We start from the raw sequence: 57513 nt of genomic DNA, 5'->3' as shown, positions 1-57513 counted from the left end.
ACTGACTATCTTACGTTTTTTAATTAAGCAGTAAAACGATTATAAATGTTTAGTAAAATTTCTAAACAAAATATTTGTCAATATTGTTGGATATTGGATATGTTTTACTCCTTTTTATACCCTGTAATAATCCCCCTTCCAATTTACAATAGCTTGTTTGATGGCATCGCCGGATAGATTTTCTGCAAGGGCACGATCAATTAAAGATAAAAACTCAGTGTCTGAAGCAAATCGAAAAGCAAAAAGCTGGTCTTCAGTAAATTTATATTCAATAGTTTCAAATCTGGTTCCGGTAAGTACAAAGTAGCGATACCGAAGTTCAAGTTTAACGATTCTGTTTTGTAAAATCAAAGCATAATGCTGGCGCAGCATAAAGGCGAGACAAAAAAGGAATATAAAAATCACGGTTATAAATCCCCATAAAAGTTTCTCAGCAGTTGTAAATGCAAAGTAAATTGCAAAAAGCATGAACATTATCAAAATTGGATAATATACAAAATGATGCGGTGGGTAAAACCGTATATGATTTTTGTAAGATTGTGTTTTCATAATTATTTTCTTGTAAATCTAAAAAAAGCTATCCTAAAATAGAATAGCTTTTTAACCTAAATAAATCTAAAGTAACCAATTTTATTTTTTATCTAAATCCTGCTTAAGTTGTTTAGCATGTTGAAGATGTGCAGTCAAAGAGGCAACATTATTTGAAGCCCATGTTTTTATTTCTGGATCGTTTGCTTTTTCTGCGGCTTTAGTGAATTTATCGATTGCTTTTTCGTGACCGTCAATCATCATATCGGCAAATTTTTTGTCAAAATCGACACCAGATTTTTCATTTAGTTTATTATATTCTTCTTTTCCTTCTTCAGTAATTGAAGTTGGTAATGAAAAATTTTTGCTGTCTGCAATAGTTTTTACTTCTCCGGCTGACTTTGTATGTTCGTCTACCAGCATTTTACCAAATTTTTTGACTTCGGCATTTGTACTTTTAGTTTGAGCAAGTTTTCCAATTTCGATTTCAGCCAGATTTATTTCTGTTGCATCAACTAAAAATTCAGAATCATCTTCTTTTGAATCAATGCTGTCAAATTTAGCTTCATTTTGGTCTTCAGCAACTTCTTTTGGATCTTCTTGTTTTGATTCATTTTTACAAGAATTTAAACTCAATAACAAAATTCCTGTTCCTAAAACTACTTTGCTTATTAAAAGTATCTTTTTCATAATTTATATGTTTAAAATTTATAATGATAAAATTATTTAAACATCTGCCTGATATTTTACATTTTGAATTCATAATGTTATATCATTCAAACCTATATAAATTCTTTGATGGTTTTCCATTCATTCAACTTTGCGTCAAATGATTTGCCGGCGTTGGCAGGACTTGTTGAAGGCATGGTTATAAAATGATAATCAGTGGTTTTTAATGAAACATGTTTTTTAAAAAAAGATGCTGCCTTCTGTCCGTTAAAAACAATAGTTTTAATATTGGGATTTTGCTTAAAAAAAAGTTCAAAATCATTTGTGATTTCATTTTTAATAGCACTGTCCAGACTTCCAATTCTATCACAAAATTGCAAAACATCCCATAAGGCGATTTTATTTTTCAGTAAAAGGGTCTTTCTCATTTTATAATCAGTAGAGAAGTCTTCCTCCAAAATTTCAAACATAAATCGCCAGAAATTATTTCTTATATGACCATAATACTGTTGTATTTCAAGTGATTTTGTACCGGGCATTGTTCCTAAAATCAGAATTGTTGCATTGGGTTGAGCAATTGGAGCAAAAGAAAAACTTTTCATATTTAAACGAATAAGAGAATGTTATAGAAGTAATTATAAAACAAAACTCAAAAATTATATAACATAATTAATGGTGTTCTGAACGAATTTTGTAGTTCAGATTTTTTTCAATTAAAATAATGAATCTGTTTTGTTGACTAAAGATATATTTAAAATTTAAATCCGCCCAAATGAAAATAGTAACTATACATAACGATAAGATTAAAAATATATTTGAAGAACTAACATTAAGCTTAGGAGGAAAAATAATTTTTGATTCAGACGAATATGCCTTAGAAGTCAGCAATAATTTTGCCAAAGGCAGCATTGTAGGATCCTCTTTCAGTGATTCAGTTTCCTGTTTACAGTTTGATATGACTTTTTCTGAAGATGTAAAAATCAGTATTGGGAATCCGGATATTTCGCCAGTTTATTTTGCTTATTGTTCTAAGGGAAGTTTATCACATAGTTTTGGAATGTCCGGAGTTGAAAGAAAGTTAAAAAAATTTCAGACTGCTATAGTTTCATCAAAGCAAAAAGAAGATAATATTTTATTTTTCGACAAAAACACCAATACCAGAGTTACTTTAATTGTAGTAGGAACTGAAAATGCTGATACATCTGAAAATAATTTTTTCAATTTTAAAGTAAAAGAAACTTTCTTTGAAAAAAACAGGGATGGAAATTTTTTCTATCTCGGTTCATATAATTTGAAAATAGCAGAAAAAATAGAACAATTAAATGCTGTTACCCAAACCGGAATTGTTCGGAATTTGTTGAAAGAAGGTATTTTGAAAATTATTCTGGCAATGGAGATTCAGCAACATTCTGATGATATGAATAATTGTTTGAAAGAAACAAACTGCCTTACTCTAAAGGAAATGGAAGAAATAAAAAAACTTTCAGATCTTATAAAAGAAACTCCCGAAGAGCAATTTACCATTAAATCGCTTAGCAAGAAATCAGGTTTATCACCAAACAAACTACAAGAAGGTTTTAAAATGATTCATGACAGAACGGTCAATGATTTTATTACTCATATGCGAATATTAAAAGCCGAAATTTTAATTAAAAATTCAGATTTAAATATTTCCGAAATAGTGTATTGCATTGGTTTTACAAGCAGAAGTTATTTTTCTAAAATCTTCAAGCAAAAATTCAACTGTAGTCCAAAAGAATATAAATTCAATCAAAATCAGTTCGCTATTACCGCATAACTACTTTTTTCCCCAATTAGAATTATCTAAAAATTAACCCTGGTCTAATAATTCAATCAGGGTTAATTTTTAATGCATTGTAGTTTTAAAATGGTCAAAAAATTATGAGTAGTTTTTTATTTTGTTTCGATGTCAAATATTTTTTGTCCTTTATCTCCTAAATAATGTTTTAGTAAAGGTTCATATAAGTTACCACCTGTGTCCGAATTGGTAAAAATCAAGAGGCCTTGTTTTGTCTTTGGAAGAATAAATACAATTGTTTGAACACCATAGTCAGAACCTCCGTGAGATAATACATATTCCTGATTGCCCAAATCATAAATTTCAAATCCCAAACCAAAATGTTTTCCTTTTGTAGTTGCTGTCTGAGGTGAATTCATTTCATTAAAAACTTCTTTAGAGAGTCCCTCTGCGTTCATTACATTTACTAAAAAGTTTCCGTAATCTCCAATTGTAGTTAATAAGTCGTCTGCTGCATTTGGTGTTTTGTTTTTTACTGTTTCATAAGCATTACCCTCTTTATCATAGCCAACAGCAAGTCTTGATACATCTACATTTTTATCCCAGATATATTTTGTATCAGCCATATTTAGTGGTTTGAAAATGATTTGATAGGCTAATTCCTGAAGTGATTTTTTGAATTTTTTTTCTAAAGCTTTTCTCAAATATTCCATTCCTTCACCTGAATATTGATATTTTGTTCCAGGCTCAAACTCAAAACCAAGTTTTTTATCTTCGTTCATCCATCGCCAATTTGAAAAACCTGTCTGATGGCTCAAAATAAGCCTTGTTGTAAGTTTTTTATTTCTCGGGTCGTTTGCAATATCCGGGTCAGTCCAATATTTATAAATAGGTTCATCTAGTTTCCATTTCCCTAAACTCACCAATTTTAAGGCAACTATTGCAGTAACAGGCTTGGTTAAAGAAGCTACGTTAAAAATAGTATTGTAGGGTGCAGAGATACCTTTTGTAATTTCTCCAAAAACCTTTATTTGTTTCAGTTTTCCATTTTCAATAATTCCTAATCCTAATGTTGGTACTTTATTATTTTTCAGCCATTTTTCAATTTCGGTATCGTTATCAAAAATTGGTTTTTTTATTCGTTTATTTTCATATGGCTGATGATCAAAACTAAATGATACAGCTAATTTCCATATACCATCTTCTAATTTCCAAAGATTACTGAATTTTGCAATTCCGCTTTGAGTTTCCCGTTTTTCAGAAAACAGATGTTCTCCATTATGCACCGCTCCATAGAGTATTCCATTTTTATAAAGCGGAAAAATCTGCGTACTTTCCTTTACTAAAGTTCTTTTTACCTGACGAGTTTCAGGACTTTTGCAAAGCCCGTTTTTTAGATCAGAAAGAAATTTTGCTTTATCAGAAAAGCCGTCTTTGTCATGGTAAAATTTTAGATTTTCACTCAACAAAATTTCGAACTGTTTTATATCACAGGTATTAAAACCAATATTGAATAGTAAACTGTCTTTTGACAGGATTGTTTTATAGATAGCTGAATTTTTGTCAACCTGAGCTTTACTGTTTAGACTAAAAATAAAAGCAACGATAATGCTTAAGAGAATTTTTTTTGCCATAATAAATTTTGTATAATTATTTTTGACAAAGGTTAAAAACTCCTCTTTGCAGACCTAAAATTCTACCCGACAATAACCCGACAATAATCCGACAGGATTTATATCATGTTGAAATTCAGTTTGTAATGAAGCTTTTTGGTCTTGTCGATTTCTATTGCATTCCGAAGAACAATAAATACATTAGACAAAGCAATAAGTATCATTAGGATTAAAGTAAACTTGTGGCCAAGTTTCAAAAAAATGCCTGTCATAAACACAATAGGTGCTAAAATTGTCCAAACGATTTGAATTGAAATGAGTTGTTTTGATAAAACGTTTTTTTGTTTCATCGTAAACATCAAAACTAACGGAATAATAATATTTAACGGTGGAGTTATAATAAATGGAATTGAAGACAGGTTGATTAATTTTAGATACGAATAGTTCACCGGAATAGATTCTTCTGAGTTTTGCTTTTCTTCTGCAATTTGTGCAATGTTTTGTTTTGACTCTGTGCTAAGTAATTTGTTTTCTTCTACTTGCAATACTTTTGCCAGCATACGAAGGGTATAGCCTTTGGGATTTTTTCCTGTTTCAATACGTTGAATAGTTCTTACCGAAATTCCTGATTTTTCAGATAATTCTTCCTGAGTCAGATTGTGTGATTCTCTTATTACTTTAAGTTTTGACATACGATGGCTATTACTGTTAACAGCAGTTTGTTCTTTTTATTAATCAATCAGATAAATGTAACTGATTTGAATTACAAAAATAAAAATTTACGGTTTATAGTATCAGGACAATCCTCAGCAAATTTTACCTGCCAAACCTGTAATATTCCAAATCAGGATTTTCTTTGTCTTTGATAGAGTCCATAATCGAATTCATTGCCATTATGCTAAAAGTGATGCCGTTACCGCCAAATCCCAAAATATAGTGTTCGTTTTTATCAGGATCCGGTTTCCCAAAATAAGGCAGACCGTCTTTAGTTTCGCCAAATGTTCCAGCCCAGGAGTAATCTATCTTGAAATTGATTCTTGGAAATTTTTTTTGAAATTTATTTAAAAGAAACTTCTCCTTTTTTGGTAGAAATTTGTCTCGTTTTTTTGGGTCTTTAAAATCTTCATCGCCACCGCCCATTATTATTCGATTGTCAGTAGTCGACCTAAAGTATAAATAAGGTTTAGAAGTATCCCAAAAAACAGCATTTTTAAATATACTTGATAAATTAGGAATACTTTCAGATGCTATAACATACGTACTTTTTAGGTTTACGACTTTTTCTGTAAGTGTTTCGGTGCTTTCGTAACCGCTGCAATGTATGATATGATCAGCAACAATATTATATTTATTTTCGGTTTGTGCAATCATCTTACCGTTTAAATCCTTGGTTGATGTTATATTGGTACGATCAAAAATTTTCATTCCGTTTTCTCTGCAATAAACAAATAAATCGTGCGCAAACCTATACGGATCCAGAACAGCCGCAGTATTAGATTCGATAGCTGCGAGAGCATTTAATCCAAATTTTTCCAAATCCCATCTTTCTAGCCAATTTACATCAAAGCCATACTTTTTTCTTGCAATAAATTCATTTTTTAGAAAAGGAAGGTCTTTTTTAAAAGAACAAAAATAAATACTCTTTTTAAATTCAAATTGGCAGTCACTTTTTATATCATCAATAATGCTTCTTAAATCGAAAATTGCTTTTTTTCCGTTTTTATAGCTGTCAACGGCACATTCTACACCTCTTAAGTTTATTAGCTCATGCAGAGGAACATCAATTTCATATTGAAGCAAGGCCGTACTTGCTGCAGTACTGCCATTAGCTATATCACGTCGGTCGACAAGTACTACCTTTTTTCCTTCATTAATAAGTTTATAAGCGATTAATGCTCCAGTAATTCCACCTCCAATAATTAAAATTTGCGTATTTATATCTGAATCTATGGATGGATAACTCGTATCCATTGCATGTTTTAGTGGCCAGAAACTTTCTGTTGAACGTAATTTCATGTTTTAGTAGGTTTGACAACGATTTATATAAATATCTTTTCGTTGATGTTTTTATTTTGCCTTAACTTTTTCTTTCCTGACTACTTTATTGCTTTTTTCATTGTAGACAGCATCGAGTATTTCTTTTCCGGTTTTACTGAATATTTTTATTTTAGGATCCTCATGAGTACCCGTAATGGTAATTGGAAAACCAATAATTCCAAAAGGAGGGAGTCCTAAACGCATCCTAAGATCTAAAAGTCCATCGAAACTGGTCGTTCCTTTTATTGTGGGTTTAAAACTCGCCACGCTAAAAGTAAATGGAGTAATGTGGATGAGGTTATTATCAATTCTTGATTTGATTTCAATGCCTTGCATATCAGGGTTATTCAATCCCTCCTGTCCAGTTTTTGAGCTTATTCCGTCAAATAATTTGAGGCCTTTAATTTTTACATCGCGTAAATTTATAGTACCCATTCCTTCAAAAGACTCATAAATAGGGCTCATGTTTCCATTTAAATCACCTTTAATTTTATAATCCACAGAGATAATTCCTTCTGTTTTTTCTGCAGCGGTGACCATATCATGAAACATCGGAATTTCTTTGTAGGCTCTTTGAACGCTAAAATCTTTTGCTTTAAAATGAGCATCAAAACGTGCTGCTGTAGGCGATTCATCCTTATAGGAAGCATCAATCACCAAGGCACAGTCAATAATATTGAATATAGCATTTTCTAAATAAAAATTTCCTTTAGAAATACCGGTTTTTCCATTAAGTTTATTAAAAACAAGCCCATTGTATTCAATTTTATCAGCATTTGCAGTAAGGTTTACATTTAAGTTTTTTGGTACAATTACTACTCCACTTAATTTAGGATGGTCTTCTTTTGCGTAGGCAACTTCTAAATTCCGATCTTTGTTTTCGCCTTTTTCAAGTGCCATAAATTCGTCAACATTTATAAGTTTGGATTTCATATTGAAATTTCCGCTCAAAGTTCCATTAGATTCTAAAAAATAATTGATTGTATTTACCAGATAGCCGTTGATGTCAAAATCGGATTTTCCATAAGAGGCATAAAATTTTTCAAACCACATTTTTTCGTTTTGAAATCTGAAGTTTCCCTGTTTGATAAAAAATGCTTTTGGAAAAAGTTCTGATGTTGTTTTGATATTTTTTAATAAAATAGTGCCCCTGTTATTTAATTTGTCATACTGACCGGATGTAGCGTAACTTTGTTTTCCCTGAAGCGAAAGATCCGCTTTTGCATAACCTGTAACGTTCATTCCCTTTCGGGCAAATACTTTATAAATGTTGCCCACATTAAGTTCACCTTTTACTTTTGCATTATATGCCAGATCATTAAAGTCAGAAAGTGCTACATTTACATACACTGGATTTCCTTCAAAAACAAAAGAAGCTGGCGCAATTGCTACAATCAGATCCTTATAAGTACCGGCTTTGTTAAGTACATTGGCTATAAAAGTAATGTTAGTAACAGGGTTTGGATAGGAATCCGTTTTTAGCCAGCCGTTGTGTAATGCTATTCCGCCTCTTGTTTTAGGAAATAATTTTTTTGAAGCACTAAAAGTACCCTTTGCCTGAATATCAATTCTCAGGATTCCTTTTAAATCGAGGGAATATAACCCCAAAGCAGCATCAAGTGTAGCGAGATCTAATGCTCCTTTTATACTCGCATCTACATTCATTTCGTTAAAACCTTTGCTTCGTAAATAAGCTGTGAAATAATCTTTTTCGCCAACTTTAAATTTGAAAGTTTTTAAATTGATTAAAAGTTTTTCAATTTCAAGTGAAGGCATAATAGCATTCAGATTCATTTGAAAATCCGTTAATGGGGCAGGAGCATTCTGATAATTAATGGCTCCTTCATTAATTTTCAAATTAAAAGCAAGATCCGGTTTTTGCTTTTTGGCGACATTATAATTTCCTTTAAAAGTAAAAAGTAAATCACTTTTACCTGAAATTTCGGTCTCTTCAAGCCATGTTAAATATTCCGGAGGCATAACCGAGAACAAATCTTTTACAGTTGTATTTTTTGATGCTGCGTTGATATTGATTTTATATCCGTCTCTTAAAATGGTAAATAATCCTGTAAATTCTAAGGGTAATTTGTTGATCTTTAATTCATTTTTTTGAAGAATAAAAGAAAGTGCATGTGTGTTGATTCGGGTAATTAAATCAGCACGCAGTTCTTTTTTTCTAAGATACGCAGTTCTGTCATAATAAAAGTCAATGTTATCAATTTTGGCATCAGTATTCAAGTCGAAAATATCTTCACTTAAATTTCCTTTTCCAATGTAGTTAAAGCCTTTTGCATCTATCAGTATTTTAGCCGAACGATCATTGTATCTTACATGACAGTCTTTTAAATCAATCCGCTCCAATCGAATTGCGGTTCCTTCTTCGGTAGTACTGGTATCTTTTTTAATGTCCTTTCGGGCGATGTAAATATTATAATTGGCCTGCCCTTTTTGATTTACCATTAAATTTATATCTGCTTTTGAAACATATAGTTTGTTGATTTTTAATTCATTATCAAATAATAATCTTTTAATATTTATTCCAAAAGCAACCTGTTCTGCTTTTAATAAAGTATCCTTTTTAAAAGGTGTTGATCCGGTAAGTGTAACGTCATCGAGGGAGACTGTCAATGATGGAAAATGTGTAAAAAAAGAAAATCTGGATCTTGAAAATTCTATTTTGCTGTCAAGTCTTTCGTTAGCAATTTTTTTAACTTCAGAAGCTACTTTTCCGGGAAAAAGTAACGGAATCAAAAATAGTAACAGCAAAACTGATGCTATTACTATTCCTGAAATTTTGGCAATTTTAAGGCTTATATGTTTCAATTTACTTTGCATATAAAAATTTTTTATTCACTGCTGGGTGAAAAATTATTGAAGCTTGATCTTCATAAGAAGTAGAGTTTAAATCATTTATTTTTTATCTTTTTCTTTTTTGGCTTCTTCAGCCTTTTTTGCTTGCTCCTCTGCTTTTTTCTTTTCTTCTTTTAATTTTTCCTCTTTTTCTTTTTCTTTTTCAAGTTGTTCTTCCTTTTTTTCTTTCGCTTCTTCCAACTTCTCTTCTTTCTCTTTTTCTTTTTTCTTAAAATAACCTTTCAGAAGGAAATTACTTTTAGCTGCTTCCATGTTTTCGCTAAAACCTTTAGTTCCTTTTTCCAGGTTGCTAAGTGTTTTATCCATAGCATTGGCCATTCCCGGATCGCGCATTAGTTTTGCCAAAGCACCATTTCCATTGTTCATGCTATGACTGAAAATAGCCAATTCTTCAGAGATTACGCTTACATTATCCATGCTCTTTTTAACAGTTTTCATGATGTCGTTCATTTCTATTGCACTTAATGAGGCAATTTGTGCATTATTTTCAACTATTTTTTGCGATTTGACGCCAGGTGTGATGGTCAATACTTTATCACCCATTAAACCATCAGAACCAATACTGGCTTTGGCATCTGTTTTAATAAATTCGCGAACATCATCTTTAATTATCATTCCCACTACAACAGTAGAATCGTTTACCAGCTGAATTTCATCTATAGTACCAATGTTGATACCGGAGAATCTTACGTTATTACCAATTTCTAAACCACTCACTGTTTTAAAACTTGATGTAATGCGGAAGGTAGAACCAAAAAGATTTTTTTGTTTTCCAATAAAATAGACCGCCAGTATAAAAATCAGCACACCTATTGTTACAAATATTCCTAATTTCCAAGTATATCCAGATTGCTTCTCCATGATTTTGATTTTATATTTTATTCAAAGAATGATCGTACCCATTCATCTTCACTTTTTTCTAATTCTTCGTAAGTTCCTTCTGCCTGAATTTTACCTTCTTTTAATACAATTATACGATCTGCAGTCAATTTTGCACAGGCCATATCATGTGTAATAATGATAGAAGTTGTTTTACGTTTGTGTTTGATATCCAGTATCAATTCACTTATTTCTCTTGATGTTATCGTATCCAGACCCGTTGTGGGTTCATCATACAAAATGATTTCGGGCTTTAAAATCAAGGTACGGGCAAGTCCAATTCTTTTGCGCATTCCTCCGGATAATTCTGAAGGCATTTTATCGATTGCCTCACTTAAACCTACATTATCAAGTGCTTCAATAACTTCTTTCTCTACTTCCTCAGGTTTTAAGTCACGTTTGTGTTTTCTTAGTGTAAAAGCCAGATTTTCTCTTACGGTCATGGAATCGTACAAAGCACCACTTTGAAATAAAAAACCAATTTTGACTCTCATTTCGTTCAATTCTGCTTTTGGAAGCTCTAAAATGTTTTCGCCAAATACATTTATTTTACCTTTATCAGGTTGTATTAAACCTACGATACATTTTATCGTCACTGATTTTCCTGAACCGGAACGTCCTAAAACAACTAAATCCTCGCCTTTATAAACAACAAAATCTACCCCTTTTAGAACATAATTATTTTTTCCAAAAGTTTTGTGCAAATCTTTGATTTCTATAATGGCTTGTTTATTGTCTGTATTAGTCGCCTCAGTTGTTATATTTTCTTCTTTTATCATCTTAAAAAAATAAATCGGTTACTTGAACAGCTAACATGTCTATAATAAAAATGCTTAAAGAAGCGGTGACTACAGCAGAATTCGCTGCTTTGCCCACACTTTCTGTACCGTTTGTGGCATTAAAACCTTTGTAGCATCCAATCATTCCAATAAAAAATCCAAAGAAAAAAGTTTTGATTGTCGCCGGAATCAAATCCAGGAACTCAAGTGATTGGAATATTTTGGTGATGTATCTGTAAAAGCTAACATCTCCATGAATATTTATACCCACATATCCACCGAAAATTCCAACAGCATCGGCAAAAAATACCAGAATCGGAACCATTAAAGTGGTAGCTAGGATTCGGGTCACCACTAAATAATTGTAAGGATTAATAGCCGAAACTTCCATGGCATCTATTTGTTCTGTTACTTTCATCGAGCCTAATTCGGCACCTATTCCGGATGATATTTTTCCTGCACAGATCAAAGCAGTAATGACCGGAGCAATTTCACGAATTAAAGAAAGCGCCACCATTCCCGGAAGCCAGGATTCTGCACCAAATTTTACTAACGTTGGCCTTGATTGTAAGGTAAGTACCAAACCCATGATAAAACCTGTTATAGCTACCAGTGGTAAGGATTTATAGCCCATAACATAACATTGTTTCAGAAATTGTCTGGTTTCATAAGGAGGTACAAAAACCTCTCTAAAAAACCTCGTTGCAAATACAGTTGCATTTCCGATTTCTTCGAATGTATTTTTTAAGGTGAGTATCAAAATGTTTCGTGTTTAAAGTTGTGTATAAGCTGAAAATCAGTTTTTTAACAATTTGGGCTTCTCTTTTTATTATAGATGAAAGTTACCTCTATACTTGTTAAAATTCTTTACACAACTTTTAACTAACCTTATATAATTTTCATTCCGTATACTATTTACATTAAAATACCGTTGCACAATTTGCATAACAAAAAAATCCCTTTTCGTTAAAAAAGGGATTGGTTTACAATGTTTTAGTTTTTATGAATTGATAATCAGATCTGCCTTTGTTTTGATCAAATCAATTACCCGGGATTCAGATTCCTTAAAATTCTCCATCAATAAGCGCGCAGTTAAGAAACAAACTGTCGATTCAGCTCCCTGGTTTAGGTTTACATTTTCTTTTTCAAGACCATCATAACCGCCTCCGCTTATAGGATTGTACATAATTTGATTTAAATGATTTTTTCCTAAAAACCAATTAAAGGCTGTCTTCATATATTCTTTATGCAACGGATTTTTAAAAGCTGTGTAGAAAGAGTTTAAAGTCTGAATAATGTAAGAAACATCAATAGGCTGCTCGCCATACTCCTGTGGTTGAGAATCTTTATGATACCAGCCATTATTTGAAATTACTTTGAAACCTTTTTTAGTAAACATCTTTGAAAGTAAAAATTCAAGCGATTCTAATGCTATTTTTTTATAAATAGGTTTGTTTGTAACCAGATAGGCAAATAACATTGATTCCGGTAAAATACCGTTTCCGTATGTCAGATAATTTTCAAACCATTTCCAGTCTTTTGTTGCATGAATTTCGTAATTGGAAACCAATTTTGAATTCAGTTTATTTATAATTGCAGATACATATAAATTTGGAATTGTGCTGTTGTACAGGTAAAGTCCTTTAGTAGCAAAACCAATTGAACGGGGAGACTGAATGGTTTCAGCCCATTTTAGACTGTTTAAAAAGCTAGTTGAAGCTTTTTGAACGATTCCTTCGGGTAAAATATCTTTTATTGAAATCAAACTTCCCAGAGCCCATACACCTCTTGCATTAGAATCTTCCAGATTTACCTCTGCATTTTGCTCCATATGCTCCCTATTATATTGATCTATATAGTTTGTAAAATCTCCTTCCGGATTTTGACAGCGGATGATAAAATCAAGATAAATTAGTATATAAGGTAAATCGGCTTTGTCGTTTGTCAATTTATAATGCATGCAAAGTGCCACCAATGCTCTGGCGTTGTCATCTAAAGTATAACCTGTTGATAAATCAGGAACAGAAATTTTACTAAACTGAATAATTCCTAAATCGGTTGTCATTTTTTTAACATGAGACAATTCAATAGAAGGGTAGTTAAATTCAATTTCTGATGGGTTAACCATTAGGTTTTTATAGGTTTCCATATGTTTTATGGCAACATTTTCCCAAGATGAAGCTCTGGTTTTACGGAAAGCATTAATACCCATTTCTTCTCTCAGGCTATCATCAGAAAGCAATTTTATAGCAGCTTCTGCAAATTGATCACTATTTCCAATATCAACTAATATTCCGCAATCAGAAGTTAAAACTTCTACAGTATGAGGAATTTTTGATGCCACTAGAGGACATGCACAACTCATTGCATAAGCAAAAGTGCCGCTTACAGCCTGATTAGGATCTTTTGAAGTAAACATGTAAACATCAGTAGCTTTTAGATAGTTTAAAAGTTCGTTGGTATCTAAATATTGATTTATAAATCGAACATTTTTTTCCAGATTTAAATCCTTTACAATACCTTCCAGTTTATCACGATATGCATCTACACCTTCTTCAATCAAATTTGGATGTGTTCTTCCAATGACAAGATATAAAACATTTGGATGGTTTTTGATGATTTTCGGTAATGCGTGTAAACCGGTTTCAATACTTTTACCTTCACCTAAAAGCCCGAAAGTTGACAAAACCATTCTGTCCTGCAAATCAAATTTTGCTTTGGCTTCTTCCGGTTTTTCATAAATTACAATATGGGTTCCATGCGGTACACAAGTAATAATTTCCTTTTGAATGTCATAATCTTTTATCAGAATTTCCTGAGATTTTCTTGTCATTACAAAAACTGAATTACTGTAAGAAAGCAATAGCTTTACAAAAGTCTTTAATTCACTATTTGGATTTTGAATTACACTGTGAAAAGTAAATGTTACCGGCTTTTTTATCACATTTAGAAAATCTAATAAATGATCTCCATAATTACCATCAAATAATCCAAACTCATGTTGAATATGAATCAATTTTACAGCATCATCATTGTTGATTTCATTTGCAACACGTGTATAATCTTCTCTTTTTTTAGTATTTAATGTATAGGCCTGAGTTGGCTTTTCTAAAGGAGATTTTACCAGCTCACAAATTTCACAGGTAATTGAATTTCCGTAAACATCATTAATTCCTTTTATGGTATCCTGCGTGTAAGTAGCTATTCCACATTGTGTAGGTGGAAAAGTAGACATAAAAATTATCTTTGATTTAGCTTGTATCGTTTTCATAGGAATTATTTTTTAGTTCGTTTAATGAATCATTTTGGTTTATACAGAGAGAATTTTACTATTTTAAATACTTAATAAATTTGTCAAATGTTTTGCTAAACTTCCATTTGGATTTCTTTTTAAGTTCAATATTTCGTAGCTAATTTCTTCTTTTAAAAATATTTTCTATAAAATTATTCTACAAATAAGCCTATAATTAATCCAATCGGCTAAAAAATTAACTCAAAAGATTTAATGTGGGAATTATATAATAGAATCAGTGGGTTAAATGAACTTTTATAGTCAATAAAAAATTAAATTAGAATTAAAACAAATCATTTTAATCAATAAAATTTGAGAGACTTAAGAAGCTTTTTTGAGGATAAAATCTTTAATCTCTGTAAGGTACTTAAAATTAGAAGAAGAGTGATAGAAAATGCAAAGTTTCTTATTTAATATAAAAATGTTATGAAAGCAAATATAAAATCTCAGGAAAAATTGATGACCCTTTTAATTACTAAACCTGAATTGGCTATAGAGAAGTTAGATCTGGTTTATATAAGTGATAAATCGATGCCTATAGAAAGATGTAAAGAAGGAGATACTTTTGTTTATAAAAAAAATGGTAGATCTATTAAGCAAAAAAACGAATTAAAACGGATTAATAGTTTGGTGCTTCCACCTGCCTGGGAAAATGTAAGGATTTCAGAATTATCAAACGGACATCTTCAGGCTGTTGGTTTAGATCAAAAAAACAGAAAGCAATATCGGTATCATCCAAGATGGAATTTAATTAGAAACCAGACCAAGTTTTATAAAATAGCAGATTTTGGGACAAGATTACCTGCTATAAGAAAACAAGTCGATGCCGATTTAGAAAAAAAAGAGTGGTCTAAAAATAAGGTTGTAGCACTAGTAATTCGTTTAATGGAGGAAACCCATATCAGGATAGGAAATGAAAAATACGCCAAAGACAATAAATCGTACGGACTTTCTACTTTAAGAAAAAGGCATATTAATATCAATAAAGATGCAATACGTTTTGAATTTATAGGAAAAAAAGGAAAACAGCATTCAATTACGATCAGGAATAAAAAACTGATTAAACTAGTCAGTAAATGCGAGGAGATTCCAGGTTGGGAAGTTTTTAAATATTATGATGAGAATGGGGAGCGAAGAATCCTTGATAGCCATATGGTCAATGTATATCTGCATGAAATATCAGGCGAATATTTTAGTGCCAAAGATTTCAGAACCTGGTCTGCATCTGTGATTTTCTTTGAAACCTTAATGGAATTAGGTATTGCCGAAGATGAAAAAGAAATTAAAAAAAATATTCTTACGGCCTATGATGCTACAGCAGAGGCTTTAGGAAACACAAGAACTGTTTGTCGAAGTTATTATGTACATCCTTTGGTAGTGTCGACATATGAAGACGGATCGATTAAACAGTATTTTGAAAAGGTTAAAAGTTGCCGCAGTAATGAACAATACTTTTCACATACAGAAAGAGCATTTTTAGAATTAATTCAGGATTATCAGCCTGAATTATCTATTTGATGAATAATATTTTCGTGTTATAAATGCAATAGGAAGTCCGATGCAGAACATCAGAATTAAAATTGATATGATTAAAGGAAAATCCAAATGTTTCTCTGGCAATGCCGGAAATGCAATTGGCAAAACAATAAGATTCATCACAATCCAGACAAAAAATCCGTAAAGCAATCCCGAAATTAAAGTGTTCCTTTTTAAAAACGGCAAATAAGGATAAATTACAAAATAAAACCATGCAAAAGTCATGGCTATTAAGAAGTGCAAACCGAGTCCGTACCAAGCTATTTTTGAGCCGCCTTCGTATGCTTCTTTTTTAAAGATACCACTTGCGATAGACTGAAGGAGTTTTATTGCCGTTGTTTTTTGCAATATAAATGCATAAACCACAATTGCAGCAGTAACATCTAAAGTACCTGCAATTAAACCCGACAAAAAAATAGTTTCGGTTTTTGATTTCATATAAATTTTATTTTACAGATTTTAAAAATCCAATGAATTATACTGATGTAATCCACCACACATTCCCAAACGGATCTGTTACACCGCAAGTTCTGCCGTAATCCTGATCGCTCAGTTTCATTAAAGAAACAGCACCGTTTTCTAATGCTTTTTTATACGTTTCATCTGCATTTGGAACATATACAAATAAATTTGCGGTTTGTTTTGCCCAATCTGTAATTTCATCAGTTACCATTATTGTACTTCCGTTTAGCGTAATTTCGGCATGCATAATAGTTCCGTCTTCCCGAAGTGATTTAGTATTGGTTTCAGTTGCACCAAAAACAATTTTTGTAAAATCGATAAATTTGGAAGCCCCTTGTAAAATTAAATAAGGCATTATTGTCTGATGTTCTGCCGGTATATTCATTTTGTAATATTTTAAAAATTAGTATTCTTAAAATTACAATTTTTATTTTATATTTTGTAAATCAGCTTATTACGGATTTATAAGAGTACTTCACAATAAAAACCATGCGAATTTAAAAGTTCAATTATTTTATGATTGGAAATAGATGAAGCATGGATCCGCAAAATCTTATCACAATCCTCAAGATCAAAGTTGATAGGGCTGTTTGGAAAATATTCAAGAAGCTCCCCAATAATTATATTGCATTGCTCGGCTTCCTGAATATTTGTTTTGAAAACTTCTACCATGATTTATGGCTTATAAAGCGTTGCTTTTATACCGGCTTATTTTATGATAATAGACATAGGATATTGCTAAAATCAACAGGACAATCAGCGGAAAAAAGCCATCAAAAGTAACTCCGTCAACCGCAAAATGACTAATGGAAGCAAAGATAAAATCGAAGCCAAAACCTGCATATGCCCATTCTTTTACATTCCCGGGAACTTGCGGAATGATTAATGCCAGAACACCTAAAATTTTGAAAACAACTAATGCATTTCCAAAATATTCAGGATAACCCAAATGTCTGATTCCTTCTTTAGCCATTTCTGATTGTGATGTCAAGGCAGGCATAACGCCTTCAAATAGAAAAATAAGAATTGTTGTGGTCCAAAAAATAATTTTAGCTTTTTTCATGAAATAGTTTTTAATGGTTATCAGTTAATATAATACAAAGTTACACGTTTTGTATTCTGATAAAACGGACATTTCTGACTATTTTAGGGGCATTTGGGACAAGATTATGTGTTGCGTTAACCATAGTTTGTCATCTTCACGAAGGAAGAATCTCCACTAGTAGCTCCGTAAAGATTAATTACAAGCAGATATAAACTCTATTGGAAATTGGAATTTTTAAGTATTGGTATTTAAAACATAGTTTTTAATCAAAAATAAATCTTCAAAACCTAATCGCGTATAAATATCTTTTCCCATAGCTGATGCTTGTAAATGTGCAGTTTCAGCATTTAAATCGATACAAAGGTTCATTGCAAATTTCATGATTTCTTCGGCGAATCCTTTTCTGCGCATTTCAGGAATTACGCCAACCCCATGAATACCCATATCTTTTCCGGTTTGGTAAAGCATAAAAGTCCCTATTGGTTTTTTATCTGCAGCAACCAAATAAAAATGCACGTTTTGATAATCCTGAATTAGAATTTCCTTACTGATAACGTAACCAAAAGCATTCGGATAAACATCGGCCCAGATTTTGGCATCTTCTTCAGTAGTAACTTTTTTGAAAGTTAAATTATTTTGAAGCGTGAATTTTTGATTCAGTTTTAAAAACATACCCATTTGTTCGGTTTTGATTTCGAAGCTGTTTTGTTCAAGAAGCTGATTGGAATTACTCTTGAAAATATCCCAATATGGAACTACTAAACCAGGATTTTTATGTACAATTTGAATGATTTTTGAAAGATCTTCAGAAGTAATGTCTTCTTTAAACCATAATTTATTTGGCCAGCCAGAGTTTTCTATTTTACAATACGCAATAGAATCATTTTTACAATAGGCAAGGAAGGGAGTTCCAATGGTTTTCCAGAATCCGGTTAAATTGTCAATATTATCTTTGATGAGGTCTGTGTTTTTCATTTTTGGGAGACGAATTTAAATCATACTGCAAAGATAAATTCAGCCTTTCTGAAAAGCCTTTACATATGTTGATTTACAAATCTTTTTCGAGACTTTTTCTGATTCGGCTTAACTGCGTAGGCGTAATGCCTAAATGTGATGCAATATGCAAGAGCGGAACGCGGTCTGCAATTTCGGGATGTTTTTCAAGAAGTTTAACATATCTTTCAGTGGCGTTTTGCATAACGAGCGCTACTTCTCTTTGTTCTTTTTCAATAATCCAGGTTTTTTCTAAATGAGCAATATAGAAGTTTTTTAGATCGTCATTTTTGTTAATCAACTCCATATATTTTTTATAGCTGATGTTGATTAAAACACAGTCCTCCAGAGCTTCAATTGCAAAATTCGAAGGTGTCTGCAGCATTAATGAAACTTTAGACCCTGCAAATGAATTTTCAAGAAAGAGGTTTTTATTGTAAAAATTTCCCTGCTGGTCTGTAATGAATGCTCTCAGAATTCCTTTTGCTATAAAATGAAGGTTTTTAGCAATTTCTCCATTTTGTAATAGTGTTTCTCCTTTTTTAAGGGTTTGAAATTCTGTGATGTTTTGAATTAGTTTCCATGATTGCTCAGAAATTGGATAATAACTTTCAATAGTTAGTTTTAGATTGTTGAGGTATGTTTCTTTATTGAATGTCATTTTTGTTTTATTGAGTAAATATATGAAATTATAAAAAAGGACATACTGTGAGGAGTTTCTTGTGAAGATCCTTCTTACGTCAGGATGACAAAGCGGATTGCTTCGCTAATTCAGCGTTGCTTCATGTGCAGGACACAGCTCCTAAAAAAAAACGCCATGAAGAATGTCTCACAGCGTTTAAAAGTTTTTGTCAGAATGTATTATTCATAACAGGTATAATCTATTTTGATCGTTTTAGCAGTACCATCTTTGGTGAAATTGAAGGAATCTACCAAATTGAAGTCATCTAAATGAAATGTTCCCCATAGTTTGTAATTATCATTTTGATCGGCGCGTTCTGCTTCAGAGTAATATTTATCATAGGTTCTATCGTTTTTTTTCTCTATTTTGGATTTTCTGAACTGAAGGACTTCTTTGTTCTGATAGGATGTGTAGGTATGAATATACGGAAACTTGTTATTTGGACCACCACAATTATACGACCAGACAACATTATTAATAGAATAGGAGATACAGTTGTTTTCGAATTTTTCTTCTGTAAAAGTATTCATGTATGAAAACTTGTCATCTGTCATTAGGGTATATGATTTTTGTAATAATTTACTATTTTCAAGCCAAAAAACAGTTGTTTCATTGGCATCCCCGATGTTCTCAGTAAATATCATTTTGTTATCATCATAATTAATAGAGGAGGCTGTCTGATCCGCTTTTATGATTTTTGTAAGCATGCCATCTTTGTAGATTAATTCTTGTTTACTCTTTTTCTTTCCTTCATCCTCATAGTAAGTTATAATCAAAGGAAAGCCTTCATTGTTGAAAGAAACGCTTTTTAGAGGAACCCGGACTCCTTTCTTTTTAAGAAAATAGGATTCCAGCGTTTTTAATTTTGCAGTTCCCTGCTGAAAAACAGGTACGTTATCTCCTTCAATATCTGGAAAAGGCAACGAATAACCGCTTAACAGTTCTTTCATCACTTCTTTAGATTTTGAAGTGACCTTGTTTTTACCTAATAATGAAGCAACTTCTTTTTTGTATTTTCGAGTATTGATAACATATGAAGATTCTTTTTTTGTTTTCAACTGTTCCGCAACAAATTCAGTAGCCATTCTTTTACCTTCTTTAATCTGTACTTTATCATCTATTTTTCCGCTCCAGTAAGCAAAAGCCTGAAAAGAATTCCCGTTTCCGGTAATATCTAATGTTTGTTTGTTTTCGAAAAGGACGTAGGTATATTTATTAATGGTTATGATTTCGAGGTTCTCTTTTGGAAAATTGCGTTTCAATTCGGCTTTTTCAGAGTTATCATCATTGCCAGCTTCAACAGTATTTCCTTGTCCGGAAAACTCGCTCACATCGACTAAAAAGACATACTTTTTCCCTTTTTCTATTTGTAGGGTATCCGGCATTATCTTTTCATCTTTCATTTCTATTGTTGGAATCCCTTCCTGAACTGCAGTAATTTTAGTTTTAGGTATTGGTTTTTTTTTGCCTTTTTTTTGAGAATATCCCTGAAATGAGAATGTTAGAATAAGAAGGATGCTTAATAAGTGTTTCATTTTTAACAAGTTGATATTTTTTATTTATAATTTCTTACAAATATAATTGTTTTAAATGTTAAAAATAATCATTTTCTTATATTTTAAATTATCGGATTCATAGAGAGAAAGATTTTACTTATAATCACTAAAATGTTTTCTTCCGTTATTTATAGAAATCAGAAAACGCCATGATACCTAAGTTTCACAGCGCTTTCAGAAATAAATAATTAAAAACGGGTATTATCTCCAACCTCCGCCTAATGCACGATATAACTCAGTATTAGCAGATAATTGTTCTCTTTTTATGTTGGCCAGTTCCAGCTCGCTTTGCAATAAATTTGCCTGTGCAGTTATTACTTCCAGATATTCAGCCATTCCGTTTTTGAATAACAAATTCGAATTTTTAATGGCTTGCTGCAAAGTTTTGACTCTTTCTTTAAGGAAACCTTCCTGAAGTTGTAATTTTTCTACTTTTACCAAAGCATCTGAAACTTCGCTAACGGCTACCAAAACCGATTGTCTGAAACTTAAAACTGCTTTTTCCCTTTCGGCAATCGCAATATTATATTGCGTTCTTACTCTTTTATTGTTCAGTAAAGGTTGTGTTAAACCTCCTGCAACCGTTCCGAATAATGAAGCCGGAATGTTAAACCAGTTACTGGTTTCAAAAGAATTTACGCCACCTTGTGCTGTAATTTTAAGCGAAGGATATAAGTCTGCTTTTGTAATTCCAACATTAGCGTTCGCCACTTTCAAAGCCAATTCAGCACTTTTTACATCAGGTCTTCTGCTTACTAAAGAAGAAGGGATTCCGATTGCAGTATTGTTTTTTACCTCAATTGAACTTAACTGAATGCTTCTTTGTTTTGAATTTGGAAAAGAGCCTGTCAAAACACTCAAAGCATTTTCCTGAATGGCAATATTTTGTTCTAGTAATGGAATCAATTGCGCTGAACTTAGCCTTTGTGCTTCAGATTGTTGAATTCCCAAAGAAGTAACTTGTCCGGCATCAAACTTTAACTTGATGATATTGGTTGTACTGTCGTTTAATTGTACATTTTTCTTTGCGATATCCAATTGTGCATCTAACATTAAAAGATTGTAATATCCTTTCGAAACATTCGCAACAATAGTAGTCTGCAATGCTTTTTTTACTTCTTCAGACTGAAGGTAACCGGCATACGCCCCTTTTTTCTGATTACGGATTTTCCCCCAAATATCAGCTTCCCAGGAAAGTGATGCCCCGGCAGAATAATCATCTATATGTTTTTGACCCAGGGCCTGATTGAGGTTCATTCCGGTAAAACTGTTGTCAGACGGATTGCTTGTACTTGCATTCACAAACAAATTGACCTGAGGAACATTTCCCCATTTAGATTGTGTGAATCTGTATTGTGCAATTTCGATGTTTTTAGTAGCGATTTGTAAATCGTTATTTCTGGCCACCGCGCTGTCAATTAATTGAATAATATCTTTTTCTGTAAAGAAATTTTTCCACTCCAAATCTCCAATACTAGTCGCATCTGTTGAAACCGATGCACTCCTGAAATTTTCAGGAAATGCATCTTTTGGAGTTTCAATATCCTTAGAAACTTTACAGGATATTACTGTGGCGATCAAAATAGCGACCATCACGATTTTGGTTATATATTTTTTCATTTTATAAGATGTCATTAAATTTCTGTACAAGTATCTTTTTTAGCTTCAAGATCTTTTGAGATTCTGTACGATATATAGCCGATGCCCAATAGTATGGTCACCAGAATTGTCGTTATATAATTTTCCATATTATTTTTCTTCGTTATGAATTACAGCTACCGGTTTTCCGGAAACTTTTTCTTGTAAATGCTGGAATACGATAAATAAAACCGGGATGATCAATAACCCAAGAATTACTCCGGAAACCATTCCTCCAGCAGCACCAATACTAATTGAGTGGTTACCCTGAGCCGATGGACCTTTTGCACTCATCATTGGTATTAAACCAACAACGAAAGCCAGTGACGTCATGATAATTGGACGTAAACGTAATTTAGCGGCATCAATAGAAGCTTTGACTAAGGCCTGTCCGGATTTTCGTTTTTGGACGGCGAACTCTACAATCAGAATCGCATTTTTGGCAAGCAATCCGATAAGCATTACCAGTGCAACCTGTACATAAATATTGTTTTCGATTCCGGTTAAACCAATCGCAACAAATACTCCAAATATACCTGCAGGAATCGATAAGATTACAGCCAGAGGCAAAATGTAACTTTCGTACTGTGCAGCAAGTAAGAAATAGATAAAGATCAGACACAGTAAGAAAATAGTTGCCGATTGCCCTCCGGAAGAAATTTCTTCACGGGTTTGTCCTGAGAATTCGTAACTATAGCCTGCAGGTAATTGTTGGGCAGCCACTTCTTCGATTGCTTTAATGGCATCTCCGGAACTAAATCCAGGTTTCGGAATCGCATTAATCGAAATCGAGTTGAACAAATTATATCTTGAAGCAGTTTCAGAACCATAAATACGGCTTAGCTTTACCAAAGTATTTATCGGAACCATTTCGCCATTTTTGTTTTTTACAAACACACGGTCAATTGCTGTCGGATCTGCTCTGTCGGCAATATCAGCCTGAACAACCACTCTGTAATATTTCCCAAATCGATTAAAATCTGATGCCTGTGCACTACCAAAATAAGCCTGCATGGTTTGCAGAATGTCTTTTACTTTGACACCTAACTGATCTGCTTTTTCGTCGTTGATATCCAGTTGTAATTGAGGATAATCGGCTTTAAAACTGGTAAAAGCTACCGCAATTTCAGGGCGTTTCATTAATTCACCAATAAATTGCTGAGAAATTCCACTAAACTTATCCAGTTTGCCTCCGGTTTTATCCTGAAGAACCATATCTAAAGCCTCAACGTTACTAAATCCGGGAACAGTTGGGAAACTAAATACGAAGAAACTTCCACCTGAAATCGCACCTAATTTTCCGCGGACTTCATTCATAATTTCGTCAATATTTTTAACGTCTCCACGCTCTTCGTTTGGTTTAAGCAATACGAAAACTACCGCAGATGAGGGGCTAGTAGAGTTTGTCAGCAAGTTGAAACCTGAAATTGCAGTTACAAATCGGGAAGAACTTAAACCTCTTAACGTATTTTCAGCTTCGGTCATTACTTTTTGAGTTCCGTCAAGAGATGTTCCGGATGGCGTATTAACCGCAATTGCGATAAATCCCTGATCTTCTGTTGGAATAAATCCGGCAGGAGTAGTTTTTACCATTACAATCGTAGCGAAAGCAATTAAGGCCAAACCTCCTAAACTTACCCATTTATTACGGATTAAGAATTTTAATCCGCCAACATAACGGTTGGTCAAATTCTCAAAACTGTTATTAAATCCGTTAAAGAACTTTTGTTTAAAACCTTGTTTTACGTATGGAGTTTCACCATTGTGTGCGCCGTGATTATCTTTTAAGAATAAAGCGGCAAGGGCAGGGCTTAAAGTCAAAGCATTTACAGCCGAAATAACAATTGCAATTGCCATGGTGAAAGCAAACTGGCGATAGAAAACTCCAGTCGAACCTTCCATAAAACCAACCGGCAGGAATACAGCAGCCATTACCAGCGTAATCGAGATAATAGCACCCGTTATTTCGTGCATTGCTTCATGTGTGGCTATTTTTGGAGACAAATGTTTATGCTCCATTTTTGCGTGTACGGCCTCGACGACCACAATCGCATCATCGACCACAATACCAATCGCCAGAATTAATGCGAAAAGTGTTAGCAAGTTGATCGAGAATCCAAATAACTGCATGAAGAAGAACGTTCCTAAAATTGCTACAGGTACAGCAATAGCCGGGATTAATGTTGATCTGAAATCTTGCAGGAAGATAAATACCACGATGAAAACTAATATAAAAGCTTCCAGTAAGGTATGTTCAACCTGTTCGATAGATTGGTCTAAAGATACTTTTGTACTATAGAAAATATTGTGTTTTATACCAGATGGAAAATCTTTAGAAGCTTTTTCCATCATTTTATTGATCGCAATCTGAATATCATTTGAGTTAGAACCCGCTAACTGGATAACGCCAATTACAATTCCTTTTTTACCATTTAAACGAGTTAAACTGTTATAAGAATATGCACCCAATTCAACTCTTGCAACGTCTTTTAAGCGAAGTACAGAACCATCAGCATTAGAGCGAATAGCAATGTTTTGATAATCCTCAGGCTTTGTTAGTTTTCCTTTGTATTTGATTACATATTCAAAAACTTCTTTACTTCTTTCTCCAAATTTACCGGGAGCAGCTTCTAAACTTTTGTCCTGGATTGCTGCCATAACTTCATTTGGCGTAACATTATGAGCTGACATTTGTGTAGGGTTTAACCAAACACGCATAGAGTAATCCTTTACACCACCAAAAATACTGGCAGAACCCACACCCGGAATACGTTTTAGTTCCGGAATAATATTAATCTGGGCATAATTGGCAACAAAAGTCTGATCGTATTTTGACTCATCTTCGGTATACATACCGATTGCCATAATAAAACTGTTTTGTTGTTTCGCTGTAATTACCCCCTGCTGCACAACCTCTGCAGGTAGCTGACTTGTCGCCTGAGCGACCCTGTTCTGAACGTTTACAGCAGCCTGATCGGCATCTGTACCTAATTTAAAGAAAACTGTAATAGCTAGCGTACCATCGTTACTGGCAGTAGAGCTCATATAAGTCATGTTTTCAACACCATTTATAGATTCTTCCAGAGAAGGTGCCACAGAACGTAAAACCGTTTCTGCGTTTGCTCCCGGGTAAACCGCCGTTACCAAAACTGATGGCGGCGCAATATCAGGAAACTGTTGTAAAGGCAATTTCGTAAGTCCAAGTACTCCCAGAATCACCAGTAAGATGGAGATTACGGTTGCCAGTACGGGTCTTTGTATAAATATTTTGAACATTTTCGTAAAAATTATTTTTTGTTAGTTATTTGAGCAACCTTAGCAGCTTTCTCAGGCTGGATCACTTGTCCTTCCTGAAGTTTGTCAATACCACTTAATACGATTTGGTCACCGGATTTTACACCGTCTTTTATAAGATAGTTTGTACCGCTTTTACCCACTACAGTAATTGGCATTTTTGTAACCTTGTTGTTTTTATCTACCGTAAAGACAAAAACTTTATCCTGCATTTCAATCGTAGCCGATTGCGGAACCAGAATAGCATCATCATGCTGTAATCCTAAACGGATTCTTCCTGTGTTTCCTGAACGTAAAGTTCCGTTTGCATTAGGAAAAGTAGCTCTCAGCGTAATAGCACCTGTAGTTTTATCAAACTGACCGTCAACCATATCAATTTTTCCTGTTTGCGGATAGGCGTTGTTATCAGCCAATATCAAAGAAACCGGAGGTAATTTTTTGATTTTGTCTCCAATGCTGTTTCCAGAATATTGAGATTTAAAATTGATAAAATCTGTTTCTCCCAAAGAGAAATAAGCAAAAACTTCATGTACATCCGAAAGTGTAGTTAAAGGTTCAACATCTATTGCAGAAACTAAACTTCCTTGTTTTTTAGGCAATCTTCCGATGTATCCGCTAACAGGAGCCGTAACATTCGTATATCCTAAATTAATTTTAGCAGAAGCGACCATTGCTTTTGCCTGCTCGATATTGGCAGCAGCAATTTTTTGAGAAGCTTTCGCTGTTTTTAACTGATAATCAGAAACCACTTTGTTTTGCACTAAAGGAGTTAATTTATCTACTTCTAACTGAGCGTTGATCAAAGCAGCTTCAGCAGCATGAAGACTTGCCAAAGCATTGTTTAATTGCTCACGGAAAGGACGTTCGTTTATTTTGAATAAAGTTTGGCCTTTGCTTACATAAGCGCCTTCATCTACCAAAACACGGTCAAGGTTTCCGCTTACCTGTGGACGAATCTCAACATCTACAGTTCCTTGTATCGAAGCCGGATATTCATTATCAGTAGTTGTATTTTCGCTTGTTATAGCTGCAACAGGTAAAACAGGAGGTGGTGGTGGAGCTGGTACCTGTGATTTATCTGCGCAACTGCTTAGTACAAGTGCCAAAATAAAGCTGGTTATAATTACATTTTTCATTTTCATATTGGTTTTAATTTGTTGGACATTCTCGTTTTTAAAATTTTTATTTTTGGTATGCTTTAGATTCATTTTACGGGTATTAAATTTTCTAACATTGTTAAGTTGATTGATACAAAAAATTAAATAATTGTGTTTTCAGTCTGTTTTATAATCAGTATTAAATTATTTATCAGTGTTAAGTAACGAGCTAAAAAAAAGCCTTTTTTATGTTAATTAAATTATTTATCACTGTTAAGTAAAAGGGTAAAAAAAAAGGATTTGCTAAATTAACTATTAAATCATTTACCACTGTTAAGTAAAAATGAAATTTTTTTTATTGAATTGATTTTGTAATGCCACCAATTGCATCTTTTAGAATCTGATTATTGATTGTTTCCATTGTATCACTCTTGTTAATGATATTGATTGCAATCAATCCATGAATTACTGAAAAGAAAGTGAAATATTTTTGTTTGATAACTTCTTCAGTCGGGTTATTGTTTTTCATAATCTCTGCAATAACTCCTGTAAATAATTTATAAGGCATTTTTGCAGCATCACATTGTTCCATACAACAATTCATCTGAACACCAAACATTACCTGGTACATCTCAGTATCCGTAAAGGCAAAATCCCAATATGCCATCCACATAGCTTCTATTTGATCTTCAGGTCTTTCAAATTTAGATTTAGCATTTTCCAGCTCTTTTCCCAATTTGATAAAACCTTTACCGGTTAATTCTCTTAGTATTGCATCTTTATTTGAAAAATATTCATATATAATAGGAGCAGTATATTCGATTCTGTCGGCAATTTTACGCATACTCAAACCATTCCAGCCTTCTTCTTTTACGATATCATAAGCAGCGCCAAGAATATTATTTCTTGTCTCTTCTTTTTGTCTTAAAATACGATCTCTACTAGCCATTTTACATAAGTATTAAATTGTTTAACACTGTTAGGCAAATGTAGGGCGGTTTTTCGAATTACGCCATAATTTTATCATAATATTTTCTTATCGTACAATAAGCGTGTATAAAATATCTTTGTGGTACCTTGATTTATCTCAATTTTTAGGGTTTTATTTTTTTTTACACCAGAATATTTTTGTGTTTTTAAGGCGTTTTGTCCTGCTCTCCATTATATCTTTTGCGGTTAACCCCACCACAAAAGGATGCCATTTCGATCAGGGCTAGGCGAGAAGCTCTCATTTTTTATAATTTTTAATCCAGATTCTTCTAAGGATATTTCCACATAATAAAGAAAAATTTTGATAGGAATTATAAATTAAATTGAACCGACAAATGAGTTCCATACGAGCAGGATATGTTTAACCGGAAATGAATATGCTTCGATACTACGGATCTTTTTCATATGCTGTTTCTTTATAACCGGATTAAAATCCCGCCTTACAATATTGATTGAGCCGAATGGCTCTTTTTATATTTTTCATGTTAGTTTTCTCGAAAGGCAAGGATAAAAAATGCGATACAAAACCAGTTTTTCCTGTCTGTTGAATAGGTAATACGGAATCAAAATTTTGGAAATAACTATTTTTATTGTCTGATTATTAATAAAGTATTTGAGATAAAGTTATGATTAATCAAAATACTCAATTAGTTCTTTATCCTCCATTACAATATGATCTGTGATATGAAAGACTTCTTTAATCCAAGGGTGATCTAACGCTTCTTTTCTATCTAGAATATATCCAAGAATTTTATGGTTCCAGGGAGATTCTTCTTTATCCATTAAGCCTATTTGATATTCGTCATTATCACCAATCCATATTCTAAATGGAAATGAAAATCTATTTTTAGGCTCATCATCTGTACCCCAATCGCCAATGCTGATTATTCCAATTGCAAATTGATCATCATGACTTTTTGTGAATCTCAAATAATAAATGGCAAACGCATCTTCATTTTTATAGACAAATCGGGTTAGTTTAATTGTTTCATTGTTGCAGCAATCACAAACTTCGAGGATAGGTTCTTCAAATTCGATTCTTATCATTTTACAGGCTTCAAATATTTTTTCAAATGTATTAATTTTTGATTATGATTTACATTTTAGCTTTAGAGGTAATGTGAGAGCAAAAAAACTCTAAACGGATTAATATACTTTACAAACAATTTTTGCAAAAACATTTTGTATTATTACAGAAAAAGTAAAAATGAAACCAGCTTCAATTATAAAAATTGCGATTGTTACTTTAATTGTGCAATCAGCAAAGGCTCAGGAAACTAAAAAGGAGACAACTCCAACAGAAATAAAATATTCGCTTAAAAACTGTGTGAATCATTTTGACCTAAACAAAGCCACAAAAACGAAAGTGGGTTATCAATATTGGTTTGCCGATAAAAATTTCACTCAGGAAAATACACTTAAAATGAGTATCGTCGAGCCTGGGAAATCAACACACGCGCCGCATCATCATCCTGAAGAAGAGTTCTTTTATGTCTTAGAAGGTTCTGCCTCTTTTTTCTTAGACGGAAAAACGGTTATTGTTGGCGCAAATACAAGCTTATATTGCCCTCCAAATGCTGAACACGGAATTAGCAATGCCGGAAAAACCGATTTAAAATATTTGGTGATTAAGAAGGATTTGAGATAGTTTTTGTTGGTTAGTTGCATCAATAACAGTTCTTTATATATCAGTATTGTCTATAAAAATATTTTTTAAAGTAAAAAACTTAAAATATTTAATAAAGAAACATCAAAATACTTAGTATTTAAACTTCCATTTAATATTTTTGAGGATTATTAACTTAAATTATATAAATGAGAAAATTATTTTGTGCTGCTTTGGCTATAATGTTGACAGCAAGTGTTTTCGCACAGGAGCTTAAAGTCAAAAATGGAGAAGTAAAACTTGATGATAAGATAGTTGCTTTCATTGAAGGTAAAAAGCAAAATTTTAAAGTTTTAAGTTTAGATAAGCAGTACTCTGTTGATGCAGAATTAAAATTTTTAGAACAATCAGGAAAAAGATGGATGGTTTTAAAAAGTGATAAATCAGGAAAAAGCAACGAAGTTGATTATAAAAAATTTAATCCCTTAAACCAGCAAAAAAGTGCAATGGAAGCATTTATTGATAAAGGTTTCTTAAGCGCCGAAGGATTAAATATAGAGGCTATCGAAAATTTCCTGAACGGAGAATCAACTGGAGTTTCCAGTAAAATTAAAGCAGATGCAAATGCTGCTGATGATGCTCAACGACGTATAGCTGGTTATAAAGTTACAATAGATGATTCAGGAAATATATACAGAGTAATTGGACAAAATCCTGATAAAGTAAGATTTGGCAATATTAAAATTGTGTCAACAACAAGTTTAGGAGTTCAAAAATACGAAGTATATGATTTAAATAATGTATTGACAGGAACCTGGTATAATATGAGTAGTAAACATCCTGGATATGATAAATTTTTATATGAAGAGTTAATCACATTTGACAACAAAGTTTTTAATATTAAATACGACAGTTTTGGTAATACACTGCAATACAAAATGAGTTTAGACAGAACTGCTCTGAATATTGTAAATGTTTTGATTGACAACGGATACCTGAAAAAATAAATTTCAGCAGAAAGATTTAAAAATTTACCCTTACATTTCGTTGTAGAGTTTTGAAAAAGGACTTGATGTGTTGTTCAGGGTAAGACTAACAAACCTTCGCCAAACTACCCAAATGGATAGAAAGACGAAGGTTTTTTTATATACATTATTCTGCAAATACCTTTACTTTAGTGCAAATTGTTAGAGAAATTTTATTCGAGAGAAATTGATGTATCTTGATAGAATGAATCAGGAGAATATCATTTCAAAGATGAGTATCTAACTGACTCTTCTGTCAGCAGGTCTGAAATGCCAGGATAAAAAGATAAGAACTAAAAGCAATGTTGGTCCAAAATATTCCATAGCAACATCACCAACCGCAAAATGTGAGAAAATTGCTCCCGCCATTACAAAGAAAAATCCGGTATAAGCCCATTCTTGTAGTAAACCCAATTTTGGAAGAAGCACAGCAATAGAACCCAATAATTTCATAAAGTTGGTTTAGAAAGGAATATCAGGATTTAGAACAGATCGCAAATTATTTCATTCCTTTAATATTCATTTCTAACGTATAAACGCTTTTACCTGCAGTAATAAATAAGGTTTTAAATTTTTTTCCTCCAAAACATACATTTGCTGTCCAGGGTTCTTTTACATCAATGTGAGCAATTTTTTCTCCCTTTGGATTAAAAATTGAAACGCCTTTTCCGGTTAAGTAAATATTACCAGCTTCATCAATCGTGATTCCATCTGAACCTGATTCGGTAAAAAGTGTTTTTTCACCTAATGAACCATCATTGTTGATTTTATACGAGTAGGTTTTGTTTGCTTCAATATCAGCAACGTATAACAATTTTCCATCTGAAGTTCCAATAATGCCGTTGGGTTTTATCAGGTCACTGGCAACGTTGGTAATTTTAGTTTTATCAGGAGATAAATAATACACCGATTCTTTTTCTATTTCTTTCGAGGTATGTTTCCAGTAATCACGTTTGTAAAAAGGATCTGTAAAGTAAATACCTCCTTTCGGGTCAACCCAAAGATCATTTGGGCCATTAAGTCTTTTTCCTTCAAAATCATTTACCAATACCGTAATATTTTTGTTTTTATCTATTTTCCAAATTTCATTTTTTTCATCGGCGCAGGCCAAAAGATTCCCTTCGCGGTCAAAATACATGCCGTTCGCTCTTCCCGCATTTTCCATATAAACAGAAAGCAAACCATTAACCGACCATTTCATGATTCGGTTATTAGGCTGGTCGGTAAAATAAATATTGCCCTTTTTATCGGCAGCAGGCCCTTCCGTAAAACTGTATTGATCTGATAATTTTGTGAGAACAGCACCTTTTGCTATTAAGTTTTGATTTTGATTTTCTGACATCTGAGAAAATATGAAATTTGTACAGGCGAAAGTGAAAAGAAAGAAAACAAGTCTTTTTATTTTAAATTTTAATTGATTCATAATGAAGATTTAATAAGCTTAGGGATTGTATTTTTTTATAAACTCCTTAGCATCAATTAGATTCTTTGGATAATTTACTCTTAAAAAGACACCTTTTTCTATTTGTTCGTAAACCGCTTGGAACTTAAAACCATTTTCAACTAATAGTTTTACCATTTCCCAATTTTTTATTTCAGATTTTTTAGGAGGTTTGAATTTATGATTTACCAGAATCATTTTTTTACCACATTGGGGACAATTAGATTCTACTTGATTTTCATAATCATTTCCTTTGCTATATGAAGTTCTGCATTCTAAGCAGATATTTTTATATCCCATTTTGATTATAAACTTTGTAAATGATTTAATGATTCGATTGGGAACTTGTTTGTAACGTTCCCGTTCCTTGCTCAGTTTGCGACTTACGAAGACGAGTATTTTTGGCTAAACGAAAATACGATAAAAAAAGGAAATACCACTAAATTCGCAAATTGCACAAGAAGCGAGTTGGCAGAAGTTTTTTATTTACTATATACTAAAATATTGTATTATTTTATTAAAACAGTCTAAATCATTTTCTCCAAATACGGTGTTTTTTTTAATTGCTATTCCAATATGTATTGCGGAATTTCTTTTTTTTTGTAATTCAATTAAGCTTGAAATTGGAAATGAATTTGATTTATCTAATTTTAATAATCTTATGTATGTTATCATTTTTCCTAGCCCTAAAGTATTATCGTCTTCTAATATTTTTTTTTCAAAATCTTGTTCTAATAATATTTGATATAATATTATTTCTGTCATTGCACCTGCTAAAATAACTGCCGTTGAATACCTTTCGTTTTTGAGATTTAGTAAATAGTCATTAAAAAAATTATTGATTAAATTTTTTAATGGATTATTTTCATTTCTGATTATTATTTCATTTGGTGTATAATCTTTTAAAATGTTTTTAGGAATAGGGATTATTAATGAGTTTATTATTTCTCTAGGTACTCTTAAGAAAACAGTTCCTTTAGCATTTGAAATCAAATATTCACTTATAACTTGATTACTCAAAAACCAATGCAAGTAATTTTGTGTTATTCCTAATTTTGAACCCTCAATATTTATTTTTAATGGTATAGAAAACCCTTTATTTGGAGTGTCTTTTTCCAATATTTTCAATCTTAATTGCGTATCACCTGAGGCCATTATCACCAATGTTCCACTTGGAATTATGCTATTAGATTTTATTGGAGTTATAATTTTTTCCAATTTTAAAGTTTTGTGACCTTTAAATTTGGTTCCAATAAAACTTAAAAGTTCTTGATTACTCATTTTTTGTTTTTTTTTGGTAAACTTTTACCAACTTACTTATACCAGCCATTAAGTGGCTTAAAGTAATCTGAACAGACGGCTTTATGCCGTAAAAGTTTTTTTACATGTTTGCTAAAATAATCCTTTTTTGATATGAATTATCAAAAGCACTTTTTATTTGAATGATTTTTCTATGGTAAAACTATGTAGATTAATCACTACCTACTACACTTAAAACAAAAATTTTTATTCAATTATGCTATTTAAAACAAAAAAATTAACACATTCCCTCCAAAACCCAAAAATTAAAATCACAAATAACAATCCATAATTAATTGAAAGTAATATTTTTACGAAACAAATGCAAAAAACACACACATGCAAGTAGGAATAATAGGGCTGGGAAAAATGGGATTTAATCTCGCCTTGAATTTAAAACGCAATAACTATCAGGTTGTGGCACAGGATGTCAACACTGATTTTGTTTCAAAAATAGGCGAGGAGGGAATTGAAACTGCTTATACTGTTGAAGAACTTTGCCAAAAATTAACCAACAGAAGAGTCATATGGTTAATGGTTCCCGCTGGCGAAATTGTAGATGCTGTTATTGTTTCCCTACTGCCGTATCTGTCTAAAAACGATATTATTATTGATGGCGGAAATTCGAATTATAACGATTCAAAACGCCGTTATGCCCAGCTAAAAGAGCTTGGGATTGATTTTCTGGACTGCGGGACTTCTGGAGGAACTTCGGGAGCTTTAAACGGAGCATGTACTATGATTGGCGGAGACGCTGCCGTTTTCGATTATGTAGCCAAGGTTTTTAAGGATATTTCGGTTGAAAACGGCTTTCTGTACACTGGAGCTGCCGGAAGCGGACATTTTACCAAAATGGTTCACAACGGTATCGAATACGGTATGATGCAGTCTATTGCGGAAGGATTCGAGGTTTTTGAACATTCCGAATTTGATATTGATTTTCAAAAAACAGCCAAACTGTTCAATCATGGATCTGTAGTCCGAAGCTGGCTGATGGAACTCACGGAAAATGCTTTTTCAAAAGACGCCAGACTGGACGGAATAAAAGGAATCATGCATTCTTCGGGCGAAGGAAAATGGACACTCGAAACTGCTTTGGATTTAGGTGTTCCAACTCCGGTAATTGCCCTTTCGATTATGATGCGTTACCGTTCTCAAATGTCGGATACGTTTTCAGGAAAAGTAGTGGCGGCACTTCGAAATGAGTTTGGAGGGCATCCTGTTGAAAAAAGTGAATGATGGTCTGCTTTTAAAGATTAAAGCTTGATTTCCTGAGTTTAACTATCATCCTAATTTGAAACTATGTCATTACTGATTCTGATTGCCAGTATTCTTTTATTATTAATCCTGATTTCCGGGGTGAAAATCAATGCTTTTATTGCCCTGATTATTTCCGCTTTTTTTGTGGGAATCGCAAAAGAAATGCCTTTTACGGATTTGATTAATTCCATCCAGCAGGGAGTCGGAAGCACATTGGGTTCTTTGATCTTGATTATAGCTTTTGGAGTTGTTTTAGGAAATCTGCTTTCAGACAGTGGAGCTGCACAACGGATTAGTTCGGTTATGATTCGTTCTTTTGGGGTCAGGCACATCAAATGGGCGATGGTGATTACGGGTTTCTCTGTTGGGATTTCGATGTTTTATAATGCCGGTTTCATCATTTTGATTCCGATGGTTTTTGCTGTTGCCAAAAGTACCAAACAGCCTATAATTTATCTCGGGATTGCGATGGCTTCGGCGCTTTCGATCACACACGGTTTTTTACCACCGCATCCCGGACCAACAGCGATTGCCGTTATTTTTAAAGCTAATATCGGCAAAACACTTTTATACGGACTTTTGGTAGCTCTGCCTGCGCTTTTTGCTGCCGGAATTGTTTTTCCCGAGTTCATAAAGAAAATCAATGCTTTTCCGCCAAAAGGATTATTCGAAAGCAAAACGTTTACAGAAACTGAAATGCCTTCTTTCGGAATTAGTATTGTAACAGCACTGGTTCCGGTATTTTTGATGGGAATGGCAACCTTCAGTGAATTGACTTTACCGGAAGAAGGTACATTGCGTTCTGTTTTACTTTTTATAGGAAACCCAACCACTTCGATGCTGATTGCAGTGCTTTTTGCCGTGTTTTCATTAGGTATTTTTCGTGGAAGAAAAATGCAGGATATTATGGATAAGTCGGGTAGTGCTATGAGTTCTGCCACGATGATCATTTTAATTATTGGAGCAGGAGGGGCTTTCAAACAAGTTTTAATAGACAGCGGAATGGGAACAGATTTGAGTCAGTTTTTTGAAAAATCATCGCTTTCTCCGCTGGTACTGGGCTGGCTGATTGCTACAATAATTCGGATTGCTTTAGGATCTGCTACGGTTGCGGGATTAACAGCAGCAGGAATTGTGCAGCCTCTGGTCGTTGCTTCGGGTGTAAGTCCAGAATTAATGGTACTTTCTATTGGAGCCGGAAGTTTGATGTGTTCGCATGTCAACGATACCGGATTCTGGATGTTCAAGGAATATTTCGGCATCAGCGTTTCAGATACTTTTAAAACATGGACGGTAATGGAAACCATTATTGGTGTGATGGGGCTAATAGGGGTATTATTGCTTAATTTATGGATCAAATAATGAAAGCACTTTATATAGGAATCGACATTGGAACCACGGCGACAAAAGCAATTTGTTTTGACAGAAACGGAAATGTAATCAGACAAGTTTCGCAGCCATATGCGATGTACCATCTCAAACCGAATTGGAGTGTTCAGAATCCACAGGAGATTCTGGAAACGGTTTTAAATTGTATCAGCGAAATTACAAACGGCATTCAGCCAGAATTTATCAGTTTTAGTTCGGCCATGCAAAGTATTATTGCCATTGATGAAACCGGAAAACCATTGACTGAAGCTATTTTATGGGCAGATAATAGAGCAAGCGGAATAGCTGAAGAACTAAAAAGCTCAGAAAAAGGAAAGCATTTTTACGATAGAACCGGGATTCCGATTCATCCTTTTTCTCCCATGACCAAAATAGCATGGTTTAAGGAATATGATTCGGAAGTTTTTTCCAAAACCTATAAGTTCATTAGCATTAAAGAATATGTGTGGCATTATCTGACCCATGAATACTGTACGGATACTTCAATGGCTTCGGGCACGGGATTATTAAACATCCATACGTTGCAATGGGATGATGAAGTTTTGGAATATTTAAACATAAAACCACAACAATTATCGAAAGTTTGTGAAGTCACACATCAATGCAAAGGCATTTCAGATGATTTTTTGTATGTGATTGGAGGCGGTGACGGTGCCTTGGCCAATTTGGGAACCGGAGCGATGAATAAAAATTGTATGGCTTTGACCATTGGTACAAGCGGTGCAGTGCGATTGCCTATTGAAAAACCATATCTGGATGAACACATGCGTACCCAATGTTATCATTTGATGGATAACCAATATCTGACTTTGGGAGCGGTTAATAATGGTGCTATTATTTTGCAATGGCTCAGGGAAACGTTATTAAAAACAGACCAGTCTTTTGAAATTCTTTTTTCAGCAGCAGAAAAAATCCCTGCCGGTTCTGAAGGTTTGCTTTTTGTACCCTATCTGTTAGGTGAAAGAGCACCAATCTGGGACGCTTCTGCACAAGGTTCTCTTTTAGGAATGCAGATAACTCATACACAGGCCCATTTGGTGAGGGCAACTTTGGAAGGTATTTTGTTTGGATTGTTCCAAATTACAGAAATTCTACTTCCTGATCCCGAAAAAAGAAAACAAACCAAAGTCATGGCAAGCGGTGGATTCGGAAAAAGTGAATTATGGCTTCAAATGGTTGCAGATATTTTTCAGATGCAGGTAGAAACTTCGCAAACCATTGAAGGTTCTGCCTGGGGAGCTGTTTTAATAGGGATGAAATCTTTAGGAATTGATATAAGTACCGAAAACAAAAATAAAACCGGGACAACTTTTTTTCCGAATGCTGTGCATAAAAAGGTATATGAAGATGCTTTTATTAAGTTTAAAAAGGTTTATCCGGTATTGAAGGATTTCTAGTGACTTTTTTTATTTATCTTTTTATTTCAATGTTCCATCATCATTTATGTAGTTAAATCGATGTTTTCCATCAATTATTTCTCCTCCTAAACTTAAGAATAAACCAAACATACCAGTCCAATCTTCTAAGTCGATTTCTTTTTGCGTATCCCAACGAATGACACCGTGAAAATTTGGGTTATCAGTCTCAGATTTAACAACTACACCAAACTCTCCGTTAAGATGGACTTTCATTCCAGGATTAAAATCTTTTTCCATTTATATGATTCAATAAGTATCAATCACTGTTACCAATAAATCAGAATCTGCCAAATTAGATGGCGAAACTACTTTTTCTTCCAGAGGAATGTCATTACCATATCTTTCTTTCAGAATTTTTTTAACCCTTTCATCGGTTAAATTGAAATCTTTCAGGTGTTGTAGTTTCGATAATTCAATGTTAGCACCGTTTTTATAGATTTTCCAGACTAATTCTGAACAATAAATTCGGGTGTCGGTCCATTCAAAAAAAGCGTCGTACTCTTTACCCATAAATTGCTGGCTGTAGTCTTTCATTTTTTGAAGTGTATTTTTATTTAATACTTCAATAGCATTTTTTAATCTTTTTACAAGATAATTTTTCCCCCTTCCATGCGCAATCCAATCGTCTAAACGGGTTAGTTTTACAGGTTGAACAGCTTCAAAAACAAATAAGTTTCCGTTAATTTCATAGACGATTCCGCAATGTGAAAACTTCGAATTGGTTGCAATTCGTACCGCCTCACACTGAGGAGATTCTGATGTTTGAAAGATAATATCGCCATCCTGAATTTTGTCAGGCAAACTTGGCGTTCCTTTTGTTTTGGATGCTAAAAATGGATTGTTAGGAAAAACCTGCAGTGTTACATACAGTGCACAACAAAAACTAAGCAAAAAGGTAATGAGGGGCAGAAGGTATTTTTTCTTTTTCATGTTGAATTTTAAAACTTAAAAGTATTATTTATTTTTTAAAACATCTATTTTTAAAATAAAAGATGATAAATATGTACCAATAGACCATTAATTTCTACCTGATACCAATTCCTATGATTAGTTCACAAGGTCATATTGCGTCAATGACAGGCAGGTAATACTGAATACAATAGCCGATTTACTGGATAACGGAATATTAAAGTCAACACTAAAAGAAACTTTTATTGGACTTACCCCCGATAATTTTAAAAGACCATCAAATGCAGGAATAAGGCAAAACGACAGGAAAGATTTCAATTAAGTTTTAAAAAGACAAACCCCTGCTTTTTAACAAAGCAGGGGTTTGTAATGAAATTGTATTATTGGGTATTTTTAAACATTAGTTGGCTGTACTTCTTCAGTTTATTCTTTATCTTTACTAGGATAAATACCGTAAATAATAAGACCGATAAGTAAAGTTAAAATTACTTTGCCGCCGTATCTTGTATAAAGTCCTAATTGCAGAAGACTTTCTTTATCTAGTTTGTTATCTTTTATAATTTCAGCTAGCTGTTGATCTGTAAGCTCATAATATACATCGGAATCTTTTTTTGCCAGTACTAATTTTGGTTCCTGTGTAATCCATGCCGGAATTACCCATGCGATATTATATTCCTGATGTAATGTGGCTAAATCCAGATATTCTTTTGAGCCTTCACTAACAGTATATTTTTCATTATCAGGTAAATTCGCTACGATTTCAATTTTATCAATTTTGCCAAATGGAATTCTCACCTTTGCAGACGCCATAATGGAAACGGAGAACGCAATTATTGTCATTAAGAATGCTTTTTTTGTCATATCTGTCATGGTTTAAATTTATAATGCTTTAAAGATTTATTTTACAAATATAAAGTTAAAATTAGGTGTTTTTAGTAATCATATTTAGTGATTTTGTAATAGGTTTAGATCAAAAAGAGGTTTAAAACTGTAAAAAGTATTAGTTACAATATCCAAGGCTGAAATTTATTTTGCTGCTCTAAAAACAAGGAAAAATAGAGTTAAGCCGTTGGTTTAAATTGATTTAAAAAATTGATTTGATTATAAAAAGTATAAAATCGGGAGTAAAACCTCATTTATAACTTAAGGAATTGATGTCATCCTGAGTCCATTCAACTCCGCTCAGCCTGATACTTATTTTTATTTCACCCAGCGGGTTATAGTTATTAATTTATATCGAATAAAATACCCTCCCATCAGATAACTAATGGGAAAATTGAAATAAAAGTTCAATCAAGATTTTTCTAAAATGAAAAAACACAACAATTAAGATTTATTATTGTGTTTTTTGTTGGTATTATTTGACGTAGTTAGGAGAAACACACGCTGACCAATAATTTACAATTATTTTAATAGTTTCTCTAATTTCGTTATAATTGGAAGGTTTTACAAAAAAGCCCTGAATGGATTTTGAATAGGCATCTACAACGTGATTCTGCTCGGCACTTGTCGAAAAAAACAAGTAAGGAATCGACTTGAGTCTTAAATCCTCATTTTGATGAATTTTTTCCCGAAGTTCCATACCACTTAACTTTGGCATATTGATGTCAGAAAAAATAATAAAAGGTTCCACTTCTGTTACTGTCAAATAGGCCAGTGCCTTTTCTCCATCATCAAAAAAAATGATTTCATTTTTATAATCAAGTTCCTTGAAAACATCTGTTAAAATATCCTGATCATCTAAATCGTCTTCAATTATAATTATGGGACCGCCTTTATTCATTTTTTACTTTTTGATAAAGGTAACTTATTTATTCTGGTTGTTTATTTTTATTTACAAAACTACTAATGAGCTGCTCAGAATGGGATTTTTAAATATGATTATTCATTACTTTCAGCCAGTTCAAAATCCATTGTTTTAATGAGATCATCTTGAAACGTGTTAATGTGTTTTACGATTCCGTCAAATTCACTCATAATTGTATTTGTTTGGTTTGTATCTATTGGATTACCTGCACTTGCTTACATTTTGTTCGACTAACGCTTGTTTTTTTTCACTCCATTTAAAACAGCGTTCTTTTTCTAAAACCATTTTGTTTTTAATAACTTTGTATTCTGCCGTTGTAACACTTGATCCTGCGCAGCATTGGTTTGTTTCAATAATTCTTTTTCTTTTCTGATCAAATTCTAACGATGTTCCGGAAAAAGAGCTTTCAAAGTATTTTTTTGTCTTTGGATTATAAAGAAAGTATAAGCTTGAAGTATTTGGACCGGCGTAACTGGATTCAAATATCGAAAAATCGGTAAATCCGTCAAAATTAAAATCTCCGGCTGAAATACAATATAGACCTCTAAATTGACAATCAACATCAAATTTTTGAATCAGTTTATCTGTCTTTTTTTGAAAAATTTTAATTTCACTCACAGTTTGATAATCTGTGACTATTCTGAAATAATGATCATCGGCAGAAGCATATTGAATAATCCCATCGTCAATTTTCGATTTTTTTGATAAAGTAATTTTTAACTGTTTTTCATTTTTAAGATCTTTCCAAATTCCTTCTATTGATTCACTTTCACAATTAAATTTCTCAAAAGTCATGCTTGCGCTTTTCTTTCCTTTGGAATCTTTTTCAAATAAAATTAGTTCTTCTTTTTCAAGATTTCCTTCCAAAATTATTGGACTATCAAAAGTGGAGTAAACATAAACTCCGTATGAATTTCCGGAAGTGTTGATTTCTGCAGATAATTCAATAGGATATTTACCTATAAATCCCGAATAGTTAATTTGACCAAATACATTTTTTGAACTAAAAATTATAAGGAAATAAATTAATTGTTTCATATTCAGTTTGGTGAAATTATGGTTTAAGTTATTGGTTATTATTGTGTTGGGTTTTGAAACTGATTGGTTGAGTATTTTATGCTTTTAACTATGTCACAACATACTCTGCCCAAAAGTTAGCAGATTATTGTCAGGATCAAGTAGTGCAAATTCTTTTTGTCCCCAGGGTTTAACTTGTAAATGCCCGTTTGGATGTATGTTTGTTTTATTATCTAAAAGGGATTGATAAAACGTATCAATATCGTCTGTCCTAATGTAAACCTGACCATAATTTTCTTTTGGATCAAGTTCTTTAAATTCAAAAAAATGAATTTGAATAGCATCTTTTTGCAGCATTAGATAATGATCAAAATCAGCATTTCCAAATTCCTTAAAACCCAACTTATTGATGTAAAACTCTTTTGTTACAGTTTTATCACGCATGGGTAATTTTGGACTAATATCTGTAAGCATAATTATATAAATTTATTTTTGCCATTCTGTTTTTCTTCCCGCTTCAATATCCCAAAAGATTCATGATTCAAAGTCGTTTGTTACAAAGTTAAAGACTTTAATTGCAGATTCGTCTGCAGAAAGCCTGCCATTTACAATATTATCTTTGGCAATGGTTGTTCGTAGCCAACCAGGATGAACAGTTGCAATTGCCAGTTTACCCAAAAGCCTGTTATTAAAACTGTCTTTGTCATTTTTTTATCCATAGTAGTGAGAATTAACTACTTCTTTTATTATTTCTTCTGTTTCTGTATTATAGACTAAAACAGCTTCTTCGTTTCTGCCAAGTTGAGCAATTATTTGTCCTTTATCATTCCAGATTGTCGATTTACCCGCGCACTCATAGCCTCCGGATTGTCCTGTATAATTTGCCATAAAAGCAGTCATGTTATACTGTTTGGCAATATTCGATATCCTATTAACGTCTTTATCAATTCCGTTTACAGAATTTAAAACACTTGCAATATAAATATTTGCATTTTTTTCGTGAGCATTTTGAGCATGTTCTTCTATTGAGGTTTCATAACATATTGCGGGAGCTACGATATTTTTTCCATCAAATGGTAAAACAATTGGATTATTCCCTTCTGTAAAAATTTCAGCTTCGGTTTCATACAAATACTGTTTAGAGTATTGAATAATTTTCGCATTTGGGCTAAATATCAACATAGTAATAAAAATATTTTCATTGTCTATAGTTGGTATTCCTGCACAAATTGTTATCTTTTTTGTATCGCTGATTTTCTGAAATATTTCAAATCTTTTGTCTGCTTTATTTTTTGCTAATTGCCGTGCCAGATCCTGTTCATATCCTGTCAGTGAAAGTTCAGGAAAAACAATTATATCGGCTTCGTTCCGGGTTGCTTTCTCAATAAACTGTAAATGATTTTCTAAATTTTCTTCAATATTACCTTTTACGGGTCTTGTTTGTGCGATACTTACTTTCATTTTTGTTTTTTTAATTGCTAAAAGACGATTGTGAGATGAGAAAAATTATCTTTTTTCTGTTGATAAAATCAATTCATCAATGTTGTCTGTTTCATTATCCAATTCTTTTGATTTAATAAAAAGTGCTCTTGCTTTATCAATTTCGCCAATATCAAAATGATAAATTCCAAGATTTCGATATGAATATGAGTTGTTCTGGTCAAGCCTTATTGAATTTTCTATGTCAAGTAAGCCTTCAGTGACTTTTCCGGTTTTGATTTTTGAAAGCCCTCGATTGTTATATGAATAAGCAAAAAGCGGATCAATTTCGATTGATTTTTCAAAAAGCGGAATTGCTTCTGAATATCTTTCGAGTAGATTTAACGCATAACCTTTATTATTCAAAGAGTATACATTTTTAGTATTTAGTTCAAGTGATTTATCATAAAAATCTAATGCTTTTTCATTAAGATCCAATCTACTGTAAATAAGTCCTCCATTTGAATAATCATCGGAAGTTAATTGGAATTGTTTTTCGTAATCATCAAATAATATTTTTGCTCTTTCGAAATTTTTGACTTGCATATTTGCTGATATATTGAGTCTATAGATGTTTTGGTCCCTGAATTTCAATTTTATAAAATAATCCAAAAGATGAATCGAATTTTCGTACTCCTTTTTGTTGAAAAAATCAACTGCTTTTACGTATTGACCTGAGATTTTTTTATGTTTAAAAAGTTTAGCTAATAAATAACCATCATTGTAAATTATAGTCCCGTCAAATAATTCAATTGGTTTTTTATCAGGAATTAGATTTCTAAATAAATCGAGTATAGTTATAGCTATAAATAGTACCGAAAAATGGAACCATATGTCACTTAAATCTTGTAAAATAGAAAGGTATAAAAAAAGAGAAGCAACAATAAATGGAAAAACTGGTCCAAATAAAACATAGATAATTTGTTTATTTATAGAGATGTTTTCTGCTGATTGAATGCATAAACCATTTTTCCAGGATAACATTTCATAACTCAGCCAAACATCCAGAAGTCCAAGTTTAAAATTTAAACTTTTCTTTGGATTTCCATAGGATCCAATATAAATCGAAACTGGCTGTTTTGTTACTATAATTGCCGGAATTGCATGTCCAAGTTCGTGTAAAACTACCACTATTCCTCGTGCAATAACTAACAGAATAAGTGATTTGAATATAAAGGGTAATTTCATCTGCGGTTTTTTTTGAGTAAGATTAGTTAGATTAACGCAACTAAAGGTACTTCAGGATATTTCAAAGCATGTCAGTTTGCTTACTGCGTTTAATTAATGTTTTAATCTTGAGGGTTTTCTCTGTCGACGTAATGCAAGTTACCCCCCATACAATTATTTTCACCAGTTAAGATTTTACGATTAAATAAAGCATGTGCATATAAAATATTTTGGTCAGGATAGCTCATTTTCCACTTTTTTTCCCGAACAATGTGTTTTGCCAACGAGTCAAAATTCACCCTTTTTTCGAGGTTTTCTAAGTCTGACATTGAGTAAAATTGTACTCCTAAGTTATCAAGAGCATCCTGGTTTTTAAATTCGAAATACCTTTCTCTATTTTTTTTAGCTAATAAGAGTATCCAGTTGCGGTTTTTGTCGTCGTATCCAACATTTTTTTCGCGATGCAGCGCTCCGAGTAGTCCATTGGCATCTGTACAAATTTCTCGTGTTTGCCCGGTATTTAAATTTTTAAGTTTAATTACCATGTAATATTGGAAGGTAGATCCTTCATTGTTTAATGAAGCCAAATAGTTTAAATACAACTCATCTTTTTCTACAAATGATGATGCACCCATAATTATAATTGATAAAATTATGATTTTTAACTTCATATTAAAAAGATGTTTGTTGAAAACTAATGAAACAGAGTGTTTTTAGCATCAACGAAAATACAATAAAAAATGGAGTTCAGCTGTATTTTCAAATGAATAGCGACATGCTTTGCATTAGTTTGCTTCGTAGTTCGATTCCTTTTAGATTTAACTGTTTTAGAAAAGGCTTCGATAGATCCAGAAAAGTTATAATAATTTGCGAGAAATCTGGGAGCCTTATACGCAGTTTACTTTTTTTAAGAACAGTAGTTTTACATTAGCGTATAATTCTTAATATATGTTTTCCAATCTACTGAAAAAGGGATCTTTATGAAGTTACCTTCTGGTGAAATCAATATTTTTGTTGGATATCCGGATACTTCAAATAAATCATTGGTCTGTTTGTCAACCTCACTTACCGGAAATGTATATTTATTATCGTTCATGAACGCCAATAAATTTTGAGAGCCAAATGAGAATGTATAAATCCTTAATTTGGAATTTTTATTGCTACTATTTGCTGTAAAAAGAGATTGTAATTCCGGTAATTCTTCTCTACACGGGCTACACCAGGTTCCCCAAACATCAATATAAATCCAATTCTTTGGTTTCTCAGTTAAGTTTAGTTCTTCATTTTCATATTTTATTTTAACCTTCGGAACAGGCTTGCCCATTTTATGAATATAAGTTGTCCAGTAATCAGAAAATGGCAACTCATATTTTAGTTTTTCATAATATTCGCGCAATGACTTTATGTTAGAATCTGATGGATTTGTAAACGCGATATTGCACAATAAATTTAATGCTTCAGTATTTCGATTGTTTTCTATCAGATATTTTTGATATTTAGTCTGAAATCCAAATTCTCTTGTATTCCCGGTTAAAAGAGCAGCTTCATAAAAAAAGGCATGTTTGTTTAACCAATCATTTAGGTCAGGACTGTAATCTGAAGCTTTTTTTAAGTATTCTTCCTTAGGATTAATACTGTATAAATAATTGTAGGTATATGCTAATAAATATCTGTGCCAGGCTCTTTTTTCACCATCCAATCTATCAGCCTTAATTTTAAGGATATAAGGATAAGACTCTAAATTGGTTATATTTTTGTTTAAGATTTTTTCTTTGCTTTTAATAGCAATGGCGTTCTTTCTTTCTAACTCCTGTAAGATCAAAAGACTATATCTTTCTGTTTTCGAGTCATAATTTGAACTGTCTTTTTGGATACTATTGAGTTCTTCCAAAATCCCTTTCAGATCCTTTTCGTTAGTTGCTTCCATCGATTTACTCCACAAGTGAATTGGAGTTATGATAGTATTTATTTTATTGTTTTCCTTCAAAAGTAATTGCTCAAGATATTGTTGTCCATATAATCTTGGACCATTCTGTAATTGTTGGGCAAGTGTATTATGAATTCTGTTTATAAACATTGGTGGGTATAAGTCATATAGTTTAACAGAATATTCGACTGCTGTTTCTGTTTCACCATTACGCCATAAATCACTAAGAGAATTTGTTAATGCGAATGCTTCTTTAGGAATTTGTCCCATACATAAGCTAAAAGTGGAAAGACCAATGGCTAATGTTATCAATATTTTGTTCATAATGTCTGGTTTTTAATTAGTAAAGATGAATAAGTTTGTCAAAAGAATTCTAATCATACTATGTTAGCCTGACCTAAAATGACTTATTCATCTTTCCCAAATGTAGAAAATAATAGTCACAAACCTACAAATATTCATTTTTTACGATTTTAGTTATAGCTTCAATAAAGGTTAAATCTTGTATTTTATCTTACTTCTAAACTAAAAATACTCATAAATAGTGATTTTTAATGTAATACTAATCTGTATTTTTGCCTTTTGAAATAAAAAATAACTTATGAAAAAAATTACAATTTCGTTTGTATTACTTTTTACAGCAATCTTTTTTTTTGCATGTAGTGATGATTCTTCAGATTCTACCGCGGATTCTACTGGTGATTACTGGCCAACAAGTGTAGGGAATAACTGGGTTTACACTAAGGATGGTACTGATGCTTCGGCTAAAATAATAGGAGTACAAGAAATAAATGCTACTAAGTATTACGAATTTAATCAATTACCTATATTTAGAACTGGAATTTTTAATGATGGTACAACTTTGTTTATTAAGAAGAATAAAGGCGATTATTATATTAAAGCTGATGAAATCAATAAAACCTACGAAGGTGTTACTACTAAAATCACCGCATATGAATTCCCTTTTTTTAAAGATTATTTAGACGTTAATCAAACCTGGGGAGGAACTTATACTTTTATAGAAACCAGAAGCTCTTCTGATCCCCTTGTTATGGAAACAGAGGTAACCTATACGGGAGAGATTTTAGAAAAAGGAGTTTCATTGACTGTAAACGGAATCGTTTTTAAGGATGTAGTACGATTTAGATTTTCACAAATGATTGACAACAAATATGACGCCTGGCCTACCTGGGATTATACAGCCGATTATTGGATTGCAAAAGATGTTGGTATTATAAAATTTTCAAATGATGACAATATTGGGGAATACAAATCACATGTAATAAAATCACAGGATTAAAATTTTCAATTAAGGGCTCAAATTTTTTTTTTGGCTTTTTAATTTTAGAAAAAATCCTAATTGGCTTTTAGGTCATTTGTCCTAAATAAGTTTGTTACACTTGTAAAAGGCTTTAATTCTATACTATTCTTAAAAAATATGGTTATCTACACAAAGCAGTAGTTAAAAAAGTAAACCTTGTCTAAAAACTATATTTTTTATAAAGTCTTACTGTAGCTGACCTTGCTGGTCGTATATACTTTTTTATCGCAAGTGTTTTGGTTTAAGATGCTGTTCTGCATTCTTTACAATTTCGTCAATTCGGTTTTGTCGGGTTTCTTGTCGTTTGGCAACTACAATCCAGCTTAATATTATTTTCCTTGACGATTTACTCAAACTTAGAAAATAGTCTTTTGAACCATTGTGTTTCCGGAATGCATCTTCGAGGTCATTCGGTATTATCAGTTCTTCGACTTCGTCCAAAATAGTCCACGATCCGTTTTGTTTTGCAGTTTCGATACTTTTGTAACCCGCTTTTGTCATTCGTCCGCTATCAATGAGTTGTTTAACTTTTTCTTTGTTAATTTTCGACCAGGTACTATTAGGTTTACGTTTGCTAAAAAACTGAATAAACGACGAATCGTCAATCGTTTTTTTTGTGCTGTCAATCCAGCCAAAGCAAAGTGCTTCCTCAACTGCTTCACTCCAGTTAATTGTTGGAATATTCGACTTTTTTGTATAATAAACAAGCCATACAGACTTTTTTGACTGGTGATTTTTTTCCAGCCATTTTCGCCAGTCAGTTTGGCATTCAGGGCAATATGTTTCTGTTTCTTTTGCAGTCATACTTAATTTCGTAACAGTTTTATGATTTATGACGCAAATGTATACCTGACATGTGACAGCCCTATGTCAGGAGTCAAAAAAAATTAGTGACAGTCCCCAAACTATTCTGATAAAGTAATTTTGTGTGATGGAATTTGCTGGCAACTTGAATTTGGCTGGCAATGTTGAAAAAGATTTAAAACTGAAAATCTCAATAGTATTAGTAGTATTTTTTCATGACGAAAACTGTTAATACTCATTTTATTATTTCGTAAAGATTACAGTTTTATTTGTATTTGTTACTGTCAAAGTCAATGAAATATAGATTTTCTTTAAATCGATCGCCGACTTTTTCTTGTCTTGAAAAATAAAGTCTATTCTCTTTTTCGTGAACAAATGGGCAAAATTCTGCAAATTTTGAGTTAATCGGAATGCCTAAATTTTTTGGAGCCGTCCATTTATTTTTTCTGTTAAAAGAAATGTAGAGGTCTACTTCTCCAAATCCCGAATTATCGGAAGAAAAATAGATGATGTATTTTCCATTTGGCGAAATATATGGGTTTGATTCTCTTTCGTTTGTATTAATAGGTAAACCAATATTTTGAGGTTTCTGGTATTTTCCATCCTTTAATATCGAATAATAGATATCAGACAGTCCAGTCTTGTTGTCGTTCTCTTTCATGAAATAAATGGTGCGGTCTTTTGTCATTGAGGCATATGACTCAGAAGCTTCCGAATTAATATTGCCTTCCAGTCTGTAAGGTTCTGACCAGCCTGCATCGGTAAGATGTACTGCCCAAATATCAAAATCTTTCCTGTCAGATGCTCTGTTGGTGTTTCTGTTTGATTGAAAAAGTACCGTTTTGCCATCAGGAGAAAATATAGGATCAATATCTTTCCATTGCCCTGCTGCTGCTGAAAAAGAAGCAATACGGGCTTTAGTCCATTGTCCATTTTCTTTTACAGATTCCATTATGGTCAATGTATCTCTTTTTCCTTTTGACAAAACCCATAGCGCTATTTTGGAATCCGGTGAAATCGTTAAACCAAATACACCATTATTTGAAATGGTATTGGGTTCAAATAGAGTAGGGGTTTGCTGTGCATGTATGTAAAGCGTCAAAAATAGTAGTATAAAAGAAAATGTGATTTTCATATTGTTTTCTATTTATTAAGTGTCGTGTCGCTAATTTAAAAAATAATAAATATTAACGTCTTGTGGATTTTCTCAATAGGATGATTTTAATATTTACTTCTAAAGATAACCAAAATTCAGCTTATTAATCATAACTAATTGTAATAATAGATTCCCGCGTTTGGATATCTTTAATTTTCGATCCAACTATAGAATTTGATGTTGTTCCAACCGTAAATAGAAATACTGACGCCAGAATTTTTTTAGACATTAATGTCTATTGAATATTGATCGATTTTATCTCAGTTCTTTCCGTTTCGTGTATTTTGTCTAATTTTTTCATTATTGATTGATTTTGATATTTGTAAGAGTGGGAGGTTAGCTTACCCATACCAAAAAAAAACTTTTTCGTATTTCTTTTCCTCAAAACATTTTAAGCTTGATATTATTATTTCTAAATGTTTCTTCAAATCTTCACTTATGTATTTTTTCCATTTTTCAAGATTCTTGGTAGAGTTCTGAGAAACTTTGTCAATATAACTTTCTAATTCAGTAATCAAACTAATTAATTTGCTTGTTGATTGAAGATTTGTTGGTATCCATTCTTCATCATCATTTAAATAAACAATGTTTGTCAAAGGCTGAATATCGATTTTGGAATCAATGGAAATTTGATATAGGCATGATTCTATTTTTGTTTCAAAAAGATACTCTGAAATTAAATTATAATAAGATCGGTCTAAAAAGATGTCACAAGAGATATCTATCTGATTATTCTTGTCAATTGTTCCAATTCCTATATTGAATCCCATAGTTGTTTTTAGTTTAATGCATATCCACCAACGTTCTGGTATTGCAGTAGGTTTGGTAAAATTAAACTCATTATTTGGATTTGACAAATCATTCCAATATAACTCTGGCACCATAAAATACAATTCTCTGTTAACGCTGAGTACATTCTCCCGTTTGGATATCTTTAATTTTCAATCCAACTATAGAATTTGATGTTGTTCCAACCGTAAATAGAAATACTGATACCAGAATTTTTTTCAATATTAGCAGAATAATTATTTAAAGTAGTCGCCAGATTCTTAAATTCCTGAACATTCTTATATTTAAAAAATCTTGAAGGATGATTGACCCAATTTCCGGTAGTTGTTTTAGGATAAGGTATTCTTCCTTCGCCCTCAAATTCAAATTCTGTAAAATCCGCGTTTTGCTTTATCAACGCATAAAAATCAGTATAAATTTGCGTATTATTTTTATTCGTTCCGCACAGATAGGCAAATGAATTTGTCGGAATTCTAAAAGTTTTATTGTATAATGAGGTTGTGAAGTGCTTTTCAATGGTTGCGATAGCTATTTTCTGGTCATTAATGTCTATTGAATAGTGATCGATTTTATCTCCGTTTATAAACGTTATTTTCTCTGTGTTTTCCGGTAAGTCGATGTAAGAGATTGCCGGTCCAATTGCAGTAAAACAGCCACCCGGTTCTGCTATTTTGTCGAATCGCACGATTAGTTCGTTTCCTTTTGAAAACTGAGTAGTGTTTATACCATAATTAATGCATGGAAATTCTTCTTCGGTAATTAGTTTTAATTTTAAAACTGTTGATTTTGAGGCGTCTGCACCAGGATATATTTCTTCCGGCATAAAATTAATAGCTGAGACAATAGACTTTTTGACAATGTAGTCGTCATAGTTGGAGCTATTGTTCTTGTCATCATCAGAACTGCAGGCATTCATCATAAATCCAATCATGATTAGTACTATAATTTTTTTCATAACAGCTGTTTTATTTATATAGATGATTATTTTACAGAAGGTTGCGTAAAATGGCTAAAGTATAAAATTGAAATATAACTTTTTTGCTGGCCTCTTATTTTATTAGAAATACAATTCGCTCTTAAAAGTGTTCTTAGCACTCTAAATGTCTCAATCTGTTGCTCATTTGCAACGAGTATACATTGTATTTATAAAAACTAAATAAAGCGTTTGAAAAAGAGGTTTTTTAGATAGATTGTCTACATAAATATAAAAACTTTTGTTTTAATAACCGTTTTACAAACGCTGGAATTTATCTTTTAATTCACCTAGGTACTCGCTACAAAGGTGTATCAAAGATTCAATCAAATATTTTTTTAATCTTGCACAGATTTAAAAAAAAAATAAAATACTTTTCCTACTTTAGCGCGAATAATTTTGAAGTGAATCCAAGACAGCATGTACCCTGACAAAGTTTTTGTCATCAGAAATGGAAAAAATATATGATGTATTGATTATTAGTGTAATAGTTCGATATAACGTTAAGTCGGAAAACTGAAACAGCGACTTTAAAAGATCTGAAAGTAGGGCAATTATACAATTTTAATTCATGAAGAAAATTACTTTCTTATTATTAATCAACTTTTTTTTTAACAGTTATTCTTATTCACAGTTAACTTTAGAACATTCGTATAGTTCTGGTATACAAAAATCAAATATGTCAGATGTTCTGGGAATTAATACAGCTAACGGATTAAAGTATTACACATTCAACAGAACGACAAACATTGTAGAAATTTACAGCCAGTCTCATGTCCTTGAAACTTCTTTTACAATTCCTTTAGATGCAGGGCATTTTCTTTCAGAAATTATTTTCATAACAGACAAACTTTTCAATAGTGATAACCAAATTGAGTTTTTGTACAAATCATATAAGATTGGCGATTCTAATAATAGAAAATTATACTTATGTAATGATAGCGGAGTTCTTTTGCAAAATTTCCCCGGTAAGTACTATGCCGGAGTAGTTAAGGATAATTCGAACAATTATAAATTGATTATTACGGGTTCAGAGCAAAATCCTGCCACAAATGCATACGATTATGATGTGTATGGGTTAACAGGAACATTATCAGCTGAGCAACAGGATATTTTAACGAAAAAAGCTTTTGTATTCCCTAACCCGAGTAACAATGTAATCAATATTTCGAACACAAGCAGTACAGGAAAAGCTGCAACACTACAAATATTTTCTGTTGAGGGTAAAAAAATATTAGAAGAAAACCATTCAGAAGAAGAAATTAAAATAGATGTTACCGGATTTCAAAACGGAGTTTACATTTACAAACTTGGCAACAAGTCCGGAAAATTTATAAAAAATTAAATCTGTTGTAATATTGAGTCACTCAAACAGGTTGAGAGGCTTAATATAAAAATCCTGATTGCATATATTGTAGTCGGGATTTTTATTTTTAGTAGTAGATAAGAATCATAAATGACTAACGTACATCTTTTTTTCTTCAAACATCTTCCCATGCGCTCCTGCACGTATGGATTTGTGCGGGAGCGAGGCAGTTTTCATGAGAACACTTAGTAGAGCAGGCGTAGTTATTGCTTTACGGCTATTGCTACTCTATAAAACTCATATCCTTTTTCATCCCGATTTGGCAGATATTTTGAACGATATTCGATAGCGCCCATATCTTCAATGAGCATCATGTCAAATGATTTTAAATAATCTGATAATTCTTCCGGCTTAAAGCCAAAAGTCCATTTTTCTTCAAGTTTGTCGAGGTCGGTTAAAAGTTTTTCACCTCCTAAAAATGAACCTGGATTTTCGAGAATATCGTTGTGAACGTAAGTAAAAATGACATAGCTGTTCGTTGTGAATTTTTTAATAAACTCAAATGTGTTTTTTATTGCATCTTCTGTGAGATAATTGGTAACGCCTTCCCAAATGACCGTAGTAGGTTTTGTAAAATCAAAATTATGGTGTTCAGCCAATTCTTCAAGGCTTTGTTTGTTAAAGTCAATTTGATAAAATTCAATATTTTTTGGAAGCTGGCCAATGCGGCTTTTATAAGTTGCCATTTTAAATTTTGAAGTATTTGGATGATCAATTTCTATGACAGGAATTGATTCCAGAAAGGCAAGCCGCAATGCTCTGGTGTCAAATCCTGCGCCTAAAATTATGACTTGTTTTACGCCATTCGTAATTGTTGATTTTAATAAATCATCAATATATTTTGTTCTGGCGATTCCTGATGAAAGAGCTCCCGGTATTTTCTTCTGAATGGTATTACTGATATATTTTCTAATAATAGCATATTTAGACATACGTGATGCAAATCGCAATTTAGCTTCAAGAAAATGTATTGCATATTCGTCAGAAAATAATTTATCATTTGAATTGCGTTTTGTTTCCAATGCTCTGAATAGAGCCATATATTGAGCTGTTCGGCTTGTTTTGTGTGTTTTCATTTTTATATTGCTAAACTATTACCGTTAATGTTCTGGTTATCTAAATGCAGTTCTGTAAAATTATATTTTTTAATTTACATAAGGTCCGCCTGTTGCACCCCAGTCCCATTTTGGCATAGGTTCGTTTGAGTTTATTGGATTTTCTGTTAGCTGAGAATTTATAACAGCCAGACGAGTGCCCCATTCGATATACCCAACAAAAGCCGAACGAAATTCGGGGTCGCTTTTTAATCCAATTTCATCTGAAGTTTGCAGCAGTAAATGAACCCAGCGCTGTCTCATTTCTTCTGTCAGCATTTTGCCAATATGTTTTCCAATCATTTTTGCATGGCTGCCATTGTCATTGGAAGTGTATAATTTTTCACCGCCAAAAACCTCAGCAACAAAATGCGCTACATGTTCAACATGCTCAGGTGACATATTTTTGAAGACCTCACCCAATATTTCGTCATTCAGTACTTTTTCGTAAAATTTTGAAAATAAAGTCTCGAAGGTCTGCATATCGCCTGCCCATTCATACAATGTTGGTATATTTTTCATTCTTTTATATTTTACAATAGCTGATGGATAATTGTTTTATGTTAAAGAGAATAAATGAAATACTTGTTTGATTTACAGTGTGTTATTTTAACTCAAAAATATAAAAAAAATAATTACAAAATGATGTTTACTTTTCATAAGAACACTTTGTAGAGCACGTCCAAAAGCCCAGACGAAACGATTCGTACGGGAGCGGGTTATTCTCGTTTAAAAACGTTTTGTAAAAAGGCGGGAGACTTTTGAGAGATTTAGGATTATAACAACATTAAAAAAATTGCTCAAAGTCTAGAGACATTTGCCTTTTCATTAGAGCACTTCGTAGAGTAGAGTGTTTTTATATTCTAAGTAGAACTTCGGATTTTCTCCACTCAATCCGATAGCGCAGAATTGCATTCTGTGCCCGCAAAGGATAGCAAAAATAATTTGTCTTTAATTTGTGAAAGCTCAAAACAAATCTAAGAATACCACATCTAAATCATTTTCTAAATCCGATAGCGCAGAATTGTATTCTGTGCCCGCAAAGTAGATAAAAATAGATGCCTTATAATTTGTGAAAATATCAAAACAAATCTAACAATACTACCTCTAAATCATTTTCTAAACCTGCATAATTTCGTGCTGAACTAAAATAATAATCTTCAGCTAAAGTCACAATTTTGTTTTTCAGAGGATTGTTGTGAATGTAATCTATTTTTTGCCTGATAAAAGTGTTACTGTAAATATGTTCTGCGTGATAGCCATTTTGCCAAACTTTGTAAGTTTGATTCTTTTTTAAATGCTCACAGGCTTTTTGAAAATAATCCAGCATCCATTGGCTTCGCCAAACCACTTCGTTAGGTTTCTCTTCTGCTCTCCGGTTCATCAACTATTGTCTGAATTATTTTCTTTGATGTGAATTTTTTGAAATCCCTAATAATATCAGACAATATAAAACCTTCTGTTCTTCGCGCTCCCGCACGAATCCTTTCGTGTGGCTTTTGAAACCTAATTTTATGTAATGATTGTTTTCATGCTTAAAGCTAATAATTTATATATTTACAGAATAATCTTATTTTTTTTCAGAAATGAGCAGAAATTACAAATTTCATAATCCTGAAGGCCTCTATTTTATAAGTTTTGCACTAGTAGGTTGGTTAGATGTGTTTACCCGAAATGAATATAAAGATTTATTTATTGAAAGCATTCTTTATTGTCAGAAAAACAAAGGATTAGAAATTCATGCATGGTGTATTATGAGTAATCATGTGCATTTGGTTTTTCGTAGTATAAAAGGACAAAAACCTGAGTTATTAGTGGGTGACTTAAAAAGGTTTACCAGTAATTCCATAGTAAAAAGCATACAGGAAAATCCAAAAGAAAGCCGAAAAGAATTTCTGTTGGATTTTTTCAGAAAAGAAGCCCAAAAGAGTTCAAATGTAAAACATTACCAATTTTGGCGTCATGATAACAAACCAATAGAGTTGTGGAGCAATAAAGTGATTCAGCAAAAAATAGATTATGTTCATAATAATCCGGTTGAAGCGGGCTTAGTATATAAACCTGAAGATTATGTGTACAGTAGTGCTATAGATTATTCAGGACAGCAAGGTCTTATTGATGATATAGTTGTATTTAGAATGTTTGAGGTATAAGAAACTCTGGTTTTAAAAGCACTGCTCCCGCACGAATCCTTTCGTGGCTTTGAAACCTAAATTTTATCATAAGCAGAAAAATTAGTTTCATAATGGCTTTTAGTCCCGCTGTCCTTCCAATCTTTTATTTTTTAAAGGAAAATAAAAGGATTTTACCTTCCATCGGGGCTAGATAAGATTTTTTTTTTTTTTCGCCTTATGCTATTTAATATGAAGGATAACAAGTTTTTTTGATGCTAAGGCTTTATTAGAAAGTTTGAAATATAAGAAATTCTGGTTCCAAAGCCCACACGAAAGGATTCGTGCGGGAGCGGGGGTCCACGAAAGCTGTTAGTATTGATATCATTTTACTTCAGCATTCTTTTCAGCTATAATCCTTAGTACGTCAATTAAATTTGGATAAACTGAGTTTACGATTGCGCAGTCCCAGTTATCTCCTGAACACATAGGATAATCTGTTAAACCACCTTTGGAAAGACCAATATTATCTTTGGATAATAAAATTTCATTTGTTTTAGCTGAATACAATTCAATATTTGTCTGTACTTTAAGTTCACCCTTTTCTTTGTAAAACTTCATTTTAGGGAAATTTATAATGAAGAAGTTTTTTTTGTTATTTGCAATCTCTGAATATTGTTTCTTATCTGAGGTTGAGGTTATCGTTGATACCAATATAATTCTTGGTTTTATTTTAAATGGTTTGTAAAGCCTGTATGCAATATATTCCCTAACAATCGTTGCAACATAATTATCAATGGTAAGGCTGTCGTAAAAATTAAGTTCGTTCTCGAACATAACTTTTGTGTAATCAGGCTGTTTGTTAAATTCTTCTATGTTTGCTTGTTTGTCTTTTGTTTTTTGCTCTTTTAGAGCACTGCGATTTTCTAATATTTCTTTTTTTAATTTATTATATTCAGTCAAATAGTTGTCGGCAACCTCTATTTTATATGGTGACAAGACGATTACTTTTAGGGTGTCAATTTGCTGTGCGAATGAATTATTGAAAAATAAAAGCCCAATGATTATCTTGAATGTGTATTTCATAAAATTTTATTGCTAACGTTCTTGTTAGATGTGGTTTATTTAAATGTCTTTTTTATCCAAACGAAATTTGCTTCTGTAACCACTTTATCTAGTTCAAAATGTAAATGGTTATTTACTTATTTCAATTTTATATTCCCAGACTTCAGTAGTGACTCACCCTACAAGGCAAAAGTCTTGTTTTTACTAAAAACGAGTTATTTAAAGCTTCATACAATAACTAATTTTTATCCCGAGAAATTAGCAGCCTAAAAAAAGTGATTCAATATAAGGCTTTATTTGAATTACAGTAGAGTAAAATCTAGAGGTTTTAACTGGAAAAGGAGGTTTTTTCACAGCCTGACTTCTTGGCACTACAGCGGGTTTGGGACTAAATTAAGCCCATTCTTCGGTTTTGCCAAATATTCCAAATACAAGCCCATTTTTCCATTAAGCCAAATACCCAAATCCGTTGTAGTGGCTGTTATAGCCAGTGGTTCTACGCTTATTTTAATTATTTTCACTTTCTCTTTGTAAGTCTTCACATTCATCATCATCCATGTTATCACTCGGGTAAAAGTCAAACCAAACTTGAACTAAATAATCGTGGAAACCCCATCCAATTCCACTTGTGTCATCTACTATTTTTTCTACCCGTTCTTCAAACGCACTTAGAAGATTTTCTTTGTCCATCATTTTCAAAGCATCAACGAATGTTGTTGATAAGCTATTGTAGAATGCTTCATTTACGTCACCAAAGTCATTCGTAAATTTTACACCTGACTCAACATAAAACAGCATAAGGTTGGCTAATAGTTCCGTAGCTGGTTCAAGTTTTTTGAAGTCACTAATTGCTTGTTTGCCGTCTTTGAGTTTATAGCTGTAACCACGTTTAGGGAAAAATGCTTCGAAAACTTTGTTTCGATATTTTTTGAACAGTTCATTCTCGTCAGGACTTACATAAAAATCTAAAAACTCTTTTACCGATTTGTTCTTTTTATACAAGTCAGCAATAAGGTCGATGAGTTTTTCTTTTTCGAGTTTCTTTAGTTCTTTTTTAAGATCTGTAAGTCCCATATTTTGTTATTTATTACAATCGTCCCACCATTGGCTATAACGTCAGTCTGTGAAAAAACTTTCGTTGATTAGCAACAAATATAGAAAAGTATTGTTTAAAAACAGGATTTTTCGTAATGCAACATATACAAGGAATTTCCCGCCAACAAATGCGTTTTTCAAGTTTAGAAGATGCAATATCTGCCGATAATCAGGTTCGTTTTATAGATGCTTTTGTAACCTTTTTAGATTTGGAAAAACTTGGTTTTGCAGTTACTTCTATTAAATCAGAAGGTCGACCGAGCTATAATATCAAA

56 protein-coding genes and 1 pseudogene are annotated in these 57513 nt (G+C 32.5%); 11 read left to right on the top strand and 46 right to left on the bottom strand.

Going from position 1 to position 57513, the window contains the following annotated elements; translation table 11 throughout:
- Window positions 1–114 precede the first annotated feature (114 nt).
- The 3 genes from FLACHUCJ7_RS23870 to FLACHUCJ7_RS23860 all read right to left on the bottom strand — a co-directional run bounded on the left by FLACHUCJ7_RS23870 (window position 115) and on the right by FLACHUCJ7_RS23860 (window position 1799).
- Entirely contained in the window at window positions 115–549 is a 435-nt protein-coding gene (locus FLACHUCJ7_RS23870; RefSeq protein WP_180910805.1) for a DUF6526 family protein, read from the bottom strand.
- A gap of 81 nt (window positions 550–630) precedes the next feature.
- Window positions 631–1218 carry a DUF4142 domain-containing protein gene (locus tag FLACHUCJ7_RS23865; protein ID WP_180910804.1) on the bottom strand — a complete coding sequence of 196 codons (588 nt, stop codon included), beginning with the start codon at window positions 1216–1218 and terminating at the stop codon, window positions 631–633.
- A gap of 92 nt (window positions 1219–1310) precedes the next feature.
- Window positions 1311–1799, bottom strand: coding sequence for a DNA-deoxyinosine glycosylase (locus FLACHUCJ7_RS23860; protein WP_180910803.1), 489 nt, complete (start codon window positions 1797–1799; stop codon window positions 1311–1313).
- 170 nt (window positions 1800–1969) lie between these two features.
- Between FLACHUCJ7_RS23860 and FLACHUCJ7_RS23855 the strand changes: the two genes are divergently transcribed.
- Window positions 1970–2995, top strand: coding sequence for a helix-turn-helix domain-containing protein (locus tag FLACHUCJ7_RS23855; protein WP_180910802.1), 1026 nt, complete (start codon window positions 1970–1972; stop codon window positions 2993–2995).
- A gap of 116 nt (window positions 2996–3111) precedes the next feature.
- On the opposite strand, the gene FLACHUCJ7_RS23850 is transcribed toward FLACHUCJ7_RS23855, so the two are convergent.
- The 8 genes from FLACHUCJ7_RS23850 to FLACHUCJ7_RS23815 form a co-directional block, all read right to left on the bottom strand.
- On the bottom strand, window positions 3112–4590 hold the full coding sequence (locus FLACHUCJ7_RS23850) for a serine hydrolase (RefSeq protein WP_180910801.1): 1479 nt from the start codon (window positions 4588–4590) through the stop codon (window positions 3112–3114).
- 98 nt (window positions 4591–4688) lie between these two features.
- Complete coding sequence (locus FLACHUCJ7_RS23845; protein WP_180910800.1) at window positions 4689–5261, bottom strand: helix-turn-helix domain-containing protein; 573 nt, start codon at window positions 5259–5261, stop codon at window positions 4689–4691.
- A gap of 124 nt (window positions 5262–5385) precedes the next feature.
- Complete coding sequence (locus FLACHUCJ7_RS23840; protein ID WP_180910799.1) at window positions 5386–6585, bottom strand: NAD(P)/FAD-dependent oxidoreductase; 1200 nt, start codon at window positions 6583–6585, stop codon at window positions 5386–5388.
- 51 nt (window positions 6586–6636) lie between these two features.
- Window positions 6637–9441 (bottom strand): AsmA family protein, encoded by a 2805-nt coding sequence (locus FLACHUCJ7_RS23835; protein WP_180910798.1) that lies wholly within the window; start codon window positions 9439–9441, stop codon window positions 6637–6639.
- A 75-nt stretch (window positions 9442–9516) separates the two neighbouring features.
- Window positions 9517–10338, bottom strand: coding sequence for an MlaD family protein (locus FLACHUCJ7_RS23830; protein ID WP_078229541.1), 822 nt, complete (start codon window positions 10336–10338; stop codon window positions 9517–9519).
- Window positions 10339–10355: 17 nt separating this feature from the next.
- The gene (locus FLACHUCJ7_RS23825) at window positions 10356–11135 is read right to left on the bottom strand and encodes an ABC transporter ATP-binding protein (RefSeq protein ID WP_180910797.1); all 780 of its coding nucleotides are present in this window, start codon (window positions 11133–11135) and stop codon (window positions 10356–10358) included.
- Window position 11136: 1 nt separating this feature from the next.
- Entirely contained in the window at window positions 11137–11895 is a 759-nt protein-coding gene (locus FLACHUCJ7_RS23820) for an MlaE family ABC transporter permease (RefSeq protein WP_078229539.1), read from the bottom strand.
- A 240-nt stretch (window positions 11896–12135) separates the two neighbouring features.
- Window positions 12136–14406 carry a glycosyltransferase gene (locus FLACHUCJ7_RS23815; RefSeq protein ID WP_078229538.1) on the bottom strand — a complete coding sequence of 757 codons (2271 nt, stop codon included), beginning with the start codon at window positions 14404–14406 and terminating at the stop codon, window positions 12136–12138.
- Window positions 14407–14853: 447 nt separating this feature from the next.
- Between FLACHUCJ7_RS23815 and FLACHUCJ7_RS23810 the strand changes: the two genes are divergently transcribed.
- Entirely contained in the window at window positions 14854–15945 is a 1092-nt protein-coding gene (locus tag FLACHUCJ7_RS23810; RefSeq protein WP_078229537.1) for a DNA topoisomerase IB, read from the top strand.
- Here the strand turns inward: FLACHUCJ7_RS23810 and FLACHUCJ7_RS23805 are convergent.
- From FLACHUCJ7_RS23805 to FLACHUCJ7_RS23750, 12 genes are all read right to left on the bottom strand, one after another.
- Window positions 15934–16401 (bottom strand): DUF1440 domain-containing protein, encoded by a 468-nt coding sequence (locus FLACHUCJ7_RS23805; RefSeq protein ID WP_180910796.1) that lies wholly within the window; start codon window positions 16399–16401, stop codon window positions 15934–15936. The two genes, FLACHUCJ7_RS23810 and FLACHUCJ7_RS23805, sit on opposite strands and share 12 nt — an antisense overlap.
- A 37-nt stretch (window positions 16402–16438) precedes the next feature.
- A complete protein-coding gene (locus tag FLACHUCJ7_RS23800) occupies window positions 16439–16810 on the bottom strand; it encodes a VOC family protein (RefSeq protein WP_031454761.1) in 372 nt (123 codons plus the stop codon).
- 77 nt (window positions 16811–16887) lie between these two features.
- Window positions 16888–17097, bottom strand: coding sequence for a hypothetical protein (locus tag FLACHUCJ7_RS23795; protein ID WP_180910795.1), 210 nt, complete (start codon window positions 17095–17097; stop codon window positions 16888–16890).
- 10 nt (window positions 17098–17107) lie between these two features.
- Window positions 17108–17488, bottom strand: a complete 381-nt coding sequence (locus tag FLACHUCJ7_RS23790) for a DoxX family protein (protein ID WP_180910794.1) — start codon at window positions 17486–17488, stop codon at window positions 17108–17110.
- Window positions 17489–17704: 216 nt separating this feature from the next.
- Window positions 17705–18445, bottom strand: a complete 741-nt coding sequence (locus FLACHUCJ7_RS23785; RefSeq protein ID WP_078229533.1) for a GNAT family N-acetyltransferase — start codon at window positions 18443–18445, stop codon at window positions 17705–17707.
- 73 nt (window positions 18446–18518) lie between these two features.
- Window positions 18519–19124, bottom strand: a complete 606-nt coding sequence (locus FLACHUCJ7_RS23780) for a Crp/Fnr family transcriptional regulator (RefSeq protein WP_078229532.1) — start codon at window positions 19122–19124, stop codon at window positions 18519–18521.
- A 200-nt stretch (window positions 19125–19324) separates the two neighbouring features.
- Complete coding sequence (locus FLACHUCJ7_RS23775) at window positions 19325–20680, bottom strand: hypothetical protein (RefSeq protein WP_180910793.1); 1356 nt, start codon at window positions 20678–20680, stop codon at window positions 19325–19327.
- Between the two features lie 222 nt (window positions 20681–20902).
- On the bottom strand, window positions 20903–22321 hold the full coding sequence (locus FLACHUCJ7_RS23770; RefSeq protein ID WP_180910792.1) for a TolC family protein: 1419 nt from the start codon (window positions 22319–22321) through the stop codon (window positions 20903–20905).
- A gap of 129 nt (window positions 22322–22450) precedes the next feature.
- Entirely contained in the window at window positions 22451–25615 is a 3165-nt protein-coding gene (locus FLACHUCJ7_RS23765) for an efflux RND transporter permease subunit (protein WP_180910791.1), read from the bottom strand.
- Window positions 25616–25626: 11 nt separating this feature from the next.
- On the bottom strand, window positions 25627–26775 hold the full coding sequence (locus tag FLACHUCJ7_RS23760; protein ID WP_379781313.1) for an efflux RND transporter periplasmic adaptor subunit: 1149 nt from the start codon (window positions 26773–26775) through the stop codon (window positions 25627–25629).
- Between the two features lie 310 nt (window positions 26776–27085).
- Entirely contained in the window at window positions 27086–27679 is a 594-nt protein-coding gene (locus FLACHUCJ7_RS23755) for a TetR/AcrR family transcriptional regulator (RefSeq protein ID WP_180910789.1), read from the bottom strand.
- A 671-nt stretch (window positions 27680–28350) separates the two neighbouring features.
- A complete protein-coding gene (locus tag FLACHUCJ7_RS23750) occupies window positions 28351–28767 on the bottom strand; it encodes a hypothetical protein (RefSeq protein WP_031454750.1) in 417 nt (138 codons plus the stop codon).
- A 160-nt stretch (window positions 28768–28927) separates the two neighbouring features.
- Here FLACHUCJ7_RS23750 and FLACHUCJ7_RS23745 point away from each other — a divergent pair, with 160 nt between their 5' ends.
- Window positions 28928–29368: a cupin domain-containing protein gene (locus FLACHUCJ7_RS23745; RefSeq protein ID WP_180910788.1), complete on the top strand. Its 441-nt coding sequence runs from the start codon at window positions 28928–28930 to the stop codon at window positions 29366–29368.
- A gap of 167 nt (window positions 29369–29535) precedes the next feature.
- Window positions 29536–30333 (top strand): hypothetical protein, encoded by a 798-nt coding sequence (locus FLACHUCJ7_RS23740; protein ID WP_180910787.1) that lies wholly within the window; start codon window positions 29536–29538, stop codon window positions 30331–30333.
- Between the two features lie 258 nt (window positions 30334–30591).
- Here FLACHUCJ7_RS23740 and FLACHUCJ7_RS23735 read toward each other — a convergent pair whose 3' ends face one another.
- The 4 genes from FLACHUCJ7_RS23735 to FLACHUCJ7_RS23720 form a co-directional block, all read right to left on the bottom strand.
- Entirely contained in the window at window positions 30592–30804 is a 213-nt protein-coding gene (locus FLACHUCJ7_RS23735; protein ID WP_180910786.1) for a DoxX family protein, read from the bottom strand.
- Window positions 30805–30850: 46 nt separating this feature from the next.
- A complete protein-coding gene (locus tag FLACHUCJ7_RS23730; RefSeq protein ID WP_230408903.1) occupies window positions 30851–31693 on the bottom strand; it encodes an SMP-30/gluconolactonase/LRE family protein in 843 nt (280 codons plus the stop codon).
- A 99-nt stretch (window positions 31694–31792) separates the two neighbouring features.
- A complete protein-coding gene (locus FLACHUCJ7_RS23725; protein WP_180910784.1) occupies window positions 31793–32092 on the bottom strand; it encodes a hypothetical protein in 300 nt (99 codons plus the stop codon).
- Window positions 32093–32281: 189 nt separating this feature from the next.
- A complete protein-coding gene (locus FLACHUCJ7_RS23720) occupies window positions 32282–33073 on the bottom strand; it encodes a restriction endonuclease subunit S domain-containing protein (protein ID WP_180910783.1) in 792 nt (263 codons plus the stop codon).
- A gap of 357 nt (window positions 33074–33430) precedes the next feature.
- Between FLACHUCJ7_RS23720 and gnd the strand changes: the two genes are divergently transcribed.
- The 3 genes from gnd to FLACHUCJ7_RS23705 all read left to right on the top strand — a co-directional run bounded on the left by gnd (window position 33431) and on the right by FLACHUCJ7_RS23705 (window position 37137).
- Window positions 33431–34330 carry a phosphogluconate dehydrogenase (NAD(+)-dependent, decarboxylating) gene (gnd, locus tag FLACHUCJ7_RS23715; protein WP_180910782.1) on the top strand — a complete coding sequence of 300 codons (900 nt, stop codon included), beginning with the start codon at window positions 33431–33433 and terminating at the stop codon, window positions 34328–34330.
- A gap of 63 nt (window positions 34331–34393) precedes the next feature.
- Entirely contained in the window at window positions 34394–35713 is a 1320-nt protein-coding gene (locus tag FLACHUCJ7_RS23710) for a gluconate:H+ symporter (RefSeq protein ID WP_180910781.1), read from the top strand.
- Complete coding sequence (locus FLACHUCJ7_RS23705) at window positions 35713–37137, top strand: gluconokinase (RefSeq protein WP_180910780.1); 1425 nt, start codon at window positions 35713–35715, stop codon at window positions 37135–37137. The genes FLACHUCJ7_RS23710 and FLACHUCJ7_RS23705 overlap by 1 nt, the downstream gene beginning before the upstream one ends.
- A gap of 21 nt (window positions 37138–37158) precedes the next feature.
- Here FLACHUCJ7_RS23705 and FLACHUCJ7_RS23700 read toward each other — a convergent pair whose 3' ends face one another.
- From FLACHUCJ7_RS23700 to FLACHUCJ7_RS23655, 10 genes are all read right to left on the bottom strand, one after another.
- Window positions 37159–37395 carry a hypothetical protein gene (locus FLACHUCJ7_RS23700; RefSeq protein ID WP_180910779.1) on the bottom strand — a complete coding sequence of 79 codons (237 nt, stop codon included), beginning with the start codon at window positions 37393–37395 and terminating at the stop codon, window positions 37159–37161.
- Window positions 37396–37404: 9 nt separating this feature from the next.
- A complete protein-coding gene (locus FLACHUCJ7_RS23695; RefSeq protein WP_180910778.1) occupies window positions 37405–38088 on the bottom strand; it encodes a YiiX family permuted papain-like enzyme in 684 nt (227 codons plus the stop codon).
- Between the two features lie 402 nt (window positions 38089–38490).
- The gene (locus FLACHUCJ7_RS23690; RefSeq protein WP_180910777.1) at window positions 38491–38928 is read right to left on the bottom strand and encodes a hypothetical protein; all 438 of its coding nucleotides are present in this window, start codon (window positions 38926–38928) and stop codon (window positions 38491–38493) included.
- A 496-nt stretch (window positions 38929–39424) separates the two neighbouring features.
- Window positions 39425–39850, bottom strand: coding sequence for a response regulator (locus FLACHUCJ7_RS23685; protein WP_031454733.1), 426 nt, complete (start codon window positions 39848–39850; stop codon window positions 39425–39427).
- A 225-nt stretch (window positions 39851–40075) separates the two neighbouring features.
- The gene (locus tag FLACHUCJ7_RS23680) at window positions 40076–40912 is read right to left on the bottom strand and encodes an XAC2610-related protein (RefSeq protein ID WP_180910776.1); all 837 of its coding nucleotides are present in this window, start codon (window positions 40910–40912) and stop codon (window positions 40076–40078) included.
- Window positions 40913–41005: 93 nt separating this feature from the next.
- A complete protein-coding gene (locus FLACHUCJ7_RS23675) occupies window positions 41006–41365 on the bottom strand; it encodes a bleomycin resistance protein (protein WP_180910775.1) in 360 nt (119 codons plus the stop codon).
- 237 nt (window positions 41366–41602) lie between these two features.
- A complete protein-coding gene (locus FLACHUCJ7_RS23670) occupies window positions 41603–42352 on the bottom strand; it encodes a carbon-nitrogen hydrolase family protein (protein WP_180910774.1) in 750 nt (249 codons plus the stop codon).
- Between the two features lie 45 nt (window positions 42353–42397).
- A complete protein-coding gene (locus FLACHUCJ7_RS23665; RefSeq protein ID WP_180910773.1) occupies window positions 42398–43558 on the bottom strand; it encodes a tetratricopeptide repeat protein in 1161 nt (386 codons plus the stop codon).
- Window positions 43559–43659: 101 nt separating this feature from the next.
- Window positions 43660–44208 (bottom strand): hypothetical protein, encoded by a 549-nt coding sequence (locus FLACHUCJ7_RS23660; RefSeq protein WP_180910772.1) that lies wholly within the window; start codon window positions 44206–44208, stop codon window positions 43660–43662.
- Between the two features lie 251 nt (window positions 44209–44459).
- A complete protein-coding gene (locus FLACHUCJ7_RS23655; RefSeq protein ID WP_180910771.1) occupies window positions 44460–45788 on the bottom strand; it encodes a TlpA family protein disulfide reductase in 1329 nt (442 codons plus the stop codon).
- Window positions 45789–46065: 277 nt separating this feature from the next.
- On the opposite strand from FLACHUCJ7_RS23655, the gene FLACHUCJ7_RS23650 reads away from it, so the two are divergent.
- Complete coding sequence (locus tag FLACHUCJ7_RS23650) at window positions 46066–46764, top strand: hypothetical protein (RefSeq protein ID WP_180910770.1); 699 nt, start codon at window positions 46066–46068, stop codon at window positions 46762–46764.
- A 243-nt stretch (window positions 46765–47007) separates the two neighbouring features.
- Here the strand turns inward: FLACHUCJ7_RS23650 and FLACHUCJ7_RS23645 are convergent, their stop codons facing one another.
- The 4 genes from FLACHUCJ7_RS23645 to FLACHUCJ7_RS23630 form a co-directional block, all read right to left on the bottom strand.
- Complete coding sequence (locus FLACHUCJ7_RS23645) at window positions 47008–47589, bottom strand: YdeI/OmpD-associated family protein (RefSeq protein WP_180910769.1); 582 nt, start codon at window positions 47587–47589, stop codon at window positions 47008–47010.
- A gap of 265 nt (window positions 47590–47854) precedes the next feature.
- On the bottom strand, window positions 47855–48724 hold the full coding sequence (locus FLACHUCJ7_RS23640) for a TolB family protein (protein ID WP_078229525.1): 870 nt from the start codon (window positions 48722–48724) through the stop codon (window positions 47855–47857).
- A 362-nt stretch (window positions 48725–49086) separates the two neighbouring features.
- Window positions 49087–49629: a hypothetical protein gene (locus FLACHUCJ7_RS23635; RefSeq protein WP_180910768.1), complete on the bottom strand. Its 543-nt coding sequence runs from the start codon at window positions 49627–49629 to the stop codon at window positions 49087–49089.
- 50 nt (window positions 49630–49679) lie between these two features.
- A complete protein-coding gene (locus FLACHUCJ7_RS23630) occupies window positions 49680–50489 on the bottom strand; it encodes a hypothetical protein (protein ID WP_180910767.1) in 810 nt (269 codons plus the stop codon).
- A gap of 589 nt (window positions 50490–51078) precedes the next feature.
- On the opposite strand from FLACHUCJ7_RS23630, the gene FLACHUCJ7_RS23625 reads away from it, so the two are divergent.
- Complete coding sequence (locus FLACHUCJ7_RS23625; protein WP_078229522.1) at window positions 51079–51852, top strand: T9SS type A sorting domain-containing protein; 774 nt, start codon at window positions 51079–51081, stop codon at window positions 51850–51852.
- A 224-nt stretch (window positions 51853–52076) separates the two neighbouring features.
- Here the strand turns inward: FLACHUCJ7_RS23625 and FLACHUCJ7_RS23620 are convergent, their stop codons facing one another.
- From FLACHUCJ7_RS23620 to FLACHUCJ7_RS23610, 3 genes are all read right to left on the bottom strand, one after another.
- The gene (locus FLACHUCJ7_RS23620) at window positions 52077–52949 is read right to left on the bottom strand and encodes a class I SAM-dependent methyltransferase (protein WP_180910766.1); all 873 of its coding nucleotides are present in this window, start codon (window positions 52947–52949) and stop codon (window positions 52077–52079) included.
- A gap of 69 nt (window positions 52950–53018) precedes the next feature.
- Window positions 53019–53489: a group II truncated hemoglobin gene (locus tag FLACHUCJ7_RS23615; RefSeq protein WP_078229521.1), complete on the bottom strand. Its 471-nt coding sequence runs from the start codon at window positions 53487–53489 to the stop codon at window positions 53019–53021.
- Window positions 53490–54048: 559 nt separating this feature from the next.
- On the bottom strand, window positions 54049–54351 hold the full coding sequence (locus FLACHUCJ7_RS23610) for a hypothetical protein (RefSeq protein WP_379781169.1): 303 nt from the start codon (window positions 54349–54351) through the stop codon (window positions 54049–54051).
- 202 nt (window positions 54352–54553) lie between these two features.
- Between FLACHUCJ7_RS23610 and FLACHUCJ7_RS23605 the strand changes: the two genes are divergently transcribed.
- Window positions 54554–55120 (top strand): REP-associated tyrosine transposase, encoded by a 567-nt coding sequence (locus tag FLACHUCJ7_RS23605; protein ID WP_180910765.1) that lies wholly within the window; start codon window positions 54554–54556, stop codon window positions 55118–55120.
- Between the two features lie 342 nt (window positions 55121–55462).
- Here FLACHUCJ7_RS23605 and FLACHUCJ7_RS23600 read toward each other — a convergent pair whose 3' ends face one another.
- Entirely contained in the window at window positions 55463–56164 is a 702-nt protein-coding gene (locus FLACHUCJ7_RS23600) for a hypothetical protein (protein WP_078226566.1), read from the bottom strand.
- A gap of 486 nt (window positions 56165–56650) precedes the next feature.
- The gene (locus tag FLACHUCJ7_RS23595; RefSeq protein ID WP_078226568.1) at window positions 56651–57217 is read right to left on the bottom strand and encodes a DUF6155 family protein; all 567 of its coding nucleotides are present in this window, start codon (window positions 57215–57217) and stop codon (window positions 56651–56653) included.
- 116 nt (window positions 57218–57333) lie between these two features.
- On the opposite strand from FLACHUCJ7_RS23595, the pseudogene FLACHUCJ7_RS23590 reads away from it, so the two are divergent.
- A pseudogene (locus tag FLACHUCJ7_RS23590) lies at window positions 57334–57513 on the top strand (IS1182 family transposase); the annotation flags it as partial.

The sequence above is a fragment of the Flavobacterium salmonis genome, assembly GCF_903819435.1.
Taxonomy (GTDB): domain Bacteria; phylum Bacteroidota; class Bacteroidia; order Flavobacteriales; family Flavobacteriaceae; genus Flavobacterium; species Flavobacterium chungangense.
This window is presented reverse-complemented; position numbering and strand designations above follow the sequence as displayed.

Bases quoted from the DNA above. Each gene is read 5' to 3' on its own strand.
- FLACHUCJ7_RS23770 (WP_180910792.1), bottom strand. From the start codon at position 22,321: ATGAAAAAATATATAACCAAAATCGTGATGGTCGCTATTTTGATCGCC.
- FLACHUCJ7_RS23750 (WP_031454750.1), bottom strand. From the start codon at position 28,767: ATGATAAGAATCGAATTTGAAGAACCTATCCTCGAAGTTTGTGATTGC.
- FLACHUCJ7_RS23675 (WP_180910775.1), bottom strand. From the start codon at position 41,365: ATGCTTACAGATATTAGTCCAAAATTACCCATGCGTGATAAAACTGTA.
- FLACHUCJ7_RS23635 (WP_180910768.1), bottom strand. From the start codon at position 49,629: ATGGTGCCAGAGTTATATTGGAATGATTTGTCAAATCCAAATAATGAG.
- FLACHUCJ7_RS23660 (WP_180910772.1), bottom strand. From the start codon at position 44,208: ATGAAGTTAAAAATCATAATTTTATCAATTATAATTATGGGTGCATCA.
- FLACHUCJ7_RS23830 (WP_078229541.1), bottom strand. From the start codon at position 10,338: ATGGAGAAGCAATCTGGATATACTTGGAAATTAGGAATATTTGTAACA.
- FLACHUCJ7_RS23870 (WP_180910805.1), bottom strand. From the start codon at position 549: ATGAAAACACAATCTTACAAAAATCATATACGGTTTTACCCACCGCAT.
- FLACHUCJ7_RS23810 (WP_078229537.1), top strand. From the start codon at position 14,854: ATGAAAGCAAATATAAAATCTCAGGAAAAATTGATGACCCTTTTAATT.
- FLACHUCJ7_RS23795 (WP_180910795.1), bottom strand. From the start codon at position 17,097: ATGGTAGAAGTTTTCAAAACAAATATTCAGGAAGCCGAGCAATGCAAT.
- FLACHUCJ7_RS23640 (WP_078229525.1), bottom strand. From the start codon at position 48,724: ATGAAAATCACATTTTCTTTTATACTACTATTTTTGACGCTTTACATA.
- FLACHUCJ7_RS23785 (WP_078229533.1), bottom strand. From the start codon at position 18,445: ATGAAAAACACAGACCTCATCAAAGATAATATTGACAATTTAACCGGA.
- FLACHUCJ7_RS23840 (WP_180910799.1), bottom strand. From the start codon at position 6,585: ATGAAATTACGTTCAACAGAAAGTTTCTGGCCACTAAAACATGCAATG.
- FLACHUCJ7_RS23710 (WP_180910781.1), top strand. From the start codon at position 34,394: ATGTCATTACTGATTCTGATTGCCAGTATTCTTTTATTATTAATCCTG.
- FLACHUCJ7_RS23665 (WP_180910773.1), bottom strand. From the start codon at position 43,558: ATGAAATTACCCTTTATATTCAAATCACTTATTCTGTTAGTTATTGCA.
- FLACHUCJ7_RS23680 (WP_180910776.1), bottom strand. From the start codon at position 40,912: ATGAAACAATTAATTTATTTCCTTATAATTTTTAGTTCAAAAAATGTA.
- FLACHUCJ7_RS23765 (WP_180910791.1), bottom strand. From the start codon at position 25,615: ATGTTCAAAATATTTATACAAAGACCCGTACTGGCAACCGTAATCTCC.
- FLACHUCJ7_RS23700 (WP_180910779.1), bottom strand. From the start codon at position 37,395: ATGGAAAAAGATTTTAATCCTGGAATGAAAGTCCATCTTAACGGAGAG.
- FLACHUCJ7_RS23805 (WP_180910796.1), bottom strand. From the start codon at position 16,401: ATGAAATCAAAAACCGAAACTATTTTTTTGTCGGGTTTAATTGCAGGT.
- FLACHUCJ7_RS23630 (WP_180910767.1), bottom strand. From the start codon at position 50,489: ATGAAAAAAATTATAGTACTAATCATGATTGGATTTATGATGAATGCC.
- FLACHUCJ7_RS23720 (WP_180910783.1), bottom strand. From the start codon at position 33,073: ATGAGTAATCAAGAACTTTTAAGTTTTATTGGAACCAAATTTAAAGGT.
- gnd (WP_180910782.1), top strand. From the start codon at position 33,431: ATGCAAGTAGGAATAATAGGGCTGGGAAAAATGGGATTTAATCTCGCC.
- FLACHUCJ7_RS23755 (WP_180910789.1), bottom strand. From the start codon at position 27,679: ATGGCTAGTAGAGATCGTATTTTAAGACAAAAAGAAGAGACAAGAAAT.
- FLACHUCJ7_RS23865 (WP_180910804.1), bottom strand. From the start codon at position 1,218: ATGAAAAAGATACTTTTAATAAGCAAAGTAGTTTTAGGAACAGGAATT.
- FLACHUCJ7_RS23735 (WP_180910786.1), bottom strand. From the start codon at position 30,804: ATGAAATTATTGGGTTCTATTGCTGTGCTTCTTCCAAAATTGGGTTTA.
- FLACHUCJ7_RS23730 (WP_230408903.1), bottom strand. From the start codon at position 31,693: ATGTCAGAAAATCAAAATCAAAACTTAATAGCAAAAGGTGCTGTTCTC.
- FLACHUCJ7_RS23695 (WP_180910778.1), bottom strand. From the start codon at position 38,088: ATGAAAAAGAAAAAATACCTTCTGCCCCTCATTACCTTTTTGCTTAGT.
- FLACHUCJ7_RS23650 (WP_180910770.1), top strand. From the start codon at position 46,066: ATGAAAAAAATTACAATTTCGTTTGTATTACTTTTTACAGCAATCTTT.
- FLACHUCJ7_RS23775 (WP_180910793.1), bottom strand. From the start codon at position 20,680: ATGAAACACTTATTAAGCATCCTTCTTATTCTAACATTCTCATTTCAG.
- FLACHUCJ7_RS23790 (WP_180910794.1), bottom strand. From the start codon at position 17,488: ATGAAAAAAGCTAAAATTATTTTTTGGACCACAACAATTCTTATTTTT.
- FLACHUCJ7_RS23825 (WP_180910797.1), bottom strand. From the start codon at position 11,135: ATGATAAAAGAAGAAAATATAACAACTGAGGCGACTAATACAGACAAT.
- FLACHUCJ7_RS23860 (WP_180910803.1), bottom strand. From the start codon at position 1,799: ATGAAAAGTTTTTCTTTTGCTCCAATTGCTCAACCCAATGCAACAATT.
- FLACHUCJ7_RS23655 (WP_180910771.1), bottom strand. From the start codon at position 45,788: ATGAACAAAATATTGATAACATTAGCCATTGGTCTTTCCACTTTTAGC.
- FLACHUCJ7_RS23670 (WP_180910774.1), bottom strand. From the start codon at position 42,352: ATGAAAGTAAGTATCGCACAAACAAGACCCGTAAAAGGTAATATTGAA.
- FLACHUCJ7_RS23600 (WP_078226566.1), bottom strand. From the start codon at position 56,164: ATGAAATACACATTCAAGATAATCATTGGGCTTTTATTTTTCAATAAT.
- FLACHUCJ7_RS23845 (WP_180910800.1), bottom strand. From the start codon at position 5,261: ATGTCAAAACTTAAAGTAATAAGAGAATCACACAATCTGACTCAGGAA.
- FLACHUCJ7_RS23850 (WP_180910801.1), bottom strand. From the start codon at position 4,590: ATGGCAAAAAAAATTCTCTTAAGCATTATCGTTGCTTTTATTTTTAGT.
- FLACHUCJ7_RS23725 (WP_180910784.1), bottom strand. From the start codon at position 32,092: ATGGGATATAAAAATATCTGCTTAGAATGCAGAACTTCATATAGCAAA.
- FLACHUCJ7_RS23855 (WP_180910802.1), top strand. From the start codon at position 1,970: ATGAAAATAGTAACTATACATAACGATAAGATTAAAAATATATTTGAA.
- FLACHUCJ7_RS23595 (WP_078226568.1), bottom strand. From the start codon at position 57,217: ATGGGACTTACAGATCTTAAAAAAGAACTAAAGAAACTCGAAAAAGAA.
- FLACHUCJ7_RS23705 (WP_180910780.1), top strand. From the start codon at position 35,713: ATGAAAGCACTTTATATAGGAATCGACATTGGAACCACGGCGACAAAA.
- FLACHUCJ7_RS23780 (WP_078229532.1), bottom strand. From the start codon at position 19,124: ATGACATTCAATAAAGAAACATACCTCAACAATCTAAAACTAACTATT.
- FLACHUCJ7_RS23615 (WP_078229521.1), bottom strand. From the start codon at position 53,489: ATGAAAAATATACCAACATTGTATGAATGGGCAGGCGATATGCAGACC.
- FLACHUCJ7_RS23800 (WP_031454761.1), bottom strand. From the start codon at position 16,810: ATGAATATACCGGCAGAACATCAGACAATAATGCCTTATTTAATTTTA.
- FLACHUCJ7_RS23740 (WP_180910787.1), top strand. From the start codon at position 29,536: ATGAGAAAATTATTTTGTGCTGCTTTGGCTATAATGTTGACAGCAAGT.
- FLACHUCJ7_RS23835 (WP_180910798.1), bottom strand. From the start codon at position 9,441: ATGCAAAGTAAATTGAAACATATAAGCCTTAAAATTGCCAAAATTTCA.
- FLACHUCJ7_RS23690 (WP_180910777.1), bottom strand. From the start codon at position 38,928: ATGACAAAAAAAGCATTCTTAATGACAATAATTGCGTTCTCCGTTTCC.
- FLACHUCJ7_RS23760 (WP_379781313.1), bottom strand. From the start codon at position 26,775: ATGAAAATGAAAAATGTAATTATAACCAGCTTTATTTTGGCACTTGTA.
- FLACHUCJ7_RS23625 (WP_078229522.1), top strand. From the start codon at position 51,079: ATGAAGAAAATTACTTTCTTATTATTAATCAACTTTTTTTTTAACAGT.
- FLACHUCJ7_RS23815 (WP_078229538.1), bottom strand. From the start codon at position 14,406: ATGAAAACGATACAAGCTAAATCAAAGATAATTTTTATGTCTACTTTT.
- FLACHUCJ7_RS23605 (WP_180910765.1), top strand. From the start codon at position 54,554: ATGAGCAGAAATTACAAATTTCATAATCCTGAAGGCCTCTATTTTATA.
- FLACHUCJ7_RS23745 (WP_180910788.1), top strand. From the start codon at position 28,928: ATGAAACCAGCTTCAATTATAAAAATTGCGATTGTTACTTTAATTGTG.
- FLACHUCJ7_RS23620 (WP_180910766.1), bottom strand. From the start codon at position 52,949: ATGAAAACACACAAAACAAGCCGAACAGCTCAATATATGGCTCTATTC.
- FLACHUCJ7_RS23610 (WP_379781169.1), bottom strand. From the start codon at position 54,351: ATGAACCGGAGAGCAGAAGAGAAACCTAACGAAGTGGTTTGGCGAAGC.
- FLACHUCJ7_RS23685 (WP_031454733.1), bottom strand. From the start codon at position 39,850: ATGAATAAAGGCGGTCCCATAATTATAATTGAAGACGATTTAGATGAT.
- FLACHUCJ7_RS23645 (WP_180910769.1), bottom strand. From the start codon at position 47,589: ATGACTGCAAAAGAAACAGAAACATATTGCCCTGAATGCCAAACTGAC.